At 42.9% G+C, this 43,964-nt stretch carries 41 protein-coding genes and 1 pseudogene; 17 read left to right on the top strand and 25 right to left on the bottom strand.

The window, feature by feature from the left end:
- Nucleotides 1-288: 288 nt before the first annotated feature.
- The 3 genes from H6G40_RS14230 to H6G40_RS14220 all read left to right on the top strand — a co-directional run bounded on the left by H6G40_RS14230 (nt 289) and on the right by H6G40_RS14220 (nt 4,119).
- Complete coding sequence (locus H6G40_RS14230; protein ID WP_069475029.1) at nt 289-2,370, top strand: NACHT domain-containing protein; 2,082 nt, start codon at nt 289-291, stop codon at nt 2,368-2,370.
- A gap of 467 nt (nt 2,371-2,837) precedes the next feature.
- Nucleotides 2,838-3,545, top strand: coding sequence for a hypothetical protein (locus H6G40_RS14225; protein ID WP_069475030.1), 708 nt, complete (start codon nt 2,838-2,840; stop codon nt 3,543-3,545).
- Between the two features lie 163 nt (nt 3,546-3,708).
- Nucleotides 3,709-4,119 (top strand): VOC family protein, encoded by a 411-nt coding sequence (locus H6G40_RS14220; RefSeq protein WP_190537859.1) that lies wholly within the window; start codon nt 3,709-3,711, stop codon nt 4,117-4,119.
- Here H6G40_RS14220 and H6G40_RS14215 read toward each other — a convergent pair.
- Nucleotides 4,086-5,270, bottom strand: a complete 1,185-nt coding sequence (locus H6G40_RS14215) for a class I SAM-dependent rRNA methyltransferase (RefSeq protein ID WP_190537857.1) — start codon at nt 5,268-5,270, stop codon at nt 4,086-4,088. The two genes, H6G40_RS14220 and H6G40_RS14215, sit on opposite strands and share 34 nt — an antisense overlap.
- Here H6G40_RS14215 and H6G40_RS23725 point away from each other — a divergent pair.
- Together H6G40_RS23725 and H6G40_RS14210 are read left to right on the top strand one after the other, a co-directional pair.
- Nucleotides 5,269-5,400 carry a hypothetical protein gene (locus tag H6G40_RS23725; RefSeq protein ID WP_002737283.1) on the top strand — a complete coding sequence of 44 codons (132 nt, stop codon included), beginning with the start codon at nt 5,269-5,271 and terminating at the stop codon, nt 5,398-5,400. The genes H6G40_RS14215 and H6G40_RS23725 overlap by 2 nt on opposite strands.
- A gap of 124 nt (nt 5,401-5,524) precedes the next feature.
- A complete protein-coding gene (locus H6G40_RS14210) occupies nt 5,525-6,319 on the top strand; it encodes an MlaE family lipid ABC transporter permease subunit (protein WP_002735680.1) in 795 nt (264 codons plus the stop codon).
- A 471-nt stretch (nt 6,320-6,790) separates the two neighbouring features.
- Here the strand turns inward: H6G40_RS14210 and H6G40_RS14205 are convergent, their stop codons facing one another.
- The 5 genes from H6G40_RS14205 to H6G40_RS14185 all read right to left on the bottom strand — a co-directional run bounded on the left by H6G40_RS14205 (nt 6,791) and on the right by H6G40_RS14185 (nt 13,400).
- Entirely contained in the window at nt 6,791-8,164 is a 1,374-nt protein-coding gene (locus tag H6G40_RS14205) for a TIGR03279 family radical SAM protein (protein WP_190537855.1), read from the bottom strand.
- Between the two features lie 105 nt (nt 8,165-8,269).
- A complete protein-coding gene (locus H6G40_RS14200; protein WP_002737391.1) occupies nt 8,270-8,602 on the bottom strand; it encodes a DUF4164 family protein in 333 nt (110 codons plus the stop codon).
- Nucleotides 8,603-8,911: 309 nt separating this feature from the next.
- Nucleotides 8,912-10,789 (bottom strand): ATP-dependent zinc metalloprotease FtsH4, encoded by a 1,878-nt coding sequence (gene ftsH4 / locus H6G40_RS14195; protein WP_190537853.1) that lies wholly within the window; start codon nt 10,787-10,789, stop codon nt 8,912-8,914.
- A 77-nt stretch (nt 10,790-10,866) separates the two neighbouring features.
- Complete coding sequence (locus H6G40_RS14190) at nt 10,867-12,051, bottom strand: tetratricopeptide repeat protein (protein WP_002735317.1); 1,185 nt, start codon at nt 12,049-12,051, stop codon at nt 10,867-10,869.
- Nucleotides 12,052-12,185: 134 nt separating this feature from the next.
- Nucleotides 12,186-13,400: an RNA-guided endonuclease InsQ/TnpB family protein gene (locus H6G40_RS14185; RefSeq protein WP_123230345.1), complete on the bottom strand. Its 1,215-nt coding sequence runs from the start codon at nt 13,398-13,400 to the stop codon at nt 12,186-12,188.
- A gap of 78 nt (nt 13,401-13,478) precedes the next feature.
- On the opposite strand from H6G40_RS14185, the pseudogene H6G40_RS14180 reads away from it, so the two are divergent.
- Nucleotides 13,479-13,685, top strand: a pseudogene (locus H6G40_RS14180) (IS200/IS605 family transposase); the annotation flags it as partial.
- A gap of 168 nt (nt 13,686-13,853) precedes the next feature.
- On the opposite strand, the gene H6G40_RS14175 reads toward H6G40_RS14180, so the two are convergent.
- Nucleotides 13,854-15,329, bottom strand: a complete 1,476-nt coding sequence (locus H6G40_RS14175; protein WP_190537851.1) for a leucyl aminopeptidase — start codon at nt 15,327-15,329, stop codon at nt 13,854-13,856.
- Nucleotides 15,330-15,661: 332 nt separating this feature from the next.
- Here H6G40_RS14175 and H6G40_RS14170 point away from each other — a divergent pair, with 332 nt between their 5' ends.
- The 4 genes from H6G40_RS14170 (at nt 15,662) to H6G40_RS14155 (ending at nt 21,314) form a co-directional block, all read left to right on the top strand.
- The gene (locus tag H6G40_RS14170) at nt 15,662-16,789 is read left to right on the top strand and encodes an aldo/keto reductase (protein WP_002736676.1); all 1,128 of its coding nucleotides are present in this window, start codon (nt 15,662-15,664) and stop codon (nt 16,787-16,789) included.
- A gap of 132 nt (nt 16,790-16,921) precedes the next feature.
- Nucleotides 16,922-18,001, top strand: coding sequence for a class II fructose-bisphosphate aldolase (fba, locus tag H6G40_RS14165; RefSeq protein ID WP_002751568.1), 1,080 nt, complete (start codon nt 16,922-16,924; stop codon nt 17,999-18,001).
- 265 nt (nt 18,002-18,266) lie between these two features.
- Entirely contained in the window at nt 18,267-19,505 is a 1,239-nt protein-coding gene (gene ctpA, locus H6G40_RS14160) for a carboxyl-terminal processing protease CtpA (RefSeq protein ID WP_069473979.1), read from the top strand.
- A gap of 504 nt (nt 19,506-20,009) precedes the next feature.
- Nucleotides 20,010-21,314 carry an ABC transporter substrate-binding protein gene (locus H6G40_RS14155; RefSeq protein WP_002736331.1) on the top strand — a complete coding sequence of 435 codons (1,305 nt, stop codon included), beginning with the start codon at nt 20,010-20,012 and terminating at the stop codon, nt 21,312-21,314.
- A gap of 524 nt (nt 21,315-21,838) precedes the next feature.
- Here H6G40_RS14155 and H6G40_RS14150 read toward each other — a convergent pair.
- From H6G40_RS14150 to phaA, 9 genes are all read right to left on the bottom strand, one after another.
- Complete coding sequence (locus H6G40_RS14150) at nt 21,839-23,026, bottom strand: FtsW/RodA/SpoVE family cell cycle protein (protein ID WP_190537861.1); 1,188 nt, start codon at nt 23,024-23,026, stop codon at nt 21,839-21,841.
- 71 nt (nt 23,027-23,097) lie between these two features.
- Nucleotides 23,098-24,042, bottom strand: a complete 945-nt coding sequence (locus tag H6G40_RS14145; protein ID WP_002737250.1) for an isoaspartyl peptidase/L-asparaginase — start codon at nt 24,040-24,042, stop codon at nt 23,098-23,100.
- A 262-nt stretch (nt 24,043-24,304) separates the two neighbouring features.
- Nucleotides 24,305-25,522: a geranylgeranyl reductase gene (chlP, locus tag H6G40_RS14140; RefSeq protein ID WP_002773238.1), complete on the bottom strand. Its 1,218-nt coding sequence runs from the start codon at nt 25,520-25,522 to the stop codon at nt 24,305-24,307.
- A 225-nt stretch (nt 25,523-25,747) separates the two neighbouring features.
- Nucleotides 25,748-26,842 carry a class III poly(R)-hydroxyalkanoic acid synthase subunit PhaC gene (locus H6G40_RS14135; RefSeq protein WP_190537849.1) on the bottom strand — a complete coding sequence of 365 codons (1,095 nt, stop codon included), beginning with the start codon at nt 26,840-26,842 and terminating at the stop codon, nt 25,748-25,750.
- A 90-nt stretch (nt 26,843-26,932) separates the two neighbouring features.
- Entirely contained in the window at nt 26,933-27,928 is a 996-nt protein-coding gene (phaE, locus tag H6G40_RS14130) for a class III poly(R)-hydroxyalkanoic acid synthase subunit PhaE (protein WP_002737702.1), read from the bottom strand.
- A 79-nt stretch (nt 27,929-28,007) separates the two neighbouring features.
- The gene (locus tag H6G40_RS14125; RefSeq protein ID WP_002736172.1) at nt 28,008-28,220 is read right to left on the bottom strand and encodes a hypothetical protein; all 213 of its coding nucleotides are present in this window, start codon (nt 28,218-28,220) and stop codon (nt 28,008-28,010) included.
- A complete protein-coding gene (locus H6G40_RS14120; protein ID WP_103112662.1) occupies nt 28,204-28,479 on the bottom strand; it encodes a BrnT family toxin in 276 nt (91 codons plus the stop codon). Before H6G40_RS14120 ends, H6G40_RS14125 begins: the two co-directional genes overlap by 17 nt.
- An 89-nt stretch (nt 28,480-28,568) precedes the next feature.
- Nucleotides 28,569-29,285, bottom strand: coding sequence for an acetoacetyl-CoA reductase PhaB (phaB, locus tag H6G40_RS14115; RefSeq protein ID WP_008206945.1), 717 nt, complete (start codon nt 29,283-29,285; stop codon nt 28,569-28,571).
- 12 nt (nt 29,286-29,297) lie between these two features.
- Nucleotides 29,298-30,488, bottom strand: coding sequence for an acetyl-CoA acetyltransferase PhaA (gene phaA / locus H6G40_RS14110; protein WP_149974201.1), 1,191 nt, complete (start codon nt 30,486-30,488; stop codon nt 29,298-29,300).
- Between the two features lie 219 nt (nt 30,489-30,707).
- Between phaA and H6G40_RS14105 the strand changes: the two genes are divergently transcribed.
- Nucleotides 30,708-31,841 (top strand): FAD-dependent oxidoreductase, encoded by a 1,134-nt coding sequence (locus H6G40_RS14105; protein WP_190537846.1) that lies wholly within the window; start codon nt 30,708-30,710, stop codon nt 31,839-31,841.
- A gap of 239 nt (nt 31,842-32,080) precedes the next feature.
- Entirely contained in the window at nt 32,081-32,521 is a 441-nt protein-coding gene (gene psbQ / locus H6G40_RS14100) for a photosystem II protein PsbQ (RefSeq protein ID WP_002737745.1), read from the top strand.
- A 63-nt stretch (nt 32,522-32,584) separates the two neighbouring features.
- Here the strand turns inward: psbQ and H6G40_RS14095 are convergent, their stop codons facing one another.
- Nucleotides 32,585-32,884, bottom strand: a complete 300-nt coding sequence (locus tag H6G40_RS14095; protein ID WP_002801057.1) for a 2Fe-2S iron-sulfur cluster-binding protein — start codon at nt 32,882-32,884, stop codon at nt 32,585-32,587.
- 43 nt (nt 32,885-32,927) lie between these two features.
- Nucleotides 32,928-34,187, bottom strand: coding sequence for a phosphopantothenoylcysteine decarboxylase domain-containing protein (locus tag H6G40_RS14090; RefSeq protein WP_069473981.1), 1,260 nt, complete (start codon nt 34,185-34,187; stop codon nt 32,928-32,930).
- Nucleotides 34,188-34,416: 229 nt separating this feature from the next.
- Between H6G40_RS14090 and H6G40_RS14085 the strand changes: the two genes are divergently transcribed.
- The gene (locus H6G40_RS14085; protein WP_002737563.1) at nt 34,417-35,358 is read left to right on the top strand and encodes a DUF1517 domain-containing protein; all 942 of its coding nucleotides are present in this window, start codon (nt 34,417-34,419) and stop codon (nt 35,356-35,358) included.
- A gap of 484 nt (nt 35,359-35,842) precedes the next feature.
- Here H6G40_RS14085 and H6G40_RS14080 read toward each other — a convergent pair whose 3' ends face one another.
- From H6G40_RS14080 to H6G40_RS14060, 5 genes are all read right to left on the bottom strand, one after another.
- Entirely contained in the window at nt 35,843-36,211 is a 369-nt protein-coding gene (locus H6G40_RS14080; RefSeq protein WP_002738247.1) for a SpoIIAA family protein, read from the bottom strand.
- Nucleotides 36,198-36,380 carry a hypothetical protein gene (locus H6G40_RS14075; RefSeq protein ID WP_071590307.1) on the bottom strand — a complete coding sequence of 61 codons (183 nt, stop codon included), beginning with the start codon at nt 36,378-36,380 and terminating at the stop codon, nt 36,198-36,200. The genes H6G40_RS14080 and H6G40_RS14075 overlap by 14 nt, the downstream gene beginning before the upstream one ends.
- 120 nt (nt 36,381-36,500) lie before the next feature.
- The gene (locus tag H6G40_RS14070; RefSeq protein WP_002773272.1) at nt 36,501-36,680 is read right to left on the bottom strand and encodes a type II toxin-antitoxin system RelE family toxin; all 180 of its coding nucleotides are present in this window, start codon (nt 36,678-36,680) and stop codon (nt 36,501-36,503) included.
- An 80-nt stretch (nt 36,681-36,760) separates the two neighbouring features.
- On the bottom strand, nt 36,761-36,946 hold the full coding sequence (locus H6G40_RS14065) for a hypothetical protein (protein WP_002766362.1): 186 nt from the start codon (nt 36,944-36,946) through the stop codon (nt 36,761-36,763).
- A 4-nt stretch (nt 36,947-36,950) separates the two neighbouring features.
- Entirely contained in the window at nt 36,951-37,796 is an 846-nt protein-coding gene (locus tag H6G40_RS14060) for a hypothetical protein (RefSeq protein ID WP_190537845.1), read from the bottom strand.
- A gap of 458 nt (nt 37,797-38,254) precedes the next feature.
- Here H6G40_RS14060 and bchL point away from each other — a divergent pair, with 458 nt between their 5' ends.
- The 4 genes from bchL (at nt 38,255) to H6G40_RS14040 (ending at nt 42,415) form a co-directional block, all read left to right on the top strand.
- On the top strand, nt 38,255-39,124 hold the full coding sequence (gene bchL, locus H6G40_RS14055) for a ferredoxin:protochlorophyllide reductase (ATP-dependent) iron-sulfur ATP-binding protein (protein WP_002735653.1): 870 nt from the start codon (nt 38,255-38,257) through the stop codon (nt 39,122-39,124).
- Between the two features lie 228 nt (nt 39,125-39,352).
- Entirely contained in the window at nt 39,353-40,117 is a 765-nt protein-coding gene (locus tag H6G40_RS14050) for a DUF5331 domain-containing protein (protein WP_190537843.1), read from the top strand.
- A gap of 16 nt (nt 40,118-40,133) precedes the next feature.
- Nucleotides 40,134-41,534, top strand: a complete 1,401-nt coding sequence (locus H6G40_RS14045) for a ferredoxin:protochlorophyllide reductase (ATP-dependent) subunit N (RefSeq protein WP_002773285.1) — start codon at nt 40,134-40,136, stop codon at nt 41,532-41,534.
- A 77-nt stretch (nt 41,535-41,611) separates the two neighbouring features.
- The gene (locus H6G40_RS14040; protein ID WP_069473984.1) at nt 41,612-42,415 is read left to right on the top strand and encodes a nucleoside phosphorylase; all 804 of its coding nucleotides are present in this window, start codon (nt 41,612-41,614) and stop codon (nt 42,413-42,415) included.
- Here H6G40_RS14040 and H6G40_RS14035 read toward each other — a convergent pair.
- On the bottom strand, nt 42,412-43,341 hold the full coding sequence (locus H6G40_RS14035; protein WP_002798729.1) for a DUF1350 family protein: 930 nt from the start codon (nt 43,339-43,341) through the stop codon (nt 42,412-42,414). The two genes, H6G40_RS14040 and H6G40_RS14035, sit on opposite strands and share 4 nt — an antisense overlap.
- Nucleotides 43,342-43,717: 376 nt before the next feature.
- Nucleotides 43,718-43,964 (bottom strand): IS30 family transposase (locus H6G40_RS14030; protein WP_190537171.1); only part of this gene is annotated, 247 nt, incomplete at its 5' end.

The following is a 43,964-nucleotide window of genomic DNA, read 5'->3' as shown; positions in this document are numbered from 1 at the left end:
AGTTATCAGGATTCAGGAGTCGGGATTCAGGAGATTATTTTTATTTATTCTCCTCTCCCCTCTCTGGGCTCTTCTAGGTTCTGTGTGATAAGTTTAACTTACTATATGATCGATCGATCTTTGTGTCCTCTGTGTCTGGAGTGGTTCCCTCCACTCCCTCGCCAGCAGGACTATATCTCAGAATACATTTTACCCACCAAATCCAAAAGAGCCAGCGGGTTTCTGAGTTGTTGGGAAACCCGCTTTCTGGCTTATACTGAACTTCAGAGGGTTTACAGGGGTTAAGTTATGACAGGAATTGAAACAACCATTGTAACGGCATTGACTAATAATTTTATTGGTCAAATGATTAAATCGGGGTGGGAGGGTATTAATAAAAATGAGTTATTGAATAAAGATGTCGGACAGCTTTTCAAAGAGGGAAAGTATCTTTTTTTACGGGAATATACTCAACGTTACTGGGATCGGCACGGCATGATTAAGGTTTTAAAAATGTCTAAGCCGATGGATTTGGAGTCAATTTATATTAATGTCAAATGTTTAGGAAATTTAGTCAGGGATTATTATGATGAAAATTTAGAAAATAAATATCGTGAGAGTAAACAGCGACGGTTTAACTTTAGGGATGATGGTAAAAAAGATGGTTTACTTTTGGCTAATCAAAAACAATATTTAATGGTACTTGGTGATCCTGGTATTGGTAAATCTACATTTTTGCGAAAAGTTGGGCTAGAAGCTCTCAAGGGAAATAAAGACAGTTATCAGCATTCTCTAACACCTGTTTTACTGGAGTTGAAAAACTTTAAAGAAAACGAGATTAATATTCAGGTATTAATTGAAGAGGAGTTTAAAATCTGTGGTTTTCCCAATGTGGAAAAAAATATTAGCAATAAACTAGAAAAAGGGGAATTACTAATTTTATTAGATGGTTTGGATGAAGTGCCAACAGCTAATGTTTATAATGTAATCGAGAAAATTCAAGATTTTGTAGATAGGCATCATAAAAATCGTTTTATTCTCTCCTGTCGCACTGCTGCTAGAACTCATCTTCGACGATTTACCGATATTGAAATTGTCGAATTTGATGATCAGCAAATTCAAAGTTTTATTGAACATTGGTTTAGTTCGGAATTAGATCGGAAAAATGAGACGGCTAAAAATTGTTGGGAACTGTTGCAAAAGGAGGAGTATAAAAGTGCAAAAGAGTTAGCCCATACACCGTTATTGTTGACTTTTTTGTGTTTAGTTTATGATGAAAATCAATCTTTTCCCACAAATCGCAGTCGCCTTTATCAAGATGCGTTACGAATTTTATTGGAAAAATGGTCAGCCGAAAAACGTTTACCTAATCGCGGTTTAGTTTATGAAAATCTCAGTATTGAGCAAGAAGAAATTTTGCTGTCTGAAATTGCTTATCAGAATTTTGTAGCAGATAAACTTTTTTTAGAAAAACGAGAAGTTGTTAAGCAAATTAAAGATCACCTTAAACAAAACTTAAATGCTCCGCAACATCTGGACGGAGAAAAAGTATTAAAAACCATTGAAATTGAACAGGGAATTTTAGTAGAGCGGGCGAGAGATGTCTATTCTTTTTCTCATTTAACCCTTCAGGAATACCTCACGGCTCAGTATATCTATGACAATGATTTGATTGAAGAAACAGTTAAGAATTATGTAACAGAAACTCGTTGGCAAGAGGTGTTTTTGTTAGTGGCGGGTTTGATGCGAGGGAAAGCCGATAAATTGTTATTAGCAATGGAGAAAGAAGCTCAAGAATATGCGAAGAATGCCGAATTATCTAAATTTCTTGTTTGGGTAGAGCAAGCAACTGGTGAATTAAAAGAATCGGTTAAACCCTCTGCAAAACGCTCGATCATTCTTTTTGACAGATTAAATAAAGGGATTAATTTTACCAAGTGCTATAATCGAATACATTCAGATATGTATAATAATTACATAGATAATACTCCACAATTTGACGAACCTTTCCTTGAGCAATTAGATAAATTAAGACAAAAATATGTTGGTATTGATGTTTTGTATCAATATCATTATGGACATTTGTTAACCAGTGAACAAATGCAAAGTGAAAAAACAGCAACACATATTTTTGCATTGATTAGTTCAATTACAAAAAAAATACTAGGACAATTAGAATTTGATCAAATCTCAGCATTTTATGAAAAAATAATTCTAGATTTTTATAAGCAAAGTCCGATTGGGTTCTCTTCTTGGAGAACACCTGACTGGATTATATTTCAAAATTATCTATACGTTAATGAATTAATGCTAAGTTGCCAAAAAGTGGCTGTTAATATTTCCCCTACCGTTTGGCAAGAAATCGAAGAACGAATGCTCCGCGTTCCTTAACTTCTACTTTTTTTCTCAAATCTTGCCTTTCCAATTGGATGAGATTACCGAAATATTAAGTAGGTAGGCGTTAAAAATTATCAGATGCCCCCCTTATCAAGGGGGGACTAAGGGGGGATCGGCACCCCCCTTATCAAGGGGGGACTAAGGGGGGATCGAACCTAAAATCCATTTTTGAATTGGCGGGTTTTAGAAGAGGGGCGAACTTTAGCTGATTATAACATCCAAATAGAAAGCACATTACATCTAATGCAAAATTCACCGGTAACTGTTTTTGAACCTTCGGTAACAGCCGCTCTAATTTTTCTAGGGTTAGGGTCTATAATAGTAAGATCGACGAATCTTAATCAACGGAGGAAAAAAACAGACCAAAATGCTTTAAAATCGGGTAAAATAGTTCATAAATGAACTTCTCCTAAATATGGTGGCTAGGGCGATAATTAGTTTAGTATTAGTGAAAACTTGGAATGGTTCCGATGATGATGAAATTATTAGGATGTCTAGTCATTTTTGCAAGTTTAGTCAATGTTACACCAGGGATAGCAAATCATCCCCCCCGACAAGTTGCTCAAGCGTCTAGCACTTCTTCGATTCAAGGTTATTGTTTTTCGGTCGCTAATGATAATCTGGATGCTACCGCGAGGATTTATATTCAGGGAAATCAAGTCACGGGTCGGGTAGAAGCTACAATTCATAATGAACAAGCAGCTTATTATAGTTCCTATACTCAAACCTTACAAGGAACAAAAAAGGGGAATCAGTTAAACTTAAATATCACGACAAAAATTGAGTTAGACACCCAAAAAACTCAAGCAATCTGGACATTAACCGCAGATTCTTTGAATACGGGACGAGAAGTTTATCAAAGACAACCTTGTTTATTGTCTCAAATCTGGTTTGCACCAGGGACTAATAGCGCCACCGTCAATCAATCGGTTGTGCGAGGGAGTCGAAATATTTATCTCTTAAGAGCAAATCAAGGACAGAGAATGGATCTGAAAATTACATCATTAGAAAATAATGCCGTATTTGATGTGATTGCACCGAATGGGGAAATATTGACAACAGAAGCTACCCAATCTAGTCTAAAATTACCTGCTACTGGAAATTATGAAATAATTGTAGGGGGAACTCGCGGCAATGCCACCTATAAATTAAATGTTAAAATTCAATAAATAGTAGCAATGTCCACCCGAAGATACTTTCATTTGTGGAACTTTAGCCAAAAGATTGTCAACCACAACGGTAGCAGCATCAATCTTGAATCAGTAAACAGTTATCAGTTATTCAGTTATCAGTTTACTGTTTACCGATCACTGAAAAAGCTTGCCAACTCCAATGAATAACCCCCCCGATAGTCCATTCAATTACACAGAGGCTTTTATTGCCCTAGGCACGAGTAATTTCGATCGCTCGGTGCAGTTTTATCGTCAACTGTTGCAACAGGAACCAAACCCCTACCTTGCCGACGTTTATGCGGAATTTAGGCTGATTAACCTTAAGTTAGGTCTTTTTTGCCCTAAAGAGTCCCACAGAGAGGAATTTGGCGATTCTAGGGGCAGTGGCATGAGCATTTGTTTCGAGGTGGAGAGCCTCGAAAAAGCGATCGAGCATTGGAGCGAAATCGGCTATGGTGCTAGGGGAGAAATTAGCCAAACTTCCCACGGTCCGGAAATCTACATCTATGATCCGGATGGTAATCGTTTAATTTTCCATCAATCCACCGCTAAAACCAATCCTTTCAGGTAGGAACCTTCCGAGTGATAGATACTGGTGGGATGGTCTGCCGGTTGGCTTAAACGTGCTAAAATTCGCACTGGGCGAGCCGATTCAATAGCGGCAGCCATGACAGCCCCCTGAAAATGTTCTTCGTTAACCACTTGGGAACAGGAAAAGGTGAAAATAATACCTTGGGGGCGAATTTTCTGGAAAGCTTGGTGATTTAATCTTTTATAAGCCATAACCGCCTGATGACGGGATTGGATACTTTTGGCAAAAGCGGGGGGATCGAGGACAATCAGATCGTAATCCTCCTGACAGTCGCGCAGGAAGTTAAAAACATCGGCGCTGTAGGATTGATGGGGAACTTCACCGAGATTATTCAGGGCGATATTTTTTTCGGTAAGATCGATCGCACCGTGGGAACTATCAACGGAATCGACTAGGGCAGCCCCCGCTTGCATAGCATAGACGGAAAAGCCACCAGAATAAGAAAAAGTGTTTAAAACCCGTTTATTATGGGAATATTGAGATAATAAGGCTCTATTTTCCCTTTGATCGAGGAAAAATCCCGTTTTTTGTCCCTTTTCCCAATCAATAATAAAGCGATGGCCAGATTCTAACACCTCATCGCTGGTTTTTTGACCAAATAAGTATTTATTTTCGGAAATATGGGCGCTTTTCGCCAAAACTGCGGCACTTTTATCGTAAACTGCCCGTAAATTGTCAGCGTAGATAGTTTTCAGACAATCGACAATCAGATCGAGACGTTGGTATAAAGCTAGGGAATAAGCTTGAATAACCGCCGTGCCATTGTACCAATCGACGATTAAACTGGGTAAACCGTCTCCTTCAGCGTTAATTAAACGATAACAGTTAGTTTTCGGGTTATCCACTAAACCGATTTGTTGCCGCAGCTGATAGGCATTCTGGAATTTTTCGAGAAATAATTGAGCAATATCGCTGACTTTTGGGAAAGAAAGAATTTTAACGGCAATATTGCTAGGATTATACAGTCCAGTGGCTAGATATTCGCCTCGATCGCTATAAACCTCCACGATAGCACCCTCTTTGACTTCCCCCTCCATCTCTTTAATCGCCCCGGAAAATATCCAAGGATGGAATCGTTTAACAGCATCAATTTTATGGTTTCTCAGGATAATTTTCGGTAAATCTGGCATGGATAAAGAATCAGGGTTGATAGCTGACGGCTACTGGAAATTCTATTATCCCCTGCTGGCAGCACAAAACCATAGTTTCTTATCCCTCGATCGAGTGGCATCAAAGCAAGTCCCCACAATCGAGGGATAATCATACATGAGTAGAAAACGGGTTTCTCGGAGAAACCCGTTTTCTGTGCGTTACTCAACGGATTTAGTATCATAGGGAATTCTCGCCTATAATAAGTTAAATTTTAGCGATAGTCCCTCGACAAATGCCAAGGAAAAGTGATGCTGCCAGTGGTTTAAGTTTATGGTTTCAGCGTTTGGGCGCTGCCAGTTTATTAGCGGGACAAACTTTTTTGCATATTCTTAATGGCAAAATCCACCGGCGTAATACTCTCGAACAAATGAGCATTGTTGGACCAGAATCCTTGACAATTGCCCTAATTACTGCTGCTTTTGTGGGTATGGTTTTCACTATTCAGGTAGCCAGAGAATTTATTTTTTTTGGGGCGGGTAGTTTTGTTGGGGGAGTCCTTTCCTTGGCTTTAACAAGAGAATTAGCCCCGGTTTTAACTGCGGTGGTGGTGGCGGGGAGAGTTGGCTCGGCTTTTGCCGCCGAAATTGGTACAATGCGAGTAACAGAACAAATTGACGCTTTATATATTTTAAAAACCGATCCGATCGATTATTTGGTCATTCCCCGGGTGATTGCCTGTAGTTTAATGTTACCCCTGCTCACTATTATCTCTTTAGTCACGGGATTACTGGGTGGTTTATTGATTTCTGATAGTCTTTACGGTGTTTCCTATTCCCTATTCTTACAATCAGCCCAAAATTTTCTACAAACATGGGATTTAATTAGTTCTATGTTAAAGTCCCTAATTTTTGGGATTTTAATTGCCATTATCGGTTGCAGTTGGGGTTTAACCACCACCGGCGGTGCTAAAGGAGTTGGTCAATCCACTACCACGGCTGTGGTAACTTCTTTATTGGCGATTTTTGTGGCTAATTTTTTCCTCTCTTGGCTGATGTTTCAAGGGACTGGTAATGTGGAAATCGGCTAAGACAGTTATCAGTTATCAGTTATCAGTTATCAGTTATCAGTTATCAGTTATCAGTTATCAGTTATCAGTGCCAAGAAAACGGCAATTTTCTACTTAATAACGCTCACTAAAAACTCAAATCAATTTGGTCGAAATATCTATATTACATTTTGGGCGCACGCGATGCGCCCCTACCATTGGCGCAATAATATTATTGTAGGGGCGAATTGCATTCGCCCTCTTTTAATCACTTTTACTGCTCACCTATATGTGAGAGAAAGTCACAGATAGGAGATGCACCCAATCCGATTACCATAAACAGTTATCAGTGCCAAGAAAACGGCAATTTTTTACTTAATACCGCTCAGTAAAAACTCAAATCAATTTGGTCGAAATATCTATATTATATTTGGGCGCACGCGATGCGCCCCTACCATTGGCGCAATAATATTATTGTAGGGGCGAATTGCATTCGCCCTCTTTTAATAACTTTTACTGCTCACCTATATGTGAGAGAAAGTCAGAGAAAGGATTGAGAGTAAGACAAGTTTTAATTAATTCCTCCACTCCCAGGACTGGATAAATAGGGACTCTTAACTGATTAATAACAGTTTCTAGGGTGATATCATCTAAAAATACCGCTTCCCCATGCTTAAGCATGAGAGAAGGTAATAAAACCCCATCCCCAAGATTTTTACCTTGTAATCCTTTGAGAATATCTTGCCCGGTTAATAAACCCGTAACCGTGATTTCCTGCCCCCAATAATCACTATTTAAAGCCACTAATTCCACGGTTAAACCCTGCACCTTATTTAACTGTTTAACTAGGGGTTGAAAAGCTTGTTCTACCGCATTGCCCACTACCCATATTAACCGTCTAGAGGGAGTAATTTGAGCAGGCAATAACTTCTTGGCTGTCTTCTGAAAATCCCTAATAAATTGACGAATCGAGCCAACCCCGTTACCGATTTGGGGATAATCTTCGTAGTGAGATTGAGGGGGTAAATCGACTCGGGCAATTAAAAACCATTCATCGGCTAACCACAGCACATTACTGCCAAATTCTTGACGAAATTTTTTCTGTAAAGTTTGGACTTGTTCAATAACTTCTCGCGCTTTTTCTTGACTAACGGGAATTAATTCATCTTCTTGGGGACGAAAGCGGGTTAATCCCACGGGAACTACGGCAATCGACTCCACACAGGGAATATCTCCCCGATGAAAAGAAACCAGATCTAACAGAGTTCTTTCGAGATGAATTCCATCATTAATATTGGGACAAACTACCACTTGTGCATGAATTTGTAATTGTCTCGCTTGTAGCCACTTTAAATGGTCTAAAATTTGACCAGCGCGGTGATTTTTTAAGAGACGAATTCTCAGATCGGGTTCCGTGGCATGAACGGACACAAAAAGCGGTGATATCCGCATCTTTTCGATCCGCTGCCATTCTTTTGAGGTGAGATTAGTTAAGGTTAAATAACTGCCATAGAGAAAACTTAAGCGATAGTCATCATCTTTATAGTATAAAGTTTCTCTTTTGCCCTCTGGTTGTTGATCGATAAAGCAAAAAGGACATTTGTTATTACACTGAATTAAGCCATCAAAAAGGGCAGTTTCAAACTCTAAACCTAAGTCTTCATGATAATCTTTTTCGATTTTTACTTGGTGAGTTTTGCCCTGACTATCAAGCACTTCTAGGGTTAAAAATTCATCGGCACATAAAAATTGATAATCGATTAAGTCCCGGGGACGATTACCATTAATAGAGACGAGCGAATCCCCGATTTCAAAACCTACCTCGGCGGCGATCGAATCTGGGATGACACCACTAATTTTAGCTGGACGAATAGTTAATTCACTCATATTTTTAGGTCGCCATCCAATTATTTAACTGCATTTCCCAGAGAGTCTTTGGCTGCGTTTTAATATTTGTCAAGTTAATTCTACAGCATTTTAGGGCGATCGCTGTTAGGGATTGGGGAAAAAACCAAAAAGTTTAGCAGCCCCTCCTAAAATGGCCACAATCAGAGCGATGAGAATCCCCCGATTGGTAAATTCCTGATAGGCAACTCTTGCAGTTAACCCTTTAATTTCTGTGGTTAGTCGCTCATCCAAGGCTTTAATCTCCCCTTTGAGTTCGACTTGTCCTATTTCCACTTTCGTCAACCGTTCTTCTATCTTATCAAATCTCTCATCTACCTGATCAAATCTCTCATCGATCCGTTTTTCCAGAGAATCGATTTTCCCCTCAATCCTTGTCAGAACTGCTTCTAGGGAATAAGTGACGGTTTCGTTAGCCATTTTCTGTCTCCTTTAGCTCTTCTGGATTCACCATCGTGATCTCAATATCAGTATCGCTGATTTTTGCCTGCAAGTTTCAATCTCTAATAGGGGTTAAGATTAATGGGAACGCTGTAGGGTTGATTCATGAATCAACCCTACAAAGTATTAATCTCTAATAGGGGTTAAGATTAATTGGAACTTTTGGGGTTCTGGGACTGCGGAGAGGCAAAAGGAAGAATGAATAATCAGTTTTTAATAATCAGATTTAGTATAATGGCAAAAAACCCATCTTTGTTCAAGATGGGGTAAGGCAAAAATCAAATCAATCTAAACAGTAACAGGTTCTCGATCGAGGGGTTTAACGCGCTCGAGCAGTGCTTGCAATTGTTCCCCTTCAATCACCTCTTTACTGAGGATTTCTTGGGCAATTTCTTCGAGCAAATCGCGATTTTGAGCCAGGATATCCAAGGCCTGCTGATGACCATTTTCGACAATCTCTTTCACTTCATTATCGATCGCTTTGGCCGTATCATCGCTCACCAAACGCCGAGGATTCATCATACCATCTCCCAGAAAACTATTCTGTTGACCTTTTTCGTAGGCTAGAGGACCGAGAGTCTTACTCATACCATAGGTCGTCACCATGCGTTCGGCCAAGTCCGTCGCCCGCTGCAGGTCATTAGCAGCCCCAGTAGTAATACTACCAAAGATAATTTCCTCGGCGGCCCGACCACCTAAAAGAGTAGCAATTTGGTCGCGTAATTCCGTATCATCCATAAGGAAACGGTCTTCCGTGGGCATTTGCAGGGTATAACCGAGGGCTGCCATGCCGCGAGGCACGATCGAAATCTTAGCAACTTTACCACCCCCCGGCATAACTGCACCGACGAGAGCGTGACCAACTTCGTGATAAGCGACGATTTTCTTCTCTTTTTCCGAGAGAACCCGGCTTTTCTTCTCTAAACCGGCCACTACCCGCTCGATTGCCTCATTAAAGTCCTCTTGGGCGACGGTGCTGCGTTGATTGCGGGCTGCCAATAAAGCGGCCTCATTGACTAGATTAGCTAAGTCAGCACCAGCAAAACCGGGGGTACGGGTAGCAATCTGTTTTAAATCTGCATCCGAGCCTAATTTTACCTTACCTGCGTAGATTTCGAGGATTTTTAAGCGTCCAGCCAGATCGGGGCGATCAACTAACACTTGGCGATCAAAACGGCCGGGGCGTAAAAGGGCGGGATCAAGAGTTTCGGGGCGATTAGTGGCGGCCAGCACGATCACCGTCGCATCACCAGCGTTAAAACCGTCCATTTCCGTCAATAATTGGTTTAAAGTCTGTTCCCGTTCATCGTTACCCCCCATAAAATTACCGTTAGCGCGAGATTTACCGATCGCGTCTAATTCATCGATAAAAATAATACAGGGGGCTTTTTTCTTGGCCTGTTCAAACAGATCCCGCACTCGGGCTGCCCCTGCACCGACAAAGAGTTCCACGAATTCCGAACCTGAGATACTAAAGAAAGGAACCCCCGCTTCTCCTGCGACTGCTTTTGCCAGCAGGGTTTTTCCTGTCCCCGGCGGACCGACTAAGAGGACACCCTTGGGAATCCGCGCCCCGATTTGAATGTAACGTTGGGGATATTTGAGAAATTCGACGATTTCGGCCAATTCGGTTTTCGCTTCTTCCACACCGGCCACATCTTCAAAAGTGGTTTTGGTGGTGTCTCCTTCCACATAGACTTTAGCGCGACTTTTGGTAATCGATAAAGCCCCAGCTGGACCACCGCCACCGCTGCGAGCGAGGAAAAATTGCCAAATACCAACAAAAATCAGGGGAGGAATCACCCAACTAAGGACACTACCAATCCAGCCATTTTTTGGCGGTGGTGCGGCGGCGAATTCTACGCCCTTGGCTTCTAGACGTTTGGGCAATTCTAGGTCAAAAATCGGTGTAGTGCTGAAAACTCGTCCGTAGTTGCCCTCTTGGTCGTTTTTAAGCTGATAACGAATCTCATTCTGTCCCACGGATACCCTAGCGACGTTGCCATCTTCCACTTGGTCGATAAAAAGACTATAGGGAACTTTGGGGACGCTAGGGCCAAATAATTGCGGAAAAAGGAGGTTAACAATCAGAAATAAGCCGCCCACGGCTAATAAAACATTACCGATCAGGCGGGATTGTGAAGGAGGTTTGCTTTTTATACTCATTGCTGGGCCTGATTCATTAAAATTATTCTCTATCCTCTCCTCATTGTAGGCTGTTGACTGCTCAAGTTCAGATTAAATCAGGCAGGGGGATTACCGTCGTCTTCGGGCGGTTTTTGCTCTAGTAAAGCCTCTAGACGGGTTTGGGCAAGCTCAAAATCCGGCGCAATCCCTAAAGCTTTTTGATAACAGGCGATCGCTGCTTGGGTTTCGCCCAAATTTTCTAGGGTACTGCCGCGATTGTACCAAGCTTGATAAAAATTATCGTCCGCTTCTAGCACCTGTTGCCAACATTCTAAAGCCTCTTGCCAACGTTGCAGTCCGTATAGGGCGCTGCCTCTAGCGTTAATGACTTGGTGATCGTTGGGGGTGATTTCTAGGGCGCGATCATAACTACTTAACGCTTCTTCGTAGTTACCGATCATGGCTAAGGCACTACCACGATTATGCCAGGCCGAGGCTAATTGGGGATCGATCTTTAAGGCCTGTTCCCAATCAGCGATCGCATTTGACCAATTGCCTAAATTTGCCTGTTCTAAGCCCTGATGAAACCAATCTTCGGCAGTTTCAGGGTTTTTACCTTCCTGGGCGGAAAATTGAGCGATGAGACTATCAATAATGCTTTCTGCGTCCTTATTTTCGATGCCCAATTGTTCGGCCATTTGGCCCGCTAGGGTAGAATCGTTTTGCAGACGGTCAAATAATTCATCGAGGGTGAGGGTTTCTAATTGGGGATTTTCTGGGTCATTACCGTTAAAATCGCTAGTTTCACTGGAATATAAGAGATTTTCTGGGGGTTGCGGCAGGGAATAACTGCCCGGGGCCTCATCTTCCCCGGCGTATTCCCAGATTAAAGTGGCAGTTTCTTTGCTGTAGAGTTGATAACCGATCTCGTAGGAAGCTTCACCAATACGTTCAATCCCGGGGAAAGCGCGAGCTAATTCTCCCAAACGGATCATTCTGGTGGCGAGAATTTGGTTAAGGGAAGCGGAGGATTGCAGACGGGTGCCAAAGAGCTCTAACCATTCTACCCAATCTTTTTGCCGACCTCGATCGCCCAATTTCTCAAAAAATCTCAGAATTCTGCCTTCGTGCCAACCGTGGGCCACCCCATCGAGTAACTCCATATAGAGAAACTCGTAGTCTGTATCGGTTAGGGGAACAGATTCGATCGCTTGTACTTTCCCCTTTCCCCCTTGTCCCCCCAAAAGTCGGGTAAAAAAGTTTTCGATCGCACGCCAAAGTTTTCTTAAAAGTCCCTGCATTCTAATCTCGACACTGGTTTTATTAATCTTGCAAGCATCACCCAATTAGTCTAGCAGTTATCAGTTATCGGGGATTGACTCTCCCCCGCTAACCGCTCGCGCGGTGTAGCGGGGGATTCTCGGTTCTTAGGCTTTTAACTAGATCGACCGAGTTTAACCCAGTCGATCCCCGTCAAATCGCCTCCGCGAGCGTTTTCTAACACGGTCAGTCCGACCGCGTTTTTTCCTCGGTTCTCAATTACCTTCGCTGATGCCGTATCTCTCGGTTCAATGTGGCCGCAAGAATCACACCAGTGAACTCTTTCCGATAACGCTTTTTTACCAGTAATTGCGCCACAATTCGGACACTCTTGCGAGGTTCCGTTTTTATCAACCTTAAGATAATATTTTCCCCGTTTCCAAGCGACAAACGGTAATATCTCGTTAATAAAACTACCGATACCTGAATCCAGAGATTGTTTTCTAACGATCCCTCTAGACCAGGAAACGAAGTTAATATCTTCAACAAAGATATTATCAGCGAGATCGCAAAGGTAATGAGCTAACTTAAAATGCCAATCTCTACGAGTATTAGACACTTTTTCGTGTAATCTCGCTATCTTATCTTGGAGTTTTAACCAATTGTTCGAGCCTTTGACTTGATGTTTCAAGCGTCTTTGTAGCAATTTAAGCTTACTCTGTACTTTCAACAAAAATCGAGGGGCTTTGATTAAATCTCCCCGTGAAGTAGCGACAAAACTCTCAATTCCCGCGTCAATTCCTAAACAGGTCTTCCCTACTGTCATATCGGGAACTAATTCCGTAGATTGGAAAGAAACCAAAACGTAAAATCCCGACGCTTTTTGGATAATTCGAGCTTGTTTAGGCTCAAACCCAGACGGGTACTTTCTGGATTTCCTAATCCGAATTTTTCCCAATTGTGGAAAATTTAAGTATTCGTCACCTAAGAAGTTTTTTGACAGCGTGGGAAAAATAAAACTTCGCATCTTTTTCTTGAATCTAGGAAAGCCGAAGCCTTTCGATTTTATATGGTCAAAAGCTTTATCTACAGTTTTTAAGACTTGCTGTAAGACTTGAGCGTTAACCGTCTTTAATATCGGATAGATTTTTTTAGCTTCCGTTAGATTTTTAGCTTGAACGAAGTAATTTGGATAGGGGTCATCCGCAGGAATTATGTACTCGGAAACTAACGAACAACGATCCGCAAGACACTTTCGAGAGTGTAACCAATCTTTCCGTTCCGAGAGCGCGTAATTATAAACGCTTTTGCAAACATCAAGAATGTGGACAATCTCTCGTTCCTGTTTCTTGTTTACCTTTAGTTTGTACTGATAGGTAAGCGTTATCACTGTCGTTAGCTTCGTGATGTGATGTATAGTTAAATTGTAACACTTACCGCCCAATATTTCAACTGATTACAATCATGGACCAAACTAATCGCTAACCTTAAAACAGTTAGTAGTCGCTTAATTAGACAAGAATTTCCAGATTTGGCGGCAAAGTATTTCGACAACAAACCCTATTTTTGGGCGGGAGCTTATTTCGTGGCTAGTTGTGGCGACGTTACTGTCGAACAACTAAAAAAATACGTCGAGAACCAAAACTCCCCGAAAGTGGAAACGCTACCGCGTTAGTTTCATTCTGGTCGCGATTCATCTCCCGTTAACCGCTACGCAGTTTAACGGGAGTCCTCTCGCGACCTTGAGATAGGGGTCAGGGGTGGGGCAGATTTTTCAGGGATCAGTAAACAGTAATCAGTGAAAATACTCCTCACTTAATACCGCTTACCGATCACCGATAACTTAATTATTGGCCATTACCCAATTAACTAGAGTGCGGACGGGAAAACCAGTGGCCCCGGAATTATTAACGCCATTTTCTTTGTCGGACCAGACGGGTCCTGCGATATCTAGGTGGAGCCAGGGAGTATTATTAATGAATTGCTTCAAAAATAAAGCGGCTGTAATGGAACCGCCGGGGCGCGGGCCAGTGTTTTTCATATCGGCAATTGGAGACTTCAGACCCTCGAAATATTTTTCTTCTAGAGGCATTGGCCAGAATTTTTCGCCGGCTAATTTAGCGGCCTCTTGGAGTTGAGCAGCGAGACTCTCATCGCTACTCCATAAACCGGCAATATCGTCCCCCAAAGCGATGACACAGGCCCCAGTTAAAGTGGCTAGATCCACGATCGCATCTACCTCTAATTTTTCCGCAAAAACCAAGCCATCGGCCAGGGTTAATCGTCCCTCGGCATCGGTGTTATTGACTTCAATAGTTTTGCCGTTAGAAGCGGTTAAAATGTCCCCGGGGTGCATAGCGCGACCACTAATCATATTTTCCGTAGCCGGACAGATAAAGTGTACTTCCACTTCTGGCTGTAATTGGGCGATCGCCTTGGCCGCGCCTAGGGTGGCGGCACCACCCCCCATGTCCATTTTCATGGTTTCGATGCCACTGCCGGCCCCTTTAATATTCAAACCGCCGGAATCAAAGGTTAAACTTTTGCCAACGATTGCTAGTTTACGTTTCGGGGTTCCTTGGGGTTTATAGATTAAATGGATGAATTTCGGGGGAATATCCGAGGCTTTGGCTACTCCTAGGAAGGCTCCCATACCCAAGCTTTCGCATTCTTCCTGTTCCAGAATATTAAGACTTAATCCGTATTCGCTGGCAATTTGCTCGGCGGTTTCTGCCATGGTTAGGGGGGTGACGGTGTTCGCGGGAGCATTGACTAATTCTCTGGCCAGAATCACCCCAGAACAGATCTGCTCGGCCTTGGCGATCGCAGATGCTTGCTCTCCTAAACCCAATAACTCGACGGTTGCTAATTTGGCTCCTTTTTCCTCCTTAGTGGACTTGAAGCGGGTATCCTGATGATTGGCCAGCAGCAGCCCTTCCGTGATTGCTCCGGCAGTGGCGGACTGATCCCCAACTACCGGTAAACTGATGGCCAGAGCTTGGCTTTTTTGTTGTTTGGCCAGACGAGCGATGGCGGCGGCCGCTAGACGCAGGGTTTGCAGGTCGAAATCGGCAGTTTTTCCCAATCCCACCAGGATTAATTTGCGAATCGGACCCCCACCACCTAGACGAGTCGCCGCACTGCTGCCTAATTTTCCCTCGAATTCCGTCTCGGAGATGAGATCCTCTAGGATTCCCCCCAGTTTATCGTTCAATTCTGCCAATTCTCCTGCAATCTCTATGGCTCCTTCTGGTAAACCTAGGGCTAAAGTATCTCCTGTCCAAGTAAGGAGCGAGGTGTCAGTCGATCGAATATCCATTCTTTATCTCGATAATTCTTTGCAAAATGCTTCTATTAATCACTATACTGTAAGCTCTATCAGTGGCTGTCTTATTCTTTGTGTGATAAGTTTAACTTATATAGTAGTGATCGATCTCTGTGTCCTTTGTGTCTGGAGTGGTTCGTTCCACTCACTCGCCCATAAGACTGTATCTTAACGTCAGTTCGGGATAAGGGAATTTTGCCATAGCTTCCACGAAAGAATAGGAGTTTCAGGCTACGGTAGCATCAGGGTTTTAGCTTATCCCGAACTGAGGTTACCTACTTAACTGGTAACTGGTAACTGGTAACTGGTAACTGGTAACTGAATCAATGCGTTATCGACGATTTGGCCGTACTAATTGGCAATTTTCGCTGTTTTCTCTGGGGACAATGCGCTGTTTGTCCTCAGAGTCGGTATTTGCCGCAACACTCGATCGCGCCTTAGAATTGGGGATTAATCACCTAGAAACAGCCAGAGGTTACGGTAATAGCGAAGTTTTTCTCGGTCGTTACCTGCAGCGTCAAGGGGTGCGGGAGCGGGTTTATCTGACTACGAAATTAGTCCCCACTCCCGATCGCCAAACTATGGAAAAAGCGATCGGCGAATCCCTAGAACGATTACAATTAAATTACCTCGATTGTCTAGCAATTCACGGTATTAACACCCGCGAGCATTTAAACTGGATTAAAGACCCCCAAGGCTGCATGAAAGCCGTTTTTATGGCCCAAGAAGCTGGAAAAATCGGTCATATTGGCTTTTCTACCCATGCACCCCTAGAAATTATTCTGGAGACGATCAATACAGATTTCTTCGCTTTTGTCAATATCCATTACTATTTTTTTTGGCAAAGACAGCAACCGGCGATCGCTTTAGCCCAAGCCAAGGACATGGGTGTGTTTATTATCTCCCCTGCTGATAAGGGAGGTAGTCTCCACAGACCTCCCAAGAAGCTAGAGGAATTATGCGCCCCTTTTTCACCCTTAGAGCTAAATTATCGCTTTTTATTGAGCGATCCGCGCATTACTACCCTCAGCGTCGGGGCAGCGATACCAGAGGAATTAGAGGCAATTATCAACGTATGCGAAGAAGATCAGCCCCTAGATGCGGCAGAACTTGCCGTTTTTAAGCGTTTAGAGGCACATTTAACCGATAAATTGGCTACAGATTTATGTAGCCAATGTTATCAATGTTTACCCTGTCCCGAAAATATTAATATCCCTGAAGTGTTGAGACTGCGGAATCTGGCAGTAGCTTACGAAATGACCGATTTTGGCCAGTATCGCTATCGAATGCTGGAAAATGCCGGTCATTGGTTCCCCGGACGCAAGGCGAATAATTGTACTGAATGCGGCGATTGTTTACCTCGCTGCCCGGAAAAATTGCCGATTCCCCGACTGCTATTTGATACACACGAACTACTTAAAGGACCAGCGCAACGGAGATTGTGGTCATCTTAGGACGAAACCTAGAAAAATTTTTTTTGGGGATCGTCAAAGTGTAAAAACTATCTTAAGATTAACAGGTAAGAGAATTAACTTTCTTGAATTTAAAGAGACAAAAAACAAGAAATAGATTAAGGAGTAAAGGATATGGCACTCGTCCCCATGCGGTTATTGTTGGATCACGCGGCTGAGAACGGATATGGCATCCCCGCTTTTAACGTAAATAATATGGAGCAGATCCAAGCGATCATGCAAGCGGCGGCAGCCACCGACAGCCCCGTTATCCTACAAGCTTCTCGCGGTGCGCGCAAATATGCAGGGGAAAACTTCCTGCGTCACTTGATCACCGCCGCGGTGGAAACCTATCCTCATATCCCCATCGTGATGCACCAAGATCACGGTAACGAACCCGCCACCTGCTACTCGGCGATCCGTAACGGTTTCACCAGCGTCATGATGGATGGTTCCTTAGAAGCGGATGCTAAAACTCCCGCCACCTACGAGTATAACGTTAACGTTACTGCTGAAGTAGTAAAAGTTGCCCACTCGATCGGTGCTAGTGTGGAAGGGGAACTCGGTTGTTTAGGTTCCTTAGAAACCGGTAAAGGAGAAGCAGAAGACGGTCACGGTTTTGAGGGAGAATTAGATCACTCGATGCTGTTAACCGATCCCGATGAAGCGGTGGATTTCGTCGAAAGAACCCAAGTAGATGCTTTAGCAGTAGCCATTGGTACTAGCCACGGCGCTTACAAATTTACCCGCAAACCCACCGGCGAAATTCTCGCTATTAGCCGTATTGAAGAAATTCATAACCGCTTACCCAATACTCACTTGGTTATGCACGGTTCTTCCTCGGTTCCCGAAGATCTCCTCGAATTAATCAACCAATTCGGTGGCGCTATCCCTGAAACCTACGGTGTTCCCGTGGAAGAAATCCAAAAAGGCATCAAGAGTGGTGTGCGTAAAATCAATATCGACACCGACTGCCGTTTAGCAATTACTGCCGCAGTTCGTGAAGCACTATTCAGCAACCCGAAAGAGTTTGATCCCCGTTCCTTCCTGAAACCCTCGATCACCTATATGCAGAAAGTTTGTGCCGATCGCTATCAACAATTTGGTACCGCCGGTAACGCCAGCAAAATCAAACAAATGTCCCTCGATGACTACGCAGCCAAATATGCTAAAGGGCAATTAACCCAAGTCAGCAAAAAAGTTGTGGCTGTCTAGTGGCTGAACAATTAAGCGATCGCTTAATGGCACCGATCTAGTAGAATTTTTTGGGGTAGTTAACCATAACTACCCTCTTTTTTATCAGGAACGATCGATCTTTGTGTCCTTTGTGTCTCTGTGGTTCGCTCTACGCGCTCGGCCACAGGACTGTATCTTAGAATACATTTTATCCACCAAACCCGGGAGAGCCGAATCGATTTCAGAGAAAAGACTATACTGAAAATAATCAGCAGATCAGCACTGGATTTATAAGAGAAGCAAGATGAGAAAAAAATCGTTGTGGGCGGGATTATTGGTGGGATTTTGGTTTTGTCTGACTTGGATGGCATGGACACCCACAGCAGCCGCCTTTAGCGAAGAACAAAAATTATTACTGCAATCTTGGCGATTAGTCAACCAATCCTATTATGATGACACCTTTAATCATCAAAACTGGTGGCAGGTGCGGGAACAATTCATCAAAAAACCCCTTAACGATCGGACGGCGGCCTATAATGCGATCGAACAGATGTTAGCCACTCTCGATGAACCTTTTACCCGTCTCTTGCGACCGGATCAATACCATAACCTACAAATTAGCACCACGGGGGAATTATCGGGGGTAGGACTGCAAATTAATATCAATCCTGACAATGGTTACTTAGAAGTGGTTGCCCCCCTTGCTGGTTCTCCTGCTGAGGCCGCTGGTTTAACTAGCCACGATCGCATTTTGTTTATTGATGGTATCGATACCACTACTTTAACCCTCGATGCAGCAGCATCCAAAATGCGCGGGACACCCGGAACAGAAGTTTCCTTAGTCATTCTTCCCGATCAAAAAAGTCAACCAAAAACCCTATCTTTAACCCGCCAACGCATTTCTTTAAGTCCAGTGGTGGCGGTTTTAGATAAAAATTCTAGTTCCTTGCCCATCGGTTATGTGCGTTTAAATCAATTTAGTGCTAACGCTGCCAAAGAAGTCTCGGAAGCTGTGACGAACTTACAAAAACAAGGAGCCAAGGGTTATATTTTAGATTTAAGAAATAACCCCGGTGGTTTACTGCAAGCGGGCATAGAAATCGCTCGGATGTGGATTAATCAGGGAACGATCGTTTATACGGTTAATCGCGAGGGAATTGCCGATAGTTTTGCCGCTTCTGGCAATGCTTTAACCGACTCGCCTTTAGTCGTTTTAGTCAATCAGGGAACCGCCAGTGCCAGCGAGATTTTAGCCGGAGCATTACAGGACAATCAACGAGGGGTTTTAGTGGGAGAAAAGACTTTCGGTAAGGGATTAATTCAGTCCCTATTCGAGTTACCCGATGGGGCAGGATTAGCGATTACCGTGGCGAAATATGAAACTCCCGCTCACCATGATATTCATAAGTTAGGAATTATGCCCGATCAAGTGGTGGCACAGGAACCGATCACATATCAGGAAATCGGCACCGAAAAAGATAGTCAATACCAAACGGCAATTCAGTTTTTAAACCAGAAGACCGTTTTAGCCAAAGCTTCCTAAGTGGGGTTTTCAGTTATCAGTTATCAGTTACCAGTTATCAGATGCGAGTTTTCAGGATTCTTCGTTACTTGGTCTGCTTCGATCGGGTGGCATAAATCGACTAAATTCTTATCTGGCAAGAGACTTAATTGATTAGTTCGTTAGAGGGGGAAAATAATTGACCAAGATCCCATCAATGTCTTTCTATATAAGGGTTTCATCCCTTATAACCCTCTCCATTGCCTAACACAAACAAAAAGAACCGTTTTCAGTTCACTGTTCACTGTTCACTGTTTACTGTTTACTGATCACTGGACGGCTACGCCGTGCCTTTGGCAACACTGAAAAAACTTCCCACACCCCACACCCGACGGCATAGATCGAACAAATTAGCCATTTTTTCCATCAATATCTAAATTAAGATGAAAACCTGTTTGATTTGGAGAGAATGCTAACATCGATTAGAATTTTCCCAGTCCGGGTTTTTCAGCCTTGCAACCTTAACTCATCCTTGATTTTACTGCCATGCAGAGATATATTCGATCGCCCCTAGCCTTAACCCTGAGCATCAGCCTCTTAGCTAATTTTTTAACCGCTTGTAATAATGCCCAAACCCCCGATAACACTGCCTCTAGTCCCACCACCACTGCTCCCGGTGATGAGGGACTAAAATTAGGGGCTTTACTGCCCATTACTGGAGATTTAGCCGCTATTGGTCAAAATATGCCCGAAGCAGCCGCCCTAGCGGTGGAGACTATCAATGCCTGTGGTGGAGTCAATGGCAAACCCGTCACCCTGGTGAAAGAAGATGACCAAACCGATCCCGCCGCCGGTGCTTCAGCGATGACCAAACTAGCGGAGGTGGATAAAGTAGCTGGTGTGATCGGTTCCTTTGCCAGTAGCGTCTCGGGAGCAGCCGTCGATGTGGCGGTGAGAAATAAAGTTATGTTAGTCTCTCCGGGTAGCACCAGTCCTGTATTTACTGACAGGGCGAAAAAAGGCGATTTTAAAGGTTTTTGGGCGCGGACGGCTCCCCCTGATACCTACCAAGCTCAAGCTTTAGCAGTCCTAGCTAAGAAAAAGGGTTTTCAAAATGTGGCCACCGTCGTGATCAATAACGATTATGGAGTCGGATTTGAACGGGAATTCGTGAGCGCTTTCGATAAATTAGGTGGCACGATCACTAATAAGCAAAATCCCGTCCGTTATGACCCGAAAGCTGCCACTCTCGATAGTGAAGCGGCGGCTGCCTTCGCTAACCAACCGGATGCTGTAGCGGCAGTCCTTTACGCTGAAACGGGCAGTTTATTGCTACAAGCGGCCTATAAACAGGGGTTGACCAAAGGAGTTACCGTCCTCCTCACTGATGGGGTTTATTCGGAAGATTTCACCAAACAGGTGGGCAAAGGAACCGATGGTAAGTCAATTATTGCTGGGGCCCTAGGCACTGTCCCCGGGGCCGACGGTCAAGCTTTAAGCGCTTTTACTAGCCTCTGGAAAGAAAAAACTGGCAAGGATGTCACTGCTTTTGTTCCCCATACTTGGGACGCGGCGATTTTATTGATGTTAGCAGCTGAGGCGGCTAAATCTAACACTGGTGAAGGGATTCAAAGCAAGATTCGTGAGGTGGCTAATGGTCCTGGGACGGAAGTAACCGATGCTTGTCAAGCCATGGAAATGATTCGCAAAGGCGAAGATATTAACTATCAGGGGGCCAGTGGCAATGTGGATATCGATGAAAATGGCGATGTGGTCGGTAGTTACGATGTCTGGACTGTTAATGATGACGGCACTCTCAAGGTTATCGATCAGGTGACACCTAATCAGTGATCAGTAATCAGTAATCAGTGATCAGTAATCAGGAGATTGTTTTTATTTATTCTCTCTGCTCTCCTTCTCCCCTCTCTCCCCTCAACACCCACGAAGTCCGTTGACAGCATCATACTTTGTGCTTTTTGTCAAAAAAACTTTTTTTTTGCAATAAAACTACACAAAAAAAAGATCATCGTTGTGGGTGAAATTGACTAATTTACCCGTCTTGATTAGGATTAACTTCTAGCTGTGGCAAGGGTTTCAAGCGTTGCTGTCCAAAAAAGCACAGAACTGCCCACTATGAAATTCAGTAAAATCGCTGTAACCATGATAACATCGTTGTTAAATAAAAATCTTTCTCAATTAATTTTTAAGAATTTGTAAATATTGCGGAATGTTAATTTAAATATTCTCAAGTTTTTGGTATCAATCAATAATTTTTACTTATCTTTGACCAATATCGGGTTAGGAGTCAGAAGTCAGGAGATAGGAGATTATTTTTATTTATTCTTCCCACACCCCACTTCATAATTCCCAATCCATCACTGATGACTGAAAACCGAGACAGTTTTCTGAGGACTTTTTTTACTGGTGGGAACTGGATCGGGGTCATTTTCTTCCCTGGCCACCCGGATTAAGAGGGCGGCTAAAAAGAGACTGGCTAAACTGGAACTGCCGCCATAGCTAAAGAGAGGGAAAGGTAGGCCCGTAGTGGGTAAAGAACCAGTGGCCACACCGATATTTAACAGGGATTGACCGATTAAAATTACCATCGCCCCGATCGCCACTAATTTTTTGATGCGATGACGACATTTAACCGCCACGATCAGGGCGAGAGTAGCGTAGAGAAATAGCATGATTAACAGTAAAATACCGCCAATAAAACCAAATTCCTCGCCAAAGACAGCGAAAATAAAATCCGTATCTGGGAAGGGTAGATAAAATAATTTTTGTTGGGATAAACCGTAACCGCTGCCAGTGGTTCCGCCAGAACCGATCGCCAGTAAACTCTGCACTAATTGATAACCGTCCCCCCGGGGATCCTGCCAGGGGTCTAGGAAAGATAAAATCCGTTTTCTCTGGTATTCGCGGAAAGTAACACTAACCACAGCCATAGTTAAACCCAGTAAAGCGGTGCTGGTCATGTAGGATAAAGGCAGACCGGAGGCAAGAGCGATCAGCCAGAGAGTTATACCACACAGAGCAGTGGTACTCAAGTTAGGTTGTAAGAGAATGCTGGCTAGAATTAGCCCAAAAATAGCGATCCAAGTTAACCGTTGATTGACATTTAAACGCGGCCATCCACCGAAAACTGCCGCTCCTTGCAGGACAAGAAACGGTTTCATAAATTCCGACGGTTGCAAGAGAATCGGCCCGATTTTAATCCAACGGGTGGCACCGTTGATATTAGCTCCCAAACCGGGGATGAGAGTGATCAAAATTAATCCTAAAACTAATAAAATCATCCAGGGGGCGATTTTGAGGAGTTTCTCGATCGGCAATCGCACCAGGAAATTAAAGCCAATTAGGCCAATCCAAAGCCAGATTAATTGGCGGACAAAATAGTATAGTCCGTTATCAAAGCGACTGTCAGCCAGAGCGTAGGAAGCAGAAAAAAGCACGACTAACCCGACTAACAGCCACAAAAAAGTCATCCAGCGCAATAATCGCGCTTCGGCTGACCAGTTTTTCACATCGGGGTCAAAAATAGGGATAATATATTGCCACACGGAGATTTTTCGCAAAGAAGTATCTTGCACAGATTAACCAAAAGGACTAGGCTCGATCGCAGTTTGTTCCACTATCCGACGGTGACATGACCGATTAAACCCGCGTTTTCACCGTGCCATTCTAGGGTATCACCGATCGCCTGACCGTCGTGATAGGCAGCCAAGAGAATTTCCGCCGTTTTCCCCCAAACAATATTACCCTGACGATCAAGGGAAATCATGCCCAGATCCCGACCATTAGTTTGGGATTCGTGCATCGATTTCTCCACGGCAGCGGCGAGGGAAAAACCATCGGTGACGCGAATGACCACCTTAGCGGCTAAACACTCATCGATAATATCTTCCCCGACCCCCGTACAACTTACTCCGGCCCATGGATTGGCATAATTGCCGGCCGGCATGGCACTGTCACTAACGCGACCGATTCTTTCTAATCCCTTCCCCCCGGTAGAAGTTCCGGCGGCGATGTCTCCTTGCTGATCAAGGGCCACCACCCCGATAGTTCCCCGTTGTGCTGACGAATCGGCGAATAAACGGGCCATTTTGCGATTAAAGTTCGTCTTTCTTTCTTCCATCCATTCTTGAATCCGATAATCGGTTAGGGGATCATAGAGGGGAATTTGTAATTCTCGGGCCAGATCTGCAGCCCCAATTTCCGAGAGAATGCGATCCTCTTGACTTTGGAGAAATTGAGCCAGGCTAATGGGATTCTGTACCCGCGAGACGTTAATGACACCGCTTAAACGCTGGTGACGACCATCCATCAAGGCTGCACTCATTCGCACCTGACCGTCCGATTGCACCACCGAACCGGTCCCAGCATTAAATCGCGGTTCATCCTCCAGTAACATACATCCTTTTGTCACCGCTTCCACAGCACTAGCACCATTGTCAAGGAGGTTGTAAATATTCTTAACAATCCCCCGGAGAGAATCGCGCACTGATTCTAAACCACCTTTATCCTCTAGGGAACTCGCTCCCCCATGAATAATTAACTTCGCATTTACTCTGGTCATCGAAAAATTGAGTCCGAAACCCCGTCTCTTGAGGACGGCTTTGCCATTAAATAGTAGCGCATTTACACCATATATCTTGACTTCCCCTTTAACAAAAGGGCATAAACTGTACTGTCAGCTGCCCGCGCATTTAAATTATGAACAGCTTATCAAATATTTTTTCGATATTTTTATTTGAATTAGAGAAGACAGGAAGAAACAACCCAAAAGAAAACCCAACCACCGCCATGAGGAGATTGGGTTTTCCGGTTATCAATGGATTTTAAGGGGCCAAAGCGTTACCGCGCAGGAGAGAACCGATGGTTTTAGCAGTAATCTTCATCTGTACGAGAGGATTAGCGGGAACAACGGTTTTATAGAGATAACTGTCAAAAGTCATCTTCTGTACATCCTTATCGGAACACATTTCCACAAAAGCTTCCCGGGTGGCATCGGTACGGTAGAAAACCCGTTGCAGGATATCTAATACCAGATAGGTCATACCGTATTTCTTATCCCAACGCTTGAGGTAGAGTTTTAACTCGTCCTCTGTGGGAATACGTTGGCCACCGTTGGTGACTTCGACAATGGTTTCCGCACACATCCGCGCTGATTTAGCGGCGAAATAGATGCCTTCTCCCGAAGACTTAGTAACTGTTCCCGCAGCATCGCCAACGAGGGCCACACGACCGACTACACGACGAGGACGGGGATGTTCGGGGATGGGGTGAGCCTCCACGCGGATGATTTCGCCTCCTTCCAGACGATGGGCCGCGCGAGCGCGAATACCAGCTTGTAGGTCTTTAATCATGGCTTTATTGACCTTCATTGTGCCAGTACCGACGGCGACGTGATCGTATTTGGGGAATACCCAAGCGTAGAAGTCGGGGGATACGTCTTTTCCTACATACATTTCGGCCAGATCTTCGTAGTAGGCCATTTTATCTTGGGGAAGACGGATGCGTTCTTGGAAAGCGATCGCATAGTTGTAATCCCCGGCATCAATAGCTTTGGCAATGCGAGAATTAGCACCGTCGGCGCCGATAACCATATCCACCTTCAGAGATTTCATTTCCCCTTGGGAATTGCCGTGGGAGTGATCGGCGTAGTGTAGGGTATAGGGATCGGTGCTATTGGTGGGAATGTCGAGACCGTAAACGGTTCCGTTGATTAAATGCGCTCCTAATTTATGGGCGCGTTCTCTCATAAAACCGTCGAGGACTTCCCGACGACACATTCCGATATATTCGTCTTGATTATCGAGATTAATATCGACTTCGACGTTCGAGGGGGAGATCATTTTCATTTTTCTCACCCGGCGATCAATAATTTCAGGAGGTAGGTCAAATTCGCTCACCATACAGAGAGGAATCGCTCCACCACAGGGTTTAGCATTATCTAATTTGCGTTCAAATAAATAGGTTTCAATGCCTGCTTTAGCTAATGTTTCTGCCGCCGAAGAACCGGCCGGCCCTGAACCCACAACAGCGACTCTTAACACTCAGGTTTTCTCCTACATACTTACGAGCGAGTACGCTTTGCAGTGTACCACAGGGGTTTAGCCGAAAGGAACGATATCCTCCGATTCTGCCCGATCTTGCAACAGTGCTTAACATCCTCTGTTACAAAAGTTTATTTTACTGCCCGTAGATGTTTTTTTATCGATGTGTTGTATTGTGTTACACCCCTCTCCCAAACTGGGAAAAGGGGATAGCTGCGAGGATTGTTAACCTCTTGCTTTCAACCAATCGCTAATAGCGGGGGGTAAATCCCGTTGCACTTTGCCACTGACATACATTCCGATATGTCCGACGGGGAAAGCACAAGCGGTATAGTCAGAAGTACCGATATAATTCCCTAAAGCGAGGGAAGAAGCGGGAGGCACAAGGTGATCTTTATCTGCGTAAAGATTGAGAATTGGCATGGTCAGATTGTGTAAATCTACCCGTTTATCTCCTAACATCACTTCCCCTTTAATCAGTTTATTTTGCTGATAGAAATCCTTGAGAAACTGTCGGTAGGATTCTCCCGCTTGGTCGGGACTATCAAAAATCCATTTTTCCATACGCAGAAAATTAACTAATTTTGATTCGTCTTCCATGATGTCAGGAAAATCGAGGTATTTCTGATAACCTAACTGTAAAGGTTTCAATTCCAGAAACTCTAAGTTGAGAAAATCTCCCGGAATATTGCCCATGGTATCTACCATTAAATCGATGTCTAATGCTTCGGCTCCCAAGGAACACCCCCCGCGCATATTTAAGAGGGTCTCGGTTTGATAAAAGTCCACCGGTGTCACCATTGTCACCAGATTTTTTACCTTATCGGGATAGAGGGAACTATAGCATAAACTAAAGGTTCCCCCCTGACAGATTCCTAACAGATTAATTTTGTCGAGATGGTGACTTTGACGAATAAAATCGACGCAATTATCCACATAACCATTGATATAATCATCAAGGGTTAACCAGCGATCGCTTCTGGTGGGATATCCCCAATCAATTAAGTAGATATCTAAGCCTAATTTCAGCAGATTTGCTACTAAAGAACGCCCTTCCTGTAAATCTACCATGTAGGGACGATTGACCAAAGCATAAACCATCAGCAAGGGAATCTCGAAGGGTTTTTCGACCACGGGTTTAAAGTGGTAGAGAATGATTTTATCTTCCCGATAAACTGCTTCTTTTTCCGAGACTCCACACTCAATATCTTCTTCTTTAACTCGTTTGAGATTGTCTAAACCTTTGAGATTTTTCTGAGTTAATTCTAGATAATCTTGGGTAAAATCTTCCAGTTTTACTTGCGTCAAAAATGGCCACATAATTTAATTCTCCTAGAAAAGTGTGGAAGTGGGGATTATAACTGATAACTGATAACTGATAACTGATAACTTATTGTCAAGCACAATTAACTAATTGTTACTTTCTACTGCTTTTTTTTCTCCTAAAGTTTTTTTGAGACTTTTTACCTCTTTGCGTAATTCATAGATAGTCCGATGAATTTCATCGACTTCGCTGCGGGTAGGCAGATTCATCGATCGCAGGTAAATTTCCATTAAATCCTGCTGTTTGAGGCGATAATCATTGAGGGAATTAATAAATTTTCCCCTTACTTTTAGGTTTTCTGGTTGACAAAAAGCCTTTTCAAAAATATCATCAGCGACGACACTCCACACATCTTGAAATTCTCGCCAATTCTTGACAGGTTGACCTTTTTCTGCTAGGAAAACTAATTTTTTAGTTAAAGCTTCAAAGGATTTAACTTGAATATCAGCCAGCACAATTTGATAGTTAATACTAGCTTGATAAAGAACGCGCCAAGTTTCAAAACTATCGAGTAATTTGCGGTTAAATTCTCGTGGCAATCCCAATAAAGGCATCTGTAACCATTGGCCAAAAGTTTCATCATAAAACTTCTGCCAATAGATATTATTGAGTTCGATCAAGGAAGAAGTGTTACCTAACCAAGCTTTGGTTATTGTGTCATTTGACAGGACGAAAGGATCGAACCATAAATGATTGAGACTTTGTAATTGTTGCAGGTAAATTGTCCATAGTTGACTGACATCTTGACTACTTTGGGAAGTGGTAGTAGTAAAACTATTCAGTTGACCGCGCATCTGTTGGGTATAATTATCTAAAATTGTTTGCCAGTCTTCTCCTGTTTGCATTTTCGGAAAGATACTTTCCCAAGCTTCCATCGATAATTTTAGGAATTTGATCAATAAATCCCGATTATCAAAATAGCGCTGGGTTGCCTCTTGCAATTCTGGTTTAATATTGCCCATAGGAGTCGGTATCGCCCCCATCATATCAAACCAACTTGACCACATTTTTGCCCCGGTTTCCGTCCAAAGATTGACGTAATCGGCGGCCATCTCACTCCAAGCTTGTGTCGGTTTATCCATTATTTTTGCCCTTTTCCTTTAACGCTGATTTCGCTAGTTTACTAACCCACCCTACACCCGATAACTGATAACTGATAAGTCATATTTTTCCAGACTTGGCAATTTTTGCTAGTAATCTTAACGCTTCATTGACTGAGGCTGAATCTTGAAAAATTTCCGCCACATCGGGATCGAGAATGATCACATTACTAGCCTGTCGATAAGCTTCATAATATTTGCCACGAATACCACCAGAAAAGTCATATTCAGTCCGCATCTCGTCATTAACCGTTTCTTCAGACTCCTGATTCATAATTTTTTCTCTCCTGTTTACTAGCTAAACGGGCGCTAATTAAGCGAATCTCATTTTCTCTTTCTGTATGGGATATGACTAACAGCTTTTGTGATTTTGACTGTCCTATCGTCAGAAAACGAAACTCGCCCACTGAATGATCGGGATCTAAAATCGTTACGGCCAATGAATCCCCAAATACGGTCACTGCTTCTTCAAAAGATATACTATGTTTTTTGATGTTGTTATTTGCCTTGTCTTGATCCCATTGAAATTTCATAGATTTATGCTACTATCAAGCAACTTAGCAGGGACAATAACCAACACATTTTCCATCTTTGAATTAGATAACTGATAACTGATAACTGATTAGGTGTGATGAGCCCCATTAACTCTGAGGACTTCTCCAGAGACATAACTGCTGGCAACAGGAGAGAGCAAATAGGCAGTTGCCCAGGCGATATCTGCGGGTTCACCGAAGCGACGACAGGGAATTTCGGCGGTGATTTTATCGCGAACTTTATCGGGAATCGCTAAAGTCATTTCCGTGTTAATAAACCCTGGCGCAATCGCATTGGCGCGAATATTATAACGGGCAGCTTCTCGCGCTAAGGATTTGACTAAACCGATAACTGCCGCTTTTGTGGCCGCATAATTAGTTTGGCCGGCATTACCGCGATCACCGGAAATAGAACTAATACAAACGATCGATCCCGCTTGTCGTTCATACATTCCCTCAATAAACGGTTTAATCGTGTGATTAACCCCTTTTAGGTTGACATTAATCACTAAATCCCAATCTAGCGGCGTTAATTTAGCGAAAAAGTTATCTCTGGTAATCCCCGCGTTAGCGACGATGCCGTACACTGGTCCCAATTCCGCTTCAATTTGTTGAGCTGCCGCTTCCATAGATTCCAACTTAGTCACGTCGGCGACAATGCCTAAACCCTGGGGATTATCCGTGGCTAAATCCGTGTAGGCCACCTTGGCCCCCAATTCTATCAAAAGAGAGACAATAGCCGCCCCAATGCCTCGATTTCCGCCGGTAACGACGATAACTTTCTCCTCTAGTCCCAGAGATACCATAGCTTTTTCCTCCTAAACTCTTTCAATTGCGATCGCTGTTCCGCCACCGGTCCCATGACAGATGGCCCCCATACCGAGGGTTTTATCCTGTACTTTCAACGCGTTAATTAACGTCACCAGAATTCGCGCTCCGGAAGCGCCGATGGGATGACCCAAGGCGATCGCACCACCGTGAACGTTTTGTTTTTCCCTCGCTAACCCCAGATCCATCTCAAAAAGCAGATTATTTAAGGCAAAAGCTTCGTTATTTTCCACTAAATCGAAATCTTCGATCGTTTTATCTAAAGATGCCAGCAATTTTTTCACCGCTAGGACGGGGAATTCTGGGAAGCGATCGGTTTTGCCAGCACCCACAGCGCCGCCAAGGATTTTGGCAATTGGTTTTAAACCGTACTGATCCACAGCTTTTTGACTGGCTAAAAGGATAGCGGCGGCCCCATCGGAAATCTGACTACTATTCCCTGCGGTTAAAACTCCCGACGGATTAAAAGCCGGCCGCAGTTTTCCTAAACCTTCCGGGGTACTATCGGAACGAATACCCTCATCTTGATCAAGAATTGTGGAACCTTTCTTAGATTTAAGCTCAATTGGCACGATTTCGCCCTTAAACCAGCCTTTTTCTGTGGCTGTGGCCGCTCTTTGGTGGGATAAGGCGGCAATTTCGTCTAATGCTTGCCGAGAAACCCCGCGATCTAGACAGAGGCGATCAACTTGGGAACCCATGCCCTCAGTCGTGGTAGCATCGGTTAAGCCATCGTGCAGTAATAGGTCGGTTAATTGTTCCGGCGCACCCATAAGGAATTTATAACCCCACCGGGCCCGATGGGAGAGAAAAAAGCCAGTTTGGGACATGGATTCAATACCACCAGCGAGGACGAGATCCGCTTCTCCGGCGCGAATCGAGGTAGCAGCGTTACTAACGGCAATCATTCCCGAAGAACAAACCATATCCACCCGATATCCGTCCACGCTTACGGGAATTCCCGCTTTAATCGCCGCTTGTCGAGGGATGAGTTGGCCGTGGCCCGATCCCAAAACATTGCCGAAAATGTACAAATCTAGGGCTTCTGGGGGCAAATTAGCGATTTCTAGGGCGGATTTCATCACTGTTGCCCCTAAATCGGCCGGGGATAATCCCATTAATCCCCCACCAAAACGACCAATTGGAGTCCGGACAGCGGCCACGATATAAACTTCTTGCATAGACTTCTCTCTATTGGGAAGCGAAGATACTAGATAGAATTTGCTTAAGAATATCGAGTCCGAAAAGATCAAAATCCCAATTGACTGTCATTGGTTAAAAGTTCCTGGCCCCGATGTCTTGAGTTTTTGTCTATCTACCCTCGATCTTGCAACAGAATTTCTGTGTCAGAAGATATATTCATTAGAATTTAACTTTTCCGGCAGCAATCCCCTTTTTTTATGGATTTAGTCAAGCGTCTAGTTTTTATCGGTGGTGGCCATAGTCATGCGATCGCGCTTCGTCTTTGGGGGCAATCACCCCTAAAAAACGTTCAATTAACTTTAATTAGCGATGTCACCCATACCCCCTATTCGGGAATGTTACCTGGCCACATCGCCGGTTTTTATGATTTTGCCGAGACTCATATCGATTTACCTTCTCTAGCTAGGTATTCTCAAGCGCAATTCTGTTTGGCTAAAGCTAGTTTCATAGATACGGAAAAATGTCAAGTAATTTGTAATGATTCTTCACCGATTCCCTTTGATTATCTCTCGATTGATATCGGCAGCATCCCAGCAGTGGATAATGTTATCGGTGCTAAAGAGTACGCTATCCCCGCCAAACCAGTGCCGATTTTTCGGGAAGGATGGCAAGAAATCCTGAAAAAAGCGGTTAATAACCCGAATAATCCTCTAAATATCGTCATTGTTGGTGGAGGCGCGGGCGGAGTCGAATTAGCTTTAAATATGCAGTCCCGTTTGGCCAAAATTCTCAACTCTAGCGGTAATTTGAATTTGTCTCTAATTCATCGAGGAAAAAAACTACTACCGAACCATAATAATTGGGTCGGTCAACGTTTAGAGAATATTTTTAAACAAAGGGGAATTAGATTATATTTATCAACGGATGTGACGGCAGTGCAAGCAGATCAGATTATCTGTTCATCGGGGTTAGTTTTGCCCACGGATTATACAATTTGGGTAACGGCTGCCTCGGCCCCTAGTTGGATTAAAGCGTCAGGATTACAGACAGATGAAAAAGGGTTTATTTTAGTGAATAATTATCTGCAATCTCTTTCCCATCCCCATATTTTTGCCGTGGGAGATATTGCCACGATTCCAGATTATCCCCGTCCGAAAGCGGGAGTTTTTGCCGTCCGACAAGGAAAACCCCTGTTCGATAATTTAGCAAGAATTCTGCAAAATCAGCCCCTAAAACCCTATTTTCCCCAGAAAAATTATCTGAGTTTAATCGGCACAGGAGACCAAAAAGCGATCGCATCTTGGGGCGGTTTTGGCTGGCAATCACCGTTATTATGGTTATGGAAAGATCGGATCGATCGAGCTTTTATGAGACAATTTGATAAGCTCTAGTTAATAAGTAGGTAGGTGTTAAAAATTATCAGACACCCCCCTTATCAAGGGGGGATTAAGGGGGGATCAGAGGCAAAATTGCTGATTATCGTCCAATAGCACCGAGTTACTGTCAAGGTCGTTGGGAGTAAAATCTGATTTGGGAATCCCACAACCTGATAAAGTAAAAATCGTCCCGATAGCTTGACTGGTTATCGGGAGAGAACGTCAATAGTTTGTTAAATAGTACATATAAACCAATGCCACGTCTTCGCTCGATTATTTCCCTAGTTTTAGTCCTAGTTACTACGCTGCTGGTTAGCTGCAGTGGTCCCCAAGCAACTATCCCCACCGTCTATAGTCCGCAAAAAATCGAACAGTTACAGGTTTACATCCAACCCATAGAAGGATTTCGCCAAAAAATGAGCGTTTTGCAAGACCTCATCGCTGACAAAAATTGGGTAGATACTCGCACCTATATCCACGGCCCTTTGGGGCAATTGCGTCAGGAAATGGTAGGATTATCGCGTAATTTACTGCCCAAAGACCAAGAAAAAGCCAAGCAGTTAGCGAAAAATCTTTTCGTTCACTTTGAACGTATCGATGCGGCAGCCAAAGAAAAAGATGCTAGTCTCGCTGCTAATCAATTCCAAGAAGCATTAAAAGACTTCGATGCTTTCTTAAATATTGTTCCTAGTTAGTTTGTATTAGTGATCGGTGATCAGTGATCACCGACCAGGCCGCAGCTAAAAAACCGATAAATGCTATTTTGGTTTAGTTTGGACGCTAATAGGGCCATTAACCATGGTTTGACAGGCTAAACGATAATTTTCGGGTTTTTTCTTCAGACAGCGCTGCTCAAAGTCGGTTCTAGCGGAGAGATTTTCCATCCCCTCGACAATTGCCACTATACAAGTACCACACTGACCGTAACCGCCACAATTCATCAATTTACCGCCAAAAGTGTAGATATCAACGCCATTCTGGATTGCTTTCTCTCGTAAATTCGCTCCATCTGCCGCTACCACGATCTTATTCTCTTTGACGAAGTTGATGTTACCCATGACTGTATTACCCTAAATTTTTGCAAATTAATATTAAAAAATATTAAATTTTTTTGATTGTAACATTTTTGGCTCGCTCTTCTAAATATTCGGCGATACCAATAGCGATCGCTTTTTTGCCGATAAATTTCCTCAATGCCGCTTTTGTGACCAAATAAGCCACCTGTTCCCCGTGATCGCCCTTTTCCTCACCCCTATTAGCAATGACGGCCTGATAGCCCTTTTCTAGGCGTTTACGGGCGATTTCCAGTAACTCCTCCTGACTGACTCCCTCCTGATACTTGAAAGTCACCATCTCTAAATCGGGAAAATTTTCTCTCACCTTGTCAATCACTTTTTCCGTCGGCACAAAATTAAGATTTAACTGCCCTCCACTGGGAATCTTACCAGAAAAAGGGCTTTCTAAGCGATAATCTGCCACTGCCGCCGAAAAAATCCCAAATTTATAATCTTTACTCTCTAATTCTCCCATAACCTTCCCTAGATACTCGTCATAAGTTTCAATAATTTCGTGGGGTAAATAAGCGGGGGGTGTATAGCTGCCCCGTCCGTGGATTAACTGCACCTTGGCCCCGCGCAGGTATAATTCTTCTGCAATAGCGGCCCCTAATTGTCCAGTAAAACGATTGGTTAAACGACGAATATTATCGATAATCACGGGTGTGGGTCCACCGGTGACTAAAATCGGCATATTTTTCAGGACAGAATCACTGAGAATCCCACAGGCTGCCACGGTAATCTCTTTTTCCCCGGGGAGATTGTGTTTACCGTAATCATCCCGGGGTGGCATAATCTCGACTCCCAAGCGATCAAGAGTTTGCAAAGATTCGCTCAGAATAGCATTATGTAAACTGCCGTGCATGGTGGGGACGAGCAGAATTTTAGTTTTTCCCTTTTCCAGTCGTCCCAAGGCCGAGGCCAAGCATGAAGTGATCACTCCGTCAGCGATTCCGTAACGAAACTTATTAATCGTGTTATAGGTAGCAGGGGCGACTAAATAAAGATCAAAGGGAGATTGATCGCTTAAATGTTCTGCTTTTGCCGTTAATTGGCTAATTACGGGATTAAGCGTACTCCATTCCAAAGCTTCCTTAGTGACGTATCTTAAAGCTTCTTCCGAGACAAAAGCCACGACTGTGGCCCCGAATTTCCGCAAAGATCGGGCAATTAGCGGCGCTTTCATGGCCGCAATCCCTCCTGTCACCAGTAAAGCAATCCTTTTACCCCAGAGATGATGATTTTCTAAGGGTACTTCGCGATCGCCTAAGTCCGAATCCGTGGGAGCGGAGAAATTCCAAGTCATAAATTTGGGGAAATGGGGGAATGGGGGAATGGGGGAATGGGGAAATGGGGAAATGGGGGAATTCAACTAAAAAACCCCAAAACCCTAAAATCTCAATACCCAACACCTTCTAACTGATAACTGATAACTGATCACTGATAACTGATTCGGTTATCCCTATTCAAGATTTGTCTATCCCTGACCGATAAACTGGTTATGCTAGTAAATAAAGGGTTGCTTCGGTGTTCTTATGATTGACAAAATTTTAACTAAAGTTCGATCGCTTGCCAAGCCGTTATTAGTTCTAGGATTAGTGACAACGCTGATTTTCGGTTCTATTCCCAGTGCTTTGGCGGCATCGGGGGGTAGAATGGGTGGCGGTAGTTTTCGCGCCCCTAGTCGCAGTATTAGCCCTTCTAGAGGTGGTGGTTACAGTTCCCCGGGTTACGGTGGAGGTATTGGTTTTCCCTTCCTCTTACCCTTCTTTTGGGGTGGTGGTGGCGGTGGCTTAATTTCTCTGTTAATCTTTTTTGCTATTGCCAACTTCCTCGTTAATGCTTTCCGTAATGGTGGAGGCAGTGACGAGAATGGTATGACGATAGAATCCGGTTATGAAACCGTCTCCGTGGCTAAAGTACAGGTGGGTTTGTTGGCTAATGCCCGTTATCTGCAACAAGAATTAAATCAAATCGCCCTAACTGTCGATACTAGCACCTCCGAGGGACGAGTCGAAGTCTTACAAGAATCGGCCCTCGCCCTGTTACGTCATCCAGAATACTGGGTTTATGGTAACGTCGATTGCCAACAAACCAGCCTCAGCAGTGCAGAAGCGAAGTTTAATCAGTGGTCTCTCAACGAACGCGGTAAACTAACGGCGGAAACCTTAACTAATTACAATAATCAACTGCGTCAAGGTTCTCAAGAAAATATTTTACCCGAATCGGCTGGGGAATTAGCTAAAACCGCACCGGAAGGCTATATTTTGGTGACTATTTTAGCCGGCATTGTTGGTAAATTTTCTCTACCGAAAATTAATGACTCCCAAGACTTGAAACAGGCCCTGCAACAAATTGGTAGTATGGGAGGCGATCGACTTTTAGCAGTAGAAGTGATTTGGACCCCCCAAAGCGAGGGTGATATTCTCAGTCAAGATGACATTCTCGCCAATTATCCCGATCTGAAATTAGTGTAATTTGTCGGGGAATAACTCTAGATATTGGCTAAAATCTCCCTTATTACGGGGAGATTTTTTGATTAGGGTTTTCTAAAAAAATCAATTGGCCGGTGATGGGGTGAGTTTCGTAGGTTAGTCCCTCGGAAGGAAACCTAACAACTCCACCGATTATGGCTAAATCCTGTTAAAAGGCATAGAAGAGCAGGGAGAAGCGAAAAACAATTCATAACTTGGCAGTCAATCATACTATTAAAAACCGATTTGGTAAGTACCTAAGCAAAATTAATTACACATCTAAGCCACTACTCCGTCAGACTTCTGGTGTGAGGAAACAGTGAACTGAAAACTCAAATCCGATCCCTAATAGCTGTCTCCCGTCTCCCGTCTCGGAGTCTCCTGTCTCGACTAGGAAATTAATTTTGCACGACTACTTATTAGACATCTCCAAAATTCAGGCTAGATTGAGGTTAATTGCTGGAGATGTCAATGTACTGCAAGGGAATCAGGAACCGCCCAAGATCCATTGGGTCGCTACCTCGGTTTCCCCCCAAGGGAACTGCCTAACTTCAGCTGAGACAAAGTGGGAAGCCAGACTTTCGATGAGTTTAACCAGAGTGGAATCAGTCACCACTGCAACTTTACTGACGTACTTGTGATGGTCGCGTATCAGCTGGAAATGGGCGACCAAGGCACCAAAACTATCCCAACCAGTGAACTCGGGAACTTCAATGATCACGCCAGCAAGGCCACCAGTGGCTTCAATGTGGGGATCCACTGCCTCTGCAATCTTGACAAAATCTTCTGCCGCAAGTGCAGATGTAGGTCGCATACAGAGAATGCTATGCGCCGCGTCTAAATTATAATCTATCATAGTTTGCCTCTCCCAAATGGTCGAAGTCTAACTCTATGATATCACGAATAGACGGTTTCACCAGAATTACTAGACGAGCTATAACCTCGACATTATGGAAGACGATATTAAGCATGAGAAGCGGTAAAACAGTGGAAAACACCAGAAACTCCTTACTTCTGTGAATCACTGTCTTATGGCGAAAGGAGAAACAGCACTCTAGAAAAGAGTTCTGGTATTATTTATAGACATCGCCGCGAGGTTTAATAGTTGTAATGACCTATAGATTGTTATCTCTATCTTCAAAAAATCACACTCGATATTTATCTACTCGCAATCTTAGTTCATCTCTTCCGTAAAGGGGTTTAATATCTAATTTTGTAGAATCCGAAATCAAAGTATCTAAAGCTTCAAGAATAGGAATTTGATCATTTTTAGGCATCCTTTCTAAGGAGCGTTCTGCTTGTCTGAGTAGAATATAATTAGCCAAGTCTATCTCCAAATAATTTGTATTTTAATTCTGTTGAAGTGATTCCAGTATCTCGACTGGAAGGAAGAGCCAATATTTTCCTAAAAACGGCGGGTTTTATCGATTCCGTAGAGGATTCCCGTCACCACGGAAGAGAGAATTAATAACAAAATTAATCCTCCGGGTAAAAAGGATAATATTCCCATGCCGCGTAATACATAAACTAACACAGTCACCAATAGGAAACCGAAAAAAAGAGACTTTAAATAACTAGAATTTGAGCGCATTTACTTAGATTAACAGGTCTTCTTGAGTTAAGTTTAACTTTTCGGCAATCATTGCTAGGATTTTTTCTTCCCTTTTTCCGTTACTGATAGATTCCAGTAACCGGCGATTGAGAATAATTTTTTCCCCGTTGGATAAGATTAAAATAATCCCTCGGTAATTAGACTCTAAAAAGCCATTGTAATCTTCTATCTTTGCCTCAACAATTCTCTTTAGAAGATAATCGCTTTCACTTCTAAAAATTAAATGTTGTCGCCTACGGGTTAGGGTGGCGGTACCCTGATTAAAGACATAACTCTCCCGATAGCTGGCATCATAAAGTAACAATAGACCAGAGAATAAGCATAACATACCCCAGAGATAATAGGGATAATTATGATGCTGTTCTAGCAGTGCTGACAAGGTATCTAGGGGACTTTTGGAAATAATTTCCCGAGCTTGATATCTATTCACAAAATTCTCAAATCGAGTTTTAAAATCACTAGCTGACTGCACATCTAGAAAATTCTCGATGTAGAGATGGTTATTTCTTCCGACCAATAAAACCGTGTTATTAACAGTTTTTTCCTGCTCAACACTGATAAAAACTTCTTGATAGACAGCCGTAGCTTTAATGTGAGTTAAAGAAAAATTTTCCCGACTAGAAATAGGAAAATTATACTCTTGGACATATTGACAATCTATCCTTTTTGTACCTAACCGAATGCAGTCGAGATAAGCGCGCTGGGAAAAAACTACATAGGCTAAAAACAGAAAAGGAAACCCAGCCAGAAAAAAACCCAGAAAAGGACGATATTTAGGAGCTTTATTCTCTAATAAGAGTGTAGTCAGCGTTTTTTGCTTAACTCGCATAGGAAACCCTACAGGTACTTTGTTCTAATTGTACTACAGCCTTTCGGCATCCTTCTCAGGATCGATTTATTTAATCTGCTGACCAGGAAAATTGTAATGATTATTCACGAAAATCTGACATCGGTCTCTAGACTGGCTCTATCTTGACCTTTTTTATCTGGATTTGGCACGGTAAAACCCTGTTTATCGAGTTTTTGTAAAGCTTTGGCGGTTTTTTGTTTATTGTTTGTATTTAAATTAAATATATAAATAAAACTGTTTTTATAAGTTTTTGTCGATTTCAGAGACTTTATAGGCTGTAAAAAATTGTTAATCTAATTTTTAAGCTTTTATTCTCACTCTAGCTATAGCAGATAAAAATTGAGCCTCTTGCCAAGGGGTGGGGAGATGGTCAATAATTGCGATCAAAGCACTGATAAACAAACTCACCATTCAAGCGTACATTTAGGAGAACTTCCATGCCTTTAACACTCGCAGTCTACGGAAAAGGTGGCATCGGTAAATCGACAACAAGCTGTAATATTTCGGCTGCTTTAGCCAAAAGAGGCAAAAAAGTCCTACAAATAGGCTGTGACCCCAAGCATGATAGCACTTTCACCCTGACAGGCTTTCTTATTCCCACAATCATCGATACCCTACAAGAAAAAGATTTTCACTACGAAGACATCTGGCCCGAAGACGTTATCTATGAAGGTTACGGTGGAGTCAAATGTGTGGAAGCGGGTGGACCCCCGGCCGGTGCTGGTTGTGGCGGTTACGTCGTCGGAGAAACGGTGAAATTATTAAAAGAATTGAACGCTTTTGATGAATTTGACGTGATTTTGTTTGATGTTTTGGGGGATGTAGTCTGTGGAGGATTTGCCGCACCCTTAAATTACGCCGATTACTGCATAATTGTCACAGATAACGGCTTTGATGCTCTTTTTGCCGCCAATCGCATCGCCGCTTCCGTCCGGGAAAAAGCGCGCACCCATCCCCTGCGACTAGCCGGATTAATTGGTAATCGCACCTCAAAACGCGATTTAATTAATAAATATGTGGATCATGTTCCCATGCCAGTGTTAGAGGTTTTACCCTTAATTGAAGATATTCGCGTCTCCAGAGTTAAAGGTCAAACTCTCTTTGAAATGGCCGACAAAGATCCGATGTTAAGTTACGTTTGTGACTATTATCTCAACATTGCCGATCAGATTTTAGCCAAACCAGAAGGAGTTATTCCCAAAGAATCTGCCGACCGGGAATTATTCACTTTATTATCGGATTTCTATCTTAATGCTGATAAACCCAAAGTTAACGCCGAGGCGGAATTAGATCTAATGATGGTTTAGATTATTTTGTAGGGTGGGTTAGGGACAGCGTAACCCACCAATAATCACCAATAAACTCTTTTTCTGGGTGGGTTACGGCGAAGAATTAACTTATTAGTTAATAGCCTAACTTATCGTCACCTAACCCACCCTACCCACGAATTTTATCGAGGACTTGATGATGATAATTTTTCCCTCTCATTGGGAATTCTAATAGAGAGAACATTATTATTCAGTCAAGGGGACAAAATGAGCAACTTTGAGGAATTAAAAGCCACCTTACCGAGGCGATGGTTAGATTACTACCAAAATAATCAAGCTTGGATTAAGTCTTTAATGGATTCTAGAGGATGGTGGCGAAAAACTCCCGATGGTGGTAAACGTCCTAGTGCTGACATAATTATAGCGGCAGCAACAGCTTTAGAACCTAAGTTATCAGTGTGGATGTATCCCTTTTGTCAACTTAGTTCCGATGGGGACAAACTGGTAGAAGTCTTAGGACTAAATTTTGATTCTGAAAAAAAGGAGTTGGAAAAATCGGAAAAAGAATTACTGATTTCTAATTCGCACACTGAATATCTCAACGGATTCCGAGAAAAACAATTATCAGTCGAAAAAAACAAAGTAATTATTTTTGAGGAATTGCTAAAAATCTTACCAGATAAATGGTTAGATTACTACCAAAACAATCAACCGTGGATTAAGTCTTTAATGGATTCTAAAGATTCGTTGCGAAAAACTCCCGACGGTGGTAAACGTCCTAGTGCTGACATCATTATAGGTGCAATGACCGTTTTAGAATCTCAATTATCAGTGTGGATGTATCCCTTTTGTCAGCTTAGTTCCGATGGAAACAAATTTCTAGAAGTTTTAGGATTAAATTTTGATCCTGAGAAAAAACGACTAGAAAAGAAAGAAAGAGAATTAAGTAATTCTTTATATCCTACTGAGGATCCTGTACTGCAAAAAATCCGCCAAGAGTTACAACGAGAAAACCAAAATAAACCAAGTTAAAGGAGAACCAAACAACATGACCGCCACTCAAGAACCGAGCGCTTTACAATTTGATTGTGAAACCGGCAACTATCACACCTTTTGTCCAATTAGCTGTGTTGCTTGGTTATACCAAAAAATCGAAGATAGTTTCTTCCTTGTTATCGGCACAAAAACCTGTGGTTACTTCCTGCAAAATGCTATGGGGGTGATGATTTTCGCCGAACCACGTTATGCTATGGCCGAATTAGAAGAAGGGGATATTTCCGCTCAACTAAAAGACTACGAAGAACTAAAACGCCTCTGCTTACAAATTAAACGAGATAGAAACCCTAGCGTTATCGTTTTTATTGGTACTTGTACCACCGAAATTATCAAAATGGACTTAGAAGGATTAGCACCGAAACTAGAGTCAGAAATCGGTATTCCTATCGTGACAGCACGCGCTAATGGTTTAGATTATGCCTTTACCCAAGGCGAAGATACCGTCCTCGCTTCCATGGTGCATAAATGTCCCGAAAAAGTTAAGCATGAAGATGAAAAAGAAGAACGGAATGCCATCCAGAAACTCTTAACTTTTGGACGTAAAAAAGAAGAAATTAAACAGGAAGAATCGGAATATAAAGACCATCATCCTTTAGTTTTATTTGGTTCTGTTCCTGACCCAATTGTGACTAATTTAACCCTAGAATTAAAAAAACAAGGAATTAAAATAGATGGTTGGTTGCCGGCCAAACGTTTTACTGAATTACCGGTAATTGAAGAAGGTTATTATGTGGCTGGTGTCAATCCTTTTCTATCACGAACTGCCACCACTTTAATGCGTCGTCGTAAGTGTAAATTAATTGGCGCACCCTTCCCCATCGGTCCGGATGGAACCCGCGCTTGGATAGAAAAAATCTGTTCGGTTTTGGGAGTACAACCCCAGGGATTAGAAGAAAGAGAGGCAAAAATTTGGGAAAGTTTAGAGGATTATCTGCAACTTGTGCGCGGTAAATCGGTCTTCTTTATGGGGGATAATTTACTAGAAATTTCTCTGGCACGTTTCCTAATTCGTTGCGGGATGACTTGTGATGAAATCGGTATTCCCTACATGGATAAACGCTACCAAGCGGCCGAATTAGCATTACTAGAAAAAACCTGTAATGATATGGGTGTTCCCATCCCGAAAATTATCGAAAAACCTGATAACTACAATCAGATTCAGCGCATTTACGAGTTAAAACCTGATTTAGTGATTACAGGAATGGCCCATGCAAATCCCTTAGAAGCGCGGGGAATTAACACTAAATGGTCGGTAGAATTTACATTTGCTCAAATTCATGGTTTTACCAATGCGCGAGATATTTTAGAGTTAGCTACTCGTCCCCTGCGTCGCAACAATAACCTCAAGGAATTGGGTTGGGATAAGTTAGTTAAAGAGTCAGCAAAAGTGTAATTCTGTTGTCAAAAGTGTACAATCATCAGGTAAGGAAAATCAATTCCTTACCTTTTTTCTGTATTTAGTTCACTTCAATGTCCAATAACTTATCTCACCAAAAACCCTATCATCTCAACTTTAGCAGTGAGGATTTAGGCACGGCAAAACCGACTATCACCCTATTATCGGGGGAACCAGAACGCTCGCGCTATATTGCTGAAACTTATTTACAAAATGCACGTTTACTATCGGATTATCGGGGATTAAATAGTTATCTTGGCTATCTAGATAATTCTACCCCAATTCTTCTGGCTACCAGTGGCATGGGTGCGCCATCTTTGAGTATTGTGGTTAATGAATTAATACAGGTGGGAATTAAAACTATTATTCGTATCGGTACTTGTGGCGCAATTCAAAATAGAATAAAAATTGGTGATATTATTATCTCGCAAGCGGCTTTATGTAGGCAAGGTGCAGCTAATGATATTGCTCCTCCGGAATATCCCGCAGTGGCGGATCCTTTTTTGACAGTTGCTCTAGTCAAATCGGCTCAATTTTTGGGAGTAAATTATCATTTAGGTATTACCGCTTCTGTGGATAGTTTTTATGAAGGACAGGAAAGAATTGTGTCTTCTGCTAACCCTTATCTTCAGCGCCATTTAGAGGGAATTACGGAAGAATATCGACGTTTAAATATTCTCAATTATGAAATGGAAGCGGGAACTTTATTTAAAATGGCGGGGGTTTATGGATTTACTGCCGCTTGTATTTGTGCTGTGATTGCCGAGAGAAACAAAGAGGAAGGGATTAGTTTAGAAAGCAAACAACAAGCCATCGAAAAAGCGATTCAGGTGGCAATATTGACTGTTAGCAACCTCTCCCTATCCTCAATTGATTAATGTTCAGAAATCATCTTCATTAAGACTTCCTCTTTTTCCTGACTTTGGGGATAACAGGAGATAAGTTTAGCGCGTAATTCCTGAATTGATTTAATCACATTATCGGCTAATTCTTGGTCGCCATTGCGCCAGCCAAGGGGTGCTAGATGGGTGCGATTGGCTAAGGGAACTACTGGTTTTAAGAGTTGTTGACTTAGTTCTTTAATGAACCAAGCTACTGTATCTTTAGCCTGTATATCCTTAGCAAAGGCGATAATTTCCAAGAGTCGAAATAGGTTACTATTGCTAATTAAACAACGGGTTTCCTGCACGTTTGGCTGTACGTCTAAACCCAAACTTTGCACTAATTTAGCTAGGGCAGCTATGGGAATTGCGCTATCTATGCCAGCAATTACAGGAGCCAGTAAAAGCGAGGGTTGATTTTTCAGAGATACGGCATGAATATCGGTATTATTCAGCGATTTTTGGATATCTTCGGCTTGATTTTTGCCGACACAACCACTCAAAACCTGTTCTAGTTCTGTGTTTTCCACATCACTTAAAACCTCTAAAAGGGAGATATATTTACACCCTAAACTATGGCCCATCCAAAAATAATTAGGATTACCAGCAGTGGGATCTTCTAAATACAACTCAAGGTTATCTTCATAGCCCAAAAACTTAGCTTCTTCATAAATAGCCTTTCTCAATCCAATCAAATCTTTGACCATTTCTAGGGAAACATTCCAATGACGAAAAGTAAAACGATAGGGAATAGCAATAAGGGTATAGCCTCGTTTAAAGACTTGTTTGAGCAGATAACGATAGAACAGATTGGGAAAAGTGCCGAAGAAAGCACCACCGATAAAATAGACAACCCCAATCGGTTTAGGATTGATAGCAACCCAGTGAAATTGCAGGGGAATAAACTTAAATTCTGCTGTCATTGTTTTTCGGTATGTAATTGTTAATTTGGCGATTAGGGAAACAATCTTATAATGATTAAAAATCTCGGCGGCCAAAATAATTGATCGCCTTGTCTAATTAGGGTACATTAATTTGCTCAAAAAAGTTTATTTTGTTGCGAATATGTAATAATTTTTGACAAAAGTAAATTCTCACCCCAAAAATTCGCTTCTTCTTAGTCTTCTAAGCTAATCTTGACCGGATTAACTTGTCATCGGTAAAGTCAAAACCGTTAGCGACGAGACGATTATAAAGTCGCGGACAACCTAAAGCTAGGGATTTTCCTCACGGCATTTCGTGGGATTAGGAGCTAATAAGGTGAGATAATGGGAAAAAATTGGTTTTAGCTTGGCCAATTCAAGTCTGAATTGCATCACTGTCTGATCTACCTTTATAGAATACCTCATTCGGGGTACGATAGTCAAGACATTTTCGAGGACGATTGTTAATCAAGTTTACGGCTCTTTCCACCTCCTCTGGCTTAACGATTTTAAAATTCGTTCCCTTGGGGAAAAATTGTCTTAACAGTCCATTGGTATGCTCGTTTAATCCCCTCTCCCACGAATGATAAGGAGTAGCAAAATAAAAATCTGCTCCTAGTTTC

Source organism: Microcystis viridis FACHB-1342 (genome assembly GCF_014698335.1).
Taxonomy (GTDB): Bacteria; Cyanobacteriota; Cyanobacteriia; order Cyanobacteriales; family Microcystaceae; genus Microcystis; species Microcystis ichthyoblabe_A.
This window is presented reverse-complemented; position numbering and strand designations above follow the sequence as displayed.

Bases quoted from the DNA above. Each gene is read 5' to 3' on its own strand.
- H6G40_RS14230 (WP_069475029.1), top strand. From the start codon at position 289: ATGACAGGAATTGAAACAACCATTGTAACGGCATTGACTAATAATTTT.
- H6G40_RS14225 (WP_069475030.1), top strand. From the start codon at position 2,838: ATGGTTCCGATGATGATGAAATTATTAGGATGTCTAGTCATTTTTGCA.
- H6G40_RS14220 (WP_190537859.1), top strand. From the start codon at position 3,709: ATGAATAACCCCCCCGATAGTCCATTCAATTACACAGAGGCTTTTATT.
- H6G40_RS23725 (WP_002737283.1), top strand. From the start codon at position 5,269: ATGGATAAAGAATCAGGGTTGATAGCTGACGGCTACTGGAAATTCTAT.
- H6G40_RS14215 (WP_190537857.1), bottom strand. From the start codon at position 5,270: ATGCCAGATTTACCGAAAATTATCCTGAGAAACCATAAAATTGATGCT.
- H6G40_RS14210 (WP_002735680.1), top strand. From the start codon at position 5,525: ATGCCAAGGAAAAGTGATGCTGCCAGTGGTTTAAGTTTATGGTTTCAG.
- H6G40_RS14205 (WP_190537855.1), bottom strand. From the start codon at position 8,164: ATGAGTGAATTAACTATTCGTCCAGCTAAAATTAGTGGTGTCATCCCA.
- H6G40_RS14200 (WP_002737391.1), bottom strand. From the start codon at position 8,602: ATGGCTAACGAAACCGTCACTTATTCCCTAGAAGCAGTTCTGACAAGG.
- ftsH4 (WP_190537853.1), bottom strand. From the start codon at position 10,789: ATGAGTATAAAAAGCAAACCTCCTTCACAATCCCGCCTGATCGGTAAT.
- H6G40_RS14190 (WP_002735317.1), bottom strand. From the start codon at position 12,051: ATGCAGGGACTTTTAAGAAAACTTTGGCGTGCGATCGAAAACTTTTTT.
- H6G40_RS14175 (WP_190537851.1), bottom strand. From the start codon at position 15,329: ATGGATATTCGATCGACTGACACCTCGCTCCTTACTTGGACAGGAGAT.
- H6G40_RS14170 (WP_002736676.1), top strand. From the start codon at position 15,662: ATGCGTTATCGACGATTTGGCCGTACTAATTGGCAATTTTCGCTGTTT.
- fba (WP_002751568.1), top strand. From the start codon at position 16,922: ATGGCACTCGTCCCCATGCGGTTATTGTTGGATCACGCGGCTGAGAAC.
- ctpA (WP_069473979.1), top strand. From the start codon at position 18,267: ATGAGAAAAAAATCGTTGTGGGCGGGATTATTGGTGGGATTTTGGTTT.
- H6G40_RS14155 (WP_002736331.1), top strand. From the start codon at position 20,010: ATGCAGAGATATATTCGATCGCCCCTAGCCTTAACCCTGAGCATCAGC.
- H6G40_RS14145 (WP_002737250.1), bottom strand. From the start codon at position 24,042: ATGACCAGAGTAAATGCGAAGTTAATTATTCATGGGGGAGCGAGTTCC.
- H6G40_RS14135 (WP_190537849.1), bottom strand. From the start codon at position 26,842: ATGTGGCCATTTTTGACGCAAGTAAAACTGGAAGATTTTACCCAAGAT.
- phaE (WP_002737702.1), bottom strand. From the start codon at position 27,928: ATGGATAAACCGACACAAGCTTGGAGTGAGATGGCCGCCGATTACGTC.
- H6G40_RS14125 (WP_002736172.1), bottom strand. From the start codon at position 28,220: ATGAATCAGGAGTCTGAAGAAACGGTTAATGACGAGATGCGGACTGAA.
- H6G40_RS14120 (WP_103112662.1), bottom strand. From the start codon at position 28,479: ATGAAATTTCAATGGGATCAAGACAAGGCAAATAACAACATCAAAAAA.
- phaB (WP_008206945.1), bottom strand. From the start codon at position 29,285: ATGGTATCTCTGGGACTAGAGGAGAAAGTTATCGTCGTTACCGGCGGA.
- phaA (WP_149974201.1), bottom strand. From the start codon at position 30,488: ATGCAAGAAGTTTATATCGTGGCCGCTGTCCGGACTCCAATTGGTCGT.
- H6G40_RS14105 (WP_190537846.1), top strand. From the start codon at position 30,708: ATGGATTTAGTCAAGCGTCTAGTTTTTATCGGTGGTGGCCATAGTCAT.
- psbQ (WP_002737745.1), top strand. From the start codon at position 32,081: ATGCCACGTCTTCGCTCGATTATTTCCCTAGTTTTAGTCCTAGTTACT.
- H6G40_RS14095 (WP_002801057.1), bottom strand. From the start codon at position 32,884: ATGGGTAACATCAACTTCGTCAAAGAGAATAAGATCGTGGTAGCGGCA.
- H6G40_RS14090 (WP_069473981.1), bottom strand. From the start codon at position 34,187: ATGACTTGGAATTTCTCCGCTCCCACGGATTCGGACTTAGGCGATCGC.
- H6G40_RS14085 (WP_002737563.1), top strand. From the start codon at position 34,417: ATGATTGACAAAATTTTAACTAAAGTTCGATCGCTTGCCAAGCCGTTA.
- H6G40_RS14080 (WP_002738247.1), bottom strand. From the start codon at position 36,211: ATGATAGATTATAATTTAGACGCGGCGCATAGCATTCTCTGTATGCGA.
- H6G40_RS14065 (WP_002766362.1), bottom strand. From the start codon at position 36,946: ATGCGCTCAAATTCTAGTTATTTAAAGTCTCTTTTTTTCGGTTTCCTA.
- H6G40_RS14060 (WP_190537845.1), bottom strand. From the start codon at position 37,796: ATGCGAGTTAAGCAAAAAACGCTGACTACACTCTTATTAGAGAATAAA.
- bchL (WP_002735653.1), top strand. From the start codon at position 38,255: ATGCCTTTAACACTCGCAGTCTACGGAAAAGGTGGCATCGGTAAATCG.
- H6G40_RS14050 (WP_190537843.1), top strand. From the start codon at position 39,353: ATGAGCAACTTTGAGGAATTAAAAGCCACCTTACCGAGGCGATGGTTA.
- H6G40_RS14045 (WP_002773285.1), top strand. From the start codon at position 40,134: ATGACCGCCACTCAAGAACCGAGCGCTTTACAATTTGATTGTGAAACC.
- H6G40_RS14040 (WP_069473984.1), top strand. From the start codon at position 41,612: ATGTCCAATAACTTATCTCACCAAAAACCCTATCATCTCAACTTTAGC.
- H6G40_RS14035 (WP_002798729.1), bottom strand. From the start codon at position 43,341: ATGACAGCAGAATTTAAGTTTATTCCCCTGCAATTTCACTGGGTTGCT.